Genomic DNA, 57,671 nt, shown 5'->3' with positions numbered 1-57,671 from the left:
TTGGAAGCACATCGATCACCCGTCCGAGGTGGTGCAGGTGGGCGACGAGGTCACCGTCGAGGTGCTCGACGTCGACATGGACCGCGAGCGGGTTTCGTTGTCACTCAAGGCAACCCAGGAAGACCCGTGGCGGCACTTCGCCCGCACCCACGCTATCGGCCAGATCGTGCCCGGTAAGGTCACCAAGCTGGTGCCGTTCGGTGCGTTCGTCCGCGTCGAGGAGGGCATCGAGGGCCTGGTGCACATCTCCGAGCTGGCCGAGCGTCACGTCGAGGTGCCCGACCAGGTGGTGGCCGTCGGCGACGACGCGATGGTCAAGGTCATCGACATCGACCTGGAGCGGCGCCGGATCTCGTTGAGCCTCAAGCAGGCCAACGAGGACTACACCGAGGAGTTCGACCCGGCCAAGTACGGCATGGCCGATTCCTACGACGAGCAGGGCAACTACATCTTCCCGGAGGGCTTCGACCCCGAAACCAACGAGTGGCTCGAGGGTTTCGACACGCAGCGCGCCGAGTGGGAGGCCCGCTACGCCGAGGCCGAGCGCCGGCACAAGATGCACACCGCGCAGATGGAGAAGTTCGCCGCCGCCGAGCACGCCGAAGCCGAGCATGCGCCCGCCAACGGGACGCAGTCCGAGGAGCAGCAGGGCGGTTCGCTGGCCAGCGACGCGCAACTCGCCGCGCTGCGGGAGAAGCTCGCCGGCAGCGCCTAGCCCGGCGACGATGCTTCGGATCGGGCTGACCGGAGGGATTGGTGCCGGGAAGTCTTCGGTAACCGCCACTTTCGAGCAATGCGGTGGAGTCATCGTCGACGCCGACGTGATCGCCCGCGAGGTGGTCGAACCCGGCACCGAAGGGCTGGCTGCTTTAGTCGACGCGTTCGGTGAGGACATTCTGCAGCCAGATGGCTCGCTGGATCGGCCGACGTTGGCGGCCAAGGCATTCGGTGACGACGAAAGCCGTAAGACACTCAACGGGATCGTGCACCCGCTGGTCGGCAAGCGCCGCGCCGAGATCATCGCGTCCGTGCCCGACGACGCCGTCGTCGTCGAAGACATTCCGCTGTTGGTGGAGTCGCAGATGGCGCCGTTGTTCCCGCTCATTGTCGTCGTGCACGCCGACGCCGAGGTGCGGGTGCGGCGACTCGTCGAACAACGCGGCATGGCCGAAGACGACGCCCGCGCCCGCATCGCCGCGCAGGCCGACGACGAGCAGCGTCACGCTGTCGCCGATGTGTGGCTTGACAATGCCGGTACACCGGAGGAGTTGGCCCAGCGGGCCCGCGAGGTGTGGAACGACCGGATCGTGCCGTTCGCGCATAATCTCAGCGCAGGCCGGGTGGTCGAAGCGCCGGTGCAGGTCGTGCCGGCCGACCCGGCCTGGGTCGAGCAGGGCCGGCGCATCGTCGCGCGGCTCAAGGCCGCGTGCGGCGCAAAAGCGTTGCGGGTCGACCACACCGGGCCCACGGCGGTGCCCGGTCTTGCCGCCAAGGACGTCATCGACATCCAAGTCACGGTCGAATCATTGGCGGTCGCCGACGAACTCGCCGGGCCGCTGTTGTCGGCGGGTTATCCCCGCGTCGACGACATCACCACGGACACGCCGCCGCTTGCCGACGATCCTGCATTGTGGCGCAAGCGAATTCATGGCTCCGCCGATCCTGGCCGCCCGGCCGGTGTTCATCTGCGGGTCGACGGTTGGCCCAATCAGCAGTACGCCCTGCTGCTGGTGGACTGGCTTCGCGCCAACCCCGACATGCCGGATTCCTTTCAGGACACTTACCGTCGCGCGTGGGAGTGGGCCGACGCGACGGGCTGGCGGCCTTAACCGGTTACGTCAGCGGCGCGCCGCAGGACACCACCCGGTTGGGGTCGTTGTTGGCCAGCGTCAGCCCGATGGACTGGTCGACTTGCGCGGCGACGTTGTCGTCGACGTCGATCTCGCAATGGACGTTCGCCGAATACGGCCACGGCACCGAGACTTGCATGCCTGCCTTGCTCGGGTCGGCCAGGACGGTATTCGCCTCGAAGGCGTTTCCGGGCACCGAGCTCAGCCCGGTGCTGCTGGTCTCGTTGTCGTGGATACGGAAGGTGGCCTGCCCGCCAGGGGCAACTCCGTCGATACGGGCGATGTAGGTGACGTTGTGCAGGTCGGCAGACGCGGTCGCCGGAGTTAACTGTGGGCCGACGGCTGCGACCGTCACAGCGGTAATCGCCATCCATTTGCGCTTGGTGGAGCTCATGACTGCCACATTACTGCCACCTATTGCATGAAGAAGATGCTTTTGCCGGCTAGCCAGGTTGGCAGCGCGGGCACCACACCGTGGTGCGGCCGCCGACCCGACCGCGGGCGAGCCGTGCACCGCAGCGCGGGCAGCTCGGGTCCGGCTCGTCGCGCGCGCCGGTGAGCCACCGCGGCAGCCCGGGGACGCAGCCGTGGCGTACCGCCGTGTGCAGCACTCGCCGCATGGTGGCGTGCATCCGCTTGACCTCGTCGGCGTCAAGGGCGGTGACCGGTCGGGACGGATGCAGCCTTGCCTGCCAACAGATTTCGTCGGTGAGCAAGTTGCCCAGCCCAGCGATCACGGACTGGTCCAGCAGCGCCGGTTTCAGGCCGCCGCGCCGGCCGGACAACACCTCCCTGAAGGTCCGCAGGTCGATGTCCAGGGCATCGGGTCCCTGCGGTCCCGTCACACCGGCCACCTCGTCATCGTCGCCGGCGAGCCACACCCCGCGCAGCTTGCGCAGGTCCGCGTAGCGCAGCTCGCCACGATCCAGCGTCACCACCAGCCGCACCGGGCCGTCGGGCTCGTCGCTGCCGGACGCGTAGTACGGGCGGCCCGTCATGCCGCTGTGCACCAGCAGCGTCGGGCCGTCGGTCGGCAGGATCAGCCACTTGCCGTGCCGCCGTGGGGCATCGAAGCGGCGGCCGCGCAGTGCGCGTCCCAGCGATTGGGGGCTGGTGTTGCGCAACACGCCGGCATCGCGGACCTCGACGTGCCGCACCCGCCGGCCGGGCAACGTGTCGGCCAACCCGCGGCGAAAGCCTTCGACGTCGGGCAGTTCAGGCACGGGCGCCAAGCCATTTCGACAGTCGTTGGCGTGGGCGGGTCAGCGACCGGGCATGCCGGTGCATGTCCGCCCACGGATCGCGTTGTCCGGCCAGCCGCTTCGGCAGGTCGCGGATCGTGAACCGGTCCGCACGCAAGCCGCGCGAATTCAGTTCATCCCACTCCAGCGGGGTGGCCACCGGCGCGCCGCGGCGGGCCCAAACCGAGTACGGCGCAACCGCCGTCTGTGCGTAGGCATTTCGCATGACGTCGAGATAGACGCGACTACCGCGCTTGTTCTTACGGGCTTCCACCGTGCGATGCTGGGGGTCGTCGGCCGCCACCAAATCCGCGACGTCACGGGCGAACTGGCGAACGGTGTCGAAGTCGGCATTGCCGCTCAGCGGCACCATCACGTGCAGCCCACGTGATCCGGTCGTCTGCAGATACGGCACCAAACCGAGGTCGTCGAGCACATCGGCGACGGTGCGGGCGGTGGCCCGAACGGCAGCAAACTCGCTACCCGACGGGTCGAGGTCGAACACCAGTAGGTCCGGTGTGTCCAGCCGGTTCTGCCGAGATTGCCAGGCATGCAACGTGATGCAGTTCTGATTGGCCAGCCAGACCAGTGCTTCCCGACGTTCGACCACCGGGTGCACCACCGTGCCGTCCTCCTTGGTTACCTGTGCGGCGCCCATCCAGTCGGGCATCGAATCGGCGAAGTCCTGCTGGATGAAGCCGGCCTCGTCGATGCCGCGCGGAAACCGCTGCACCGTAAGCGGTCTGCCCTTCAGATGCGGCACCATCACGTCCGCCAGCTCGGAGTAATAGTCGACGACGTCGCCCTTGGTGATGTCGTCTGCGGGGAACAGCACCCGGTCCGGGTGGGTGACCTCGACGTGGATGCGGGCCATCAGCGTGTCTCCCTGACCACCTCGCGGGCTTCTTTGTCGGTCCGCAAGCCAATGTAACGCGGATGACGCAGTTTGCCGTCGCGTGTCCATTCGCTGAAACCCACCTCGACAACGAGTTCTGGACGTACCCAACGGGTTTCGTGCTCACGAGGTAGACCCCGGGTGAAGGGCGACCTGTCCTGCTCGATGGTTGACAGTCGGCTGTGTAGCCTGCGCAGGGTCGCGTCGTCGAACCCGGTACCCACCTTGCCGGCGTAGACGAGGTCGCGCCCGTCGTAGTAACCGACGAGCAGCGCACCCAGCTCGACCCGGCTGCCTTTCGGTGCCGTGTAGCCGCCGACCACGAACTCTTGGTCGCGCACGCATTTGAATTTCAGCCAGTTCGTTGACCGGCCGCCCACATAGGGTGCGTCGGCGAGCTTGGCGATCACACCTTCGTCGCCGCGCGCGCATGCGGCGTGGTACACGGCCTCGCCATTCTGCACCCGGTGGGCGGTGAATCGCAGCGGATCGCTGAACTGAAACATATTGCGCAGGAGCCGCTTACGCCATGCCAGCGGCAGCTCGGTGGTGCGGTGCCCGTCCAGGTGCAGCAGGTCGAAGATGTAGTAGACCACCGCTATTCCCGTAGCCCGGGCCTGTTTGGGGTTGGTGATACCCAGCCGGCCCTGTAACCGGGCGAAGCTGGTCCGCCGTCCCTGGAATGCCACCACCTCGCCGTCCACGACATACCTGGATGTCCGTTGCGCGGCGAGAGCATCGACCAGCTCCGGATAAGTCCCGTTGAGCGGCTGCCGATTCCGTGACAATAGTCGCAGCTGGTGGCCGTCGCGGAAGGCCAGGCACCGCTCACCGTCGAACTTGCGCTCGAAGATCCACTGCGGGTTCGAAAATCGCCGGTCGGTCAGGGTGGCGAGCATCGGGGCTCGCCAGTCGGGCACCGGCTCGTCGGGCAGGTCGGTCTCGCGTAGCGCCATACCCAGGGAAGTACCCGCGCCGGTTGCGCACTACTCAGCGCGCCAGGTGAGCTCCATGCCTTTAGTCGCCAGCCAGCGCTGTAGGTCGTAGCCATGCCGGGCCAGGCCGTCGACGGCGGCGACCGCGCGTTGCACCGCCAACTCGGCACATTCCGGGGTCAGGAGGTGGTGCCGCACGGCCACGAGTAACTCGTTGACATCGGCGAGTTGCACTCCGCTACCGGTGCGTACCTCCAGGTCCAGGTAATGGTCCTCGGAACGCCACACCGCGGGTCCGGGTGTGTATTCGCCGACGTCGAGGTAGTAGTCGAAGTCGCGTTCGTGGCCGGGATTGAAGTGGAAGACCGTGGCCCGCAGACCCAGCGACGGCAGCAGCCACGACTGGAGGTAGTGGAACTGTTTGCGGTGGGGCGCCGGGCGGGCCATGTACAGGCCCCAGGGGCGCACCGTGTACTCGTCGACGGCCCGCACGATGCCCTTGGGATCGGTGTTGGTGCGGGCTACCAGGTCGAATGTCTCGTGCTTGGGCGGATGAATAGCGCCAGCATAAGCCGGGGGAACACTGCTTGTCGGTGCCTGGTTCTAGGCTTTTGATATGGCTTTCGCTACCGAACACCCGGTGGTTGCGCACTCCGAGTACCGCCCGGCCGCTGAGGACGTTGAGGGGTTGGTGCGGGCCGGTGGCCGCTTCGAGGTGGTCAGCCCGCATGACCCGGCCGGCGACCAGCCGGCCGCCATCGACGAGCTCGAGCGGCGGATCAAGGCGGGAGAGAAGGACGTGGTGCTGCTCGGCGCCACCGGCACTGGCAAGTCGGCCACCACGGCGTGGCTCATCGAACGGCTTCAGCGGCCCACCCTGGTGATGGCGCCCAACAAGACGCTGGCCGCGCAGCTTGCCAATGAACTGCGGGAGATGTTGCCGCACAACGCTGTTGAGTACTTCGTCTCGTACTACGACTACTACCAGCCCGAGGCGTACATCGCGCAGACCGATACGTACATCGAGAAGGACAGCTCGATCAACGACGACGTGGAGCGGCTGCGGCACTCCGCGACGTCGGCGCTGCTGTCGCGGCGCGACGTGGTGGTCGTCGCCTCGGTGTCATGCATCTACGGCTTGGGCACACCTCAGTCCTACCTGGACCGGTCCGTGGAGCTGCGGGTCGGCGAGGAAGTGCCGCGGGATGCGCTGCTGCGGCTGCTGGTCGACGTGCAGTACACCCGCAACGACCTGTCGTTCACCCGCGGCTCGTTCCGGGTCCGTGGCGACACCGTCGAGATCATCCCGTCGTACGAGGAACTGGCCGTCCGCATCGAGTACTTCGGCGACGAGGTCGAGGCGCTGTATTACCTGCACCCGCTGACCGGTGAGGTGATCCGCCGGGTCGACTCGCTGCGGATCTTCCCGGCCACCCACTATGTGGCCGGCCCGGAGCGGATGGCCCACGCGATCTCCACGATCGAGGAGGAGCTGGCCGCGCGGCTGGCCGAACTGGAGGGCCAGGGCAAGCTGCTGGAGGCGCAGCGGCTGCGGATGCGGACCAACTACGACATCGAGATGATGCGCCAGGTCGGCTTCTGCTCGGGCATCGAGAACTACTCGCGGCACATCGACGGCCGCGGCCCGGGGTCGCCGCCCGCGACCCTGCTGGACTACTTCCCGGAGGACTTCCTGCTCGTCATCGACGAGTCCCACGTCACCGTGCCGCAGATCGGCGGCATGTACGAGGGCGACATGTCCCGCAAGCGCAATCTGGTCGAGTACGGCTTCCGGTTGCCGTCGGCCTGCGACAACCGTCCGCTGACCTGGGAGGAGTTTGCCTCCCGGATCGGGCAGACGGTCTACCTGTCGGCCACTCCGGGCCCGTACGAGCTCAGCCAGACCGGCGGCGAGTTCGTCGAGCAGGTCATCCGCCCGACCGGGCTGGTGGACCCCAAGGTGGTGGTCAAGCCGACCAAGGGACAGATCGACGACCTGATCGGCGAAATCCGCAAACGCGCCGAGGCCGACGAGCGGGTGCTGGTGACGACGCTGACCAAGAAGATGGCCGAGGATCTCACCGACTACCTGCTCGAGATGGGTATCCGGGTGCGCTACCTGCACTCCGAGGTCGACACGCTGCGTCGCGTCGAACTGCTGCGCCAGTTGCGGCTCGGCGAGTTCGACGTGCTGGTCGGTATCAACCTGCTGCGGGAGGGCCTGGACCTGCCCGAGGTGTCGCTGGTGTCCATCCTCGACGCCGACAAGGAAGGGTTCCTGCGGTCGACGCGCAGCCTGATCCAGACCATCGGCCGCGCCGCCCGCAACGTGTCGGGCGAAGTGCACCTGTATGCCGACACCATGACCGACTCGATGCGAGAGGCCATCGACGAAACCGAGCGGCGCCGGGCCAAGCAGATCGCCTACAACGAAGAGCACGGCATCGACCCCAAGCCGCTGCGCAAGAAGATCGCCGACATCCTCGACCGCGTCTACACCGAAGCCGACGACAGCGAGACCGTCGAACTCGGGTCGGGGCGCAGCATTTCGCGCGGGCGGCGGGCGCAGGGTGAACCGGGCCGGGCGGTCAGTGCCGGCATCGTCGAAGGCCGCGACACCACCAACATGCCGCGGGCCGAATTGGCCGACCTGATCAAGGATCTGACGGCTCAGATGATGGCCGCGGCCCGGGATCTGCAGTTCGAACTGGCCGCGCGGTTCCGCGACGAGATCGCCGACCTGAAGAAAGAACTGCGCGGTATGGATGCCGCCGGCCTGAAGTGACGGACACCGCCATCTCCGGCACCGGCAGTTGGCGGGCGCTGCTCGGGCCCAGGTATCTGGGGACCTCGACGCTGCTGGCAGGCGGGGTGGCGCTGTACGCCACCAACGAGTTCCTGACGATCAGCCTGCTGCCCAGCACCGTCGCCGACATCGGCGGCGAGCGGCTATATGCCTGGGTGACAACGCTGTATCTGGTGGGTTCGGTGGTCGCGGCCACCACGGTCTACGCCGCGTTGCAGCGCGTCGGGGCCCGAGCGTCGTATCTGCTGGGGCTGGTGGTGTTCGCGATCGGCAGCATGGTGTGCGCCGCGGCGCCCAGCATGGAAGTCCTGGTGGCCGGCCGGACCCTGCAGGGCGCGGCCGGCGGCCTGTTGGCCGGTTTGGGCTATGCGGTGATCAACGCGGCTCTGCCGCGCGAGCTGTGGACCCGGGCGTCGGCACTGGTGTCGGCGATGTGGGGAGTCGCGACGGTGGTCGGGCCGGCGATGGGCGGCTTTTTCGCGCAGTTCGGGCTGTGGCGCTGGGCGTTCGGCGCGATGGCGGTGCTGACCGCGGCGATGGGCCTACTGGTCCCCGTCGTGCTGTCCGCCGGCCGCAGCGGCGCCGCACCGGGGCTCAAGGTGCCGGGGTGGTCGCTGCTGCTGCTCGGCACTGCCGCGCTGGCGGTCAGCGTCGCGGAGGTTCCGCACAACAACATCGCGACCGCAGCGCTGCTCGCGGCCAGCCTGGTCCTGGCCGGACTGTTCTTGGTGGTCGATCGGCAGGTGTCGGCAGCGGTGTTGCCGCCCAGTGCTTTTGGCTCCGGCCCGCTGAAATGGATCTACCTGACCCTGGCGTTGCTGATGGCCGCGGCGATGGTCGACATGTACGTGCCGCTGTTCGGTCAGCGACTGGCACACCTGACCCCAGTGGTGGCCGGTTTCCTGGGGGCGGCGCTGGCGGTCGGCTGGACCGTCAGCGAGATCGTCAGCGCATCGCTGAACAGCACGCGCGTCGTCGCCCGCGTAGTTGCGGCCGCGCCGCTGATCATGGCGGTCGGGCTGGCGCTCGGCGCGGTCACGCAGGTCGACAACGCACCGGTCGGCGTCGTCGCGCTCTGGGCGTTCGCTCTGCTGATCACCGGAATCGGAATCGGGGCGGCCTGGCCGCACCTGTCCGCCTGGGCGATGGAGCGCGTCGACGACCCCGGCGAAGGCGGCGAGGCGGCGGCTGCCATCAACGTGGTCCAGCTGATCTCCGGGGCGTTCGGTGCCGGACTGGCCGGCGTCGTGGTCAACAGCGCCGAGGGCGGGGAAGTGATGGCGGCCCGCTGGCTGTTCGCGGTGTTCGCAGTGCTGGCGGCGGTCGGCGTGCTGGCCTCCTACCGGGCCACCCGCGGCCAGAGCTAGTCTCAGCCGAGTGGACGCTTTCGCCGCCGGACGGCTGACCCGCTCCCTGGACGCCTTGCACGCGCTGGTCTACTTCCTGCCGGACGCCAACGAGAAGTTCGGCGAACTCGGCATGGACTTCCGCACCCACTATTTCGCCAGCCGCTCCGCACCGATGGGCGCCGTGCCGGCGAATGTCGTTGCGGCAACGTTCTATAACTTCAACCCGCGGCTGGTGGCCAGTGCGATTCCGGCCGCCTGGGAGTTAGCGTCGCCGGAGACAGTGACGCGGGTTCGCTATGAGATCGTCGCGACCGCGCTGCCCCGAGTGCTCGGTGAACAGCTCAGTGGCTCAACGGAATTGGCGCGGGCGGCGTCGTTGCTACGCCGTGTCGTCGAGTCGATCCCGAATGCTGACGGTCGGCCGCTGTATGCGGGCCACGCGGAATTGCCGTGGCCTGACGTCCCGGTCGTGCAGCTGTGGCACGCGATCACGTTGCTGCGTGAGTACCGCGGCGACGGGCACATCGCCGTCCTGGTCACCGAAGGACTCGGCGGGCTGGAGGCGTTGATCACCCATACCGCAACAGGAATCGGTTTCAGCGCCGAATCCGCGCGACGGCTGCGGGGGTGGAGCACCGACGAGTGGAGCGCAGTCACGGAGAACCTCATTGCGCGCGGGATCATGCGCGCTGCAGGTGAGTTGACGCCGGCCGGCACCGAACTTCGGTCCCGTATCGAGGATCTCACCGACGAGCTGGGATACGCGCCGTCGCGGACACTGTCCGCGGATGAGGCCGACGAGCTGATCGGCTTCGCGGCGGCGATTCGCGAGGCCATCCGGGCCGCGGACGTGTTCCCGGCAGGGGTATTCGGCCCGCGGCACGGCCAAGCACGCTAGGGTCCCGCCTCGCCGCTAGCCCCGAATGGACTTGGTCACCTGGGAGTAATGGAATTGCCAGCGTTCGACGATGTGGAAGCCGAGTTCGCCGGCGAACTGATACGCAGGCGCATGACCCAGTAGCGGTCCCGGCGGAAGTGACGTGCCGCTCTGGTGGTCGGGCAGCGTCTTGTCGCGACTCGAAATCGTCCACACGGTGGTGCATTTGTTCAGCCGCGGCAGCACCAGCCACACGGCGACGTGGCCGTCCCACAGCGTGCCGTGCTCGGGCCCGGAGGCACCGCGTTCGACGTCAGCCAGCGGCGCAAACGCCGCCGGCCGCGTCGCCAGCAGCGCGCGGATGGGCCCGGGCAGCCAGCGCACAGTGTTGTCGACCACCAGGCAGTCACCGGGCGACGAGTGAGCGGCGATGACGTCGGCCACCTGGCTGTAGTCCCAGCCTTCTTTCGCATACGGACCACGTTGCGTGAAAAGGTAATTCGGGAACGCAGCCGCGGCGAACAGGATCAGCACACCGGCGATCGCCCAGGGCTTGCGGGCGATCGTGACAATGCAGATCGCCAGCACGACGGCCGCAGCCGGCGCGGTAAGGATCAGGTAACGCGGGTAGTAGATGGGCTCGCCGATCGCCGAGTAGATGAGGATCAGGCCGGTGGGCAGGACGATCCAGGCGACGCAGAGGATCAGCAGACGGCGCATATCGCCCGGCGGGGCGGGGCGGCCGGCCAGCCGAGCCACGATGGCCGCCAGTACGACCACGCCCGCGAGAATCGCGAACGGGACGCTGTGGTCGAAATACTGGCGGTGCACGACGTCGAGAAACAGGTTTCGCTTCAGCGTCGTGATCCACTTGACCTGCCACACCTGGCTGTGCGCGAACACCATGAACGGCGTCATGAGTGCAAGCGCGGCGAGCGAGGTGGCTGTCCACCAGATGACGGCAGACTTTCCGCGCGCAAGCAGCGGCAGCGCCGCGGCGAAAACCAGAATCAGCAGTGACAGGTTGATGCTCAACAGAATCGACAGCATCAGCGCCAGCGTGTAGAGCAGCCACAGCCACGGCCGGTTGCGGCGCACCGACACCACGAACAAGACCGTCAGCCACACGGCGGCAGTCGCTTCCAGCGCGTAGGGGCGAGCTTCGATACCGGCCCACGTCACTCGCGGCAAGATCGCGAACACGATGCCCGCGCACACCGCGGTGCTGCGCGGCGAGAACTGCCTCGCGAAGACCACCACACCGGCCGCGGCGGCCCCGACGGCCAGAGCGCTCGGCACCCGCGACCAGAATTCCGTCGGCGGAAACACCGCGAACCAGCCGTGCATCAGCAGGTAATACAGGCCGTGGACGGCGTCGATATGCCCCAGCAGCCGCCACAGCTGGGACAACGAGCGGCTGGCCGACGCCGAGATCGTCGCCCCCTCGTCGAACCACAACGACGGGCGGCTGGCCGCGGCGCCGCTGAGGACGGCCGCCAGCACCGCAATCACCAACGGGTCGAGGACCCTGCCACGAGGCCGCGGCCGCGGACCGCTCGAGGCGACCGCGGCCGCGGGCTCGTCGACTATCGGGGCAGCCATATTGCCTGTCACTGTAGGGCTCCTGTGGTGAACTTCATTGCCAATAGTGGGGCTGTTCAACCACGCGACCGCCCGCTAGCGGCATTGTCCAATGAAATGCCCTGGTGGGCAGGGTATCCCAATCACGTCGAGTGTCCATCGACGGCGGCATGCGCCGGAGCGCCAATCGCGGGGTGCGCCATACCGGCTGGCGCCGCCCGTGTGGTGTATCGCAAATCCAACCCTGGCATCCGGCAAAGCGATACTGTCTTGGGTTGGCGTAGCAACCGACACCTGGGAGGGTAAATGAGCGCCTATAAGACCGTGGTGGTGGGAACCGACGGCTCGGACTCATCGCTGCGCGCGGTCGACCGGGCAGGCAACATCGCCGGGGCGGACGCGAAGCTGATCATCGCGACGGCGTACCTGCCCCAGCACGAGGACCCGCGGGCCGCCGACGTCTTGAAGGACGAGAGCTACAAGGTGTCGGGCAGCGCCCCGATTTACGCGATCCTGCGCGAGGCCAAAGACCGGGCTCACGCCGCGGGCGCCAAGAATATCGAGGAACGGTCGGTCGTCGGCGCTCCGGTCGACGCTCTTGTCGGCCTCGCCGAAGAAGTCAACGCCGACCTGCTGGTCGTCGGGAACGTCGGCTTGAGCACGATCGCCGGCCGGCTGCTCGGATCGGTGCCGGCCAACGTCTCACGCCGGGCCAAGGTCGACGTGTTGATCGTGCACACCACGCCGTGAGCCGCGCGACCGCACAATAGCCACCACGCCGGCGCCGGCGAGGATCGCAAATGCCAACGCCGGCAACCAATCACCGAGCCGCTGGTACGGGGTGGTGTGCGATCCGAGCGGAACGTCGACGACGACCACGCCGCGATAGCCCGACGAACACCAGGCAAGTGTGCGGCCCCGCGCGTCGAAAGCCGCGCTGTCGCCGGACAATCCGGCATGCACCGCCGGATGCCCGACTTCGACGGCGCGCATCGCGACCGCGCCGGCCAACTGCGGCTGAGCCCAGCTTCCCTGGAACGTCGACGTTGACGTCTGGTACACGAGCAGCTCGGCGCCGAGCTGCACCTCGCGGCGGGGCAGGTCGGGGAAGATCGCTTCGAAACTGATCAACGGGCCAATGGCGAGCGAGCCGGCGTTCAGCACCACCGGTCCGTCGCCGCGACGCCGGTCCTCGCCGGCCGCCTTGGTGTGGCGGGTGAGCCAGCCGAGCAGTGGTCGCAGCGGGACGTATTCGCCGAACGGCACCAGCCGCGTCTTGCTGTAGAAACCCAGCAGTCCCGCCGGCCCGACCAACACCGCTGACTTGTAGATCCCGCCGCCCGGAGCCGGCGCGTCGACGTTGACCAGCAGGTAGGCGCCGACCCGTCGGGACAGTTCGGTCAGCCGCCGCGCCACCTCCGGGTGGCCGGCCGGATCGGCGCCGACGCTGCTCTCACCCCAGACGACAAGGTCAACGTGCCGGCCCGCCAGCGTGGCGGTGAGCGCTTCCGAGGCCGCCTGTCGGGCGGCGGAGTCGTCGATGACGCCCGGCTGCACCAGCGCCACCCGCGCCGTCGCGCCCGCCGGAGGCGCCGGCCCCAGCGCGAACCAGGCGGGCCCGAGTCCCGCGCACACTACCGCCGTGACCAGTGGGATTGCGCGGCGCCGCTGTAGAACCATCCCGGCGATCGCCGCGTTCACCGCGACGATCAGAAAGCTGGTCAGCCACATGCCGCCCACCGCGGCCGAGGCAGCGGTCGCGGGCTGGTTCCACTGCGAGGCGCCCAGCGCAGCCCACGGGCCGCCCAGACCCGGCAAAGACCTCACCGCCTCCGCCGCTACCCACGCGCTGGGCAGGACCAGCATTGCGGCCAGCGGCGATCCTGCCAACAGCCGATGTGCCGCCCACCCCCACGGCAGCCACAGCGCCCCGACTCCGGCGGCCATCAGCACCAGCGCGGGGCCGCTGCTGGGCAGCAGCCAATATTGGGTGCTCAGCACATAGCCGGCCAGGCCACACCACGCGCGGACGGATCCGTCGACCGTCGTCGGCGCGGCGCGCACCACGAGCAGCAGCGGCACCAGCGCGAACCAGGCCAGCCACCACCATGACGGCGCCGGGAAGGCGAGCGCCGGCAACGCACCCGCCACCAGCGCCACCGCCCACCCGGGCAGGCGCCTCACGCGCTGGCGAGGCCGTGGCGCGCCAGCCGGAACGTCCGGGTCACCCGATCGGGCCGCGTGGTCAGGGTGACCTCGACGGCTCCGCCCGGGGTCACGACATAGCGCTCCTCGACGTCGGGCCCGTCGTCGCGCCGACTCACGGGCCGGCGGCAGAGGTCGGGTTCGTCGTTCAGATCGGGGTCGAACGGGAAGAAGACCGGATCGTACGGTGTGACGTCGCCGTCGGGGCGGCCGTCGCGCAGTCCGCTGCACTCCACGAACCGGAAGTGCCCGATGTTGTGCGCCGCCCGGTAGCTGCGCGTGACGACGAGCGGCGGCTGACCGTCGGTGGGCAGCTGCACGCCCTTCGACACGATCGGGTCGAAGCTGACATCTTCGCCGGCGTGCGCCTCACGGAAGACGCCGAAATGCCGTGAGAGACGGTCGGATAACGCAAATCCGGCTTCTTTGTCGAGGAAGGCGGCGAGGCCGATCGCGGTCGCGGCGAACGGGTGCGGTGAGCGTTTGACGCGCTTCTCGTCGAACGACGCGCGCAGCTTTCGCGCGACGAGTGGGAAGCTGCCCGCGCCGCCCACCACGTAGATGCCGGCCACCTCCGACCAGTCGACGTCCGCCAGCACGTGCGACAGTGCCGTCATGGTCTTGTCAACCAGCGGGGCGCAAGCGGCATAGACGTCGTCGATGGGGCAGGAGAACGGCGGCCTGCCGACTGCTTCGAGGTCGACCAGGAAGCGGCGGGTGTTCGGGCCGACGGCCTCCTTGCGGCTGGTGCACTCTTCGAGCAGCAGCTCCCGGGTGGCGGCGTCCACGTCGCGGAGGTTCGCGCCATTGCGGACGAGCGTGAGGATGGCGTCGTCGAAGTCGTCGCCGCCGAGGCGCTGGATGCCCTCGCTGGTGATGACCTCGTTGTGTCGTCCGGTCATCTTCAGCAGCGATGCGTCGAAGGTGCCGCCGCCGAGGTCGTAGATCAACACGTACTCGCGCTTGGCGGTGATCGTGGAGCGGTAGCGGTGGGCGTACTCGAAGCCCGCCGCGGACGGCTCGTTGAGCAGGGCGATGACCTCGAAGCCGGCCTGCGCGAAAGCGTCCAGCGTCAGAAACCGTTGGGCGCTCGACGCGTTGGCCGGCACGCTGATCGCGGCCTCGATGCGCTCGCCGGGCGCCAGGTCGACGTTGGAGCGGTGCTGCAGATCGGTTTTCAACTGGCTCAGGAAGCCGACGAACAGGTCGGCGAGCCGGTAGCAGCGCCCGGCCAGCTCGACGGTCGTCCGCGGCCCGGCGTCGCCGAGCAGCCGCTTGAACGAGCGCAGCACCGACCAGCCCGGCTGGTGGCGCACCGCGGCGGCGTCCACACCGAAGCGCAGTTCGCCGTCCTCGTTGGCGGCGATCAGCGACGGCCAGGTGTCTGACCCGTCGAACGACGCCACGGGATAGTTGCCGCGGTCGACCACCGCAGCGACCGTGTGCGTTGTGCCGAAGTCGATGCCCACCCTCATCGCGCCTAAGCTTAGGCGCTGCACCGCGTTTCGCGCGGTTGATTACCAGCCGCGCGTCTTCCACTCGCCGAGGTGAGGTCGTTCGGCGCCCAGCGTGGTGTCGTCGCCGTGGCCGGGATAGACCACGGTCGAATCGTCGTAGACGTCGAACACGCGGGTCGTGACGTCGTCGAGCAGTTGCTCGAAATCGCCGGGCTGCCATGTCTTCCCGACCCCGCCCGGGAACAGGCAGTCGCCGGTGAACAACTGCGTGGCGTCCCCGACGCCGTCGAGTGCCAGCGCGACCGACCCGGGCGTGTGGCCGCGCAAGTGGATCACGTCGAAGGTGAGGTTGCCGATCTGCACGGTGTCGCCGCCTTTGAGCAGCCGGTCCGGCTTGACCGGCAGCGCGTCGGCGTCGATCTCGTGCGCCGCGGTGGGCGCGCCGGTGGCTTCGGCGAGCGCTTCCAGCGCCTGCCAGTGGTCGAAGTGCTGGTGGCTGGTGACGATCAGCGACACCTTGGGTGCGTGGCGGCGCACCAGGTCGATCAGGACCTCGGCGTCGTTGGCGGCGTCGATCAGCAGCGTTTCGCCGGTCTGGGAACAGGTGACCAGGTAGGCGTTGTTGTCCATCGGGCCGACCGACGCCTTCACGATGGTCGCGCCGGGCAGGGTGCGACGGGCGGCGGTGCCCGGTTCGACGTGGCCGGTGTAGTTGTCGAGGACTGTCATAGCCGCCACCGTACTGCTGTCGGTACCGACACCTAGCATGGGAAACGATGAGTGATCGCCTGATCGTCAAGGGTGCGCGTGAGCACAACCTGCGTAGCGTTGATCTTGATTTGCCGCGCGACGCGTTGATCGTCTTCACCGGCCTGTCAGGCTCGGGAAAGTCTTCGCTGGCGTTCGACACGATCTTCGCCGAAGGCCAGCGCCGCTATGTGGAGTCGCTGTCGGCCTACGCCCGCCAATTCCTCGGCCAGATGGACAAGCCGGACGTCGACTTCATCGAGGGCCTGTCCCCGGCGGTGTCCATCGACCAGAAGTCGACCAACCGCAACCCGCGGTCGACCGTCGGCACCATCACCGAGGTCTACGACTACCTTCGGCTGCTGTACGCGCGCGCCGGAACCCCGCACTGCCCGGTGTGCGGGCATCGGATCGCGCGCCAGACCCCGCAGCAGATCGTGGACCAGGTCTTGGTGATGCCGGAGGGCACCCGCTTCCAGGTGTTGGCGCCGGTGGTGCGCACCCGTAAGGGTGAGTTCGTCGACCTGTTCGAAAAGCTCAACAGCCAGGGCTACAGCCGGGTCCGCGTCGACGGCGTCGTGCACCCGCTGACCGACCCGCCGAAGCTGAAGAAGCAGGAGAAGCACGACATCGAGGTCGTGGTGGACCGGCTCACGGTCAAGGCCAGCGCCAAGCAGCGGCTCACTGATTCGGTGGAGACCGCGCTGAACCTGGCCGACGGCATCGTGGTGCTCGAGTTCGTCGACCACGAGCACGACGCGCACAACCGCGAACAGCGGTTCTCCGAGAAGCTGGCCTGCCCCAACGGGCATTCGCTGGCCGTGGACGACCTTGAGCCGCGGTCGTTTTCGTTCAACTCGCCGTACGGCGCCTGCCCGGAGTGCAGCGGGCTGGGCATCCGCAAGGAAGTCGACCCCGACCTGGTGGTGCCCGACCCGGAACTCACCTTGGCTGAAGGCGCGGTGGCGCCGTGGTCGATGGGCCACACCGCCGAATACTTCACCCGGATGATGGCTGGGCTGGGCGAGTCGATGGGCTTCGACGTCGATACGCCGTGGCGCAAGCTGCCGGCCAAGGCGCGCAAGGCGATTCTGGAAGGCTGCGACGAGCAGGTGCATGTGCGCTACCGCAACCGCTACGGCCGCACCCGCTCCTACTACGCCGACTTCGAAGGCGTGCTGGCGTTCCTGCAGCGCAAGATGGACCAGACCGAGTCCGAGATGATGAAGGAGCGCTACGAGGGCTTCATGCGCGACGTGCCCTGCCCGGAGTGTGAGGGCACGCGCCTGAAGCCGGAGATCTTGGCGGTGACGCTGGCGGCAGGGGAGCGCGGCAAGAAGTCCATCGCGGAGGTCTGCGAGCTGTCCATCTCGGACTGCGCGGATTTCCTTCGGGAGCTGACGCTGGGCCCGCGCGAGCAGGCCATCGCGGGACAGGTGCTCAAGGAGATCCAGTCGCGGTTGGGCTTTCTGCTCGACGTCGGGCTGGAGTACCTGTCGCTGTCGCGGGCCGCGGCCACGCTGTCCGGCGGTGAGGCGCAACGCATCCGGCTGGCCACCCAGATCGGCTCCGGGCTGGTCGGGGTGTTGTATGTGCTCGACGAGCCGTCGATCGGGCTGCACCAGCGTGACAACCGTCGCCTCATTGAAACCCTTACCCGGCTAAGGGATTTGGGCAACACACTGATCGTCGTCGAGCACGACCAGGACACCATCGCGCATGCCGACTGGATCGTCGACATCGGTCCGGCCGCCGGCGAGCACGGCGGGCAGATCGTGCACAGCGGAACCTACGACGAGCTGCTGCGCAACAAGAACTCGATCACCGGCGCCTACCTGTCCGGCGCGGAAAGCATTGAGACACCGGCGATCCGGCGGCCGATCGACAAGCGCCGACGGCTGACGGTGGTCGGCGCGCGGGAGCACAACCTGCGCGAGATCGACGTCGCTTTCCCGCTCGGGGTGCTGACTTCGGTAACGGGCGTGTCCGGCTCCGGCAAGTCGACGCTGGTCAACGACATCCTGGCCGCCGTGCTGGCCAACAAACTCAACGGCGCCCGGCAGGTGCCCGGGCGGCATACCCGGGTGACCGGGCTCGACCATGTCGACAAGCTGGTGCGGGTCGACCAGTCGCCGATCGGACGCACCCCGCGGTCCAACCCGGCCACCTACACCGGGGTGTTCGACAAGATCCGCACCCTGTTCGCCGCCACCACCGAAGCCAAAGTCCGCGGCTACCAACCCGGCCGGTTCTCGTTCAACGTCAAAGGTGGCCGCTGCGAAGCGTGTTCGGGCGACGGCACCATCAAGATCGAGATGAACTTCCTGCCCGACGTGTACGTGCCGTGCGAGGTCTGCCACGGCGCCCGCTACAACCGGGAAACTCTCGAAGTGCACTACAAGGGCAAGACCATCTCCGAAGTGCTGGACATGTCGATCGAAGAGGCGGCGGAGTTCTTCGAGCCGATCACCGGCATCCACCGGTATCTGCGCACGCTGGTCGACGTGGGTCTGGGCTATGTGCGGCTGGGCCAGCCGGCGCCGACGCTGTCCGGCGGTGAGGCGCAGCGGGTGAAGCTGGCCTCCGAGCTGCAGAAGCGTTCCACCGGCCGCACCGTGTACATTCTCGACGAGCCGACCACCGGTCTGCATTTCGACGACATCCGCAAGCTGCTGAACGTGCTGAATGGCCTTGTCGACAAAGGCAACACGGTGATCGTGATCGAGCACAACCTCGACGTGATCAAGACGTCGGACTGGATCATCGACATGGGGCCGGAGGGCGGCGCCGAAGGCGGCACCGTCGTCGCCGAAGGCACACCCGAGGACGTCGCCGCAGTGCCGGAAAGCTACACCGGCAAGTTCCTGGCCGAGACGCTCGGTGTGCAGACGCCCCGCAAAAACAGGCGGCGACGCGTCAGCGCTTAGCCTTCGACAGCGGCGAGGGGAAGCGCGGGGGGACTCGCACGCCATCCAGCCAGGAGGTCAGTTCGTCGGCCCGTTTCGCCAGTGCCCGTCGCGCATCACGGCCGGGATCCTCCAAAAGCTGGAGCTGAACCCGGCCGTTCGTGTCCTGAGACCAGCCGCCCACCACGCGGCCGTTCCACCACGCGGTCGGCCCCGCGTTGCCGGTGTTGTCGAAGACCTGTCCGCGGTAGTCGCCGAGATACCAATCGCGCTGATACCAGCCCATCGTGGTGGGGTCGAGTCCGGGCAGCGGTGCGCACCATGGCTCGGTGTCCGGTTCGGCCTCGAGGTCATCGGCCAGCGCGAAGCCGGGACTGCCGTGCAGATCCACCGCTACCGCGCCGATTTCGGCCAGCGCCTTACGCACCGCGGTCAAGGTGGTACCGCACCACCACTTGATGTCCTCGACGGTCGCCGGCCCGAACGCGTGCAGCCATCGGCGGGTCAGTTCGGCGCGGGCGTCGTCGGCCGCCATCGGCTCGTCCCGCTTTGCGAGCCAGTCGGCTGCGCTGACCCAACGCGGGCGTGAGGCGGTCCACGTCCCGCCATTCGGACCGCGCACGACGTCGCCGCGAACCGACAGCACGGTCAGCACCCGTGGGGCAAGCGAAACTGGTCCGCCCCAACGCTTTCCGGGCGCCGGGTCCCACGTTCCGGCCAGTTCGGGAAGCGCGGCGCGCAGTTCGCCGCCGCTGGCTGGCCCGTGCTCACCCAGGTGGCGCAGCACCGCCGCGCAGGCCGCATCGAGCCACCGCTCGCCGTCGCCGGCGACGCCGGCCTTCTGCACGTCGGCGATCAGCCGACGACGCTCGTTGGCCGCGACCCGGTCGCTGGCCGCCGGTTGAATCATGGCCAGATCGTCGGCGTGGACCAGCCATAGTGTGCGCCGCATCGCCAGATGCTTGACCACAGAACGCTTCTGGTACAGCTCGGCATCGAGGTCAGCGGTGACGAACCCGGGTCTGCGCGCCCACAGCGAGAGATACGGCGTGGCCGGATCGGTGGCATGCAGACCCACCAGGCCGGTCGTGATCGCCGCTATCGATCCGGAGCTATCACGCGCCAGGAAATGCCTGCGCGCCAAGCGATTCCGCCGCTCCGCGACGCTGAATGTTCTCAGCGGTCATCCTTGTGCATCGATTCGCGGATCTCGGCCAACCGCTCAGCGGCTGCTTGCTGTCGCTGTTGGTATTGCTCCTCGACGCCGCTGCCCTCCGGCGTTTCAGCGGCCAATTCGGCTGCGCCCATAGAGGTTCCGTATCGCGTCTCGATCTTCTCGCGAACCGACTCGAACGTCGGCAAACCGGAATCGTCGTATCCGGCATCCTGCTCGTCGGGCATGGCTATACGCTACCCCTGCGGTCCAGGTAGCGGGTCATTTGCTGCCAGTACACCAGCGTCAGCGCCATCTGCACCGCGGTGGCGACCACGGCCACGGCGAGCCGACGCCGGCGCGCGGCCGCCAGCGCGACGACGGCAGCGACGGACGTCACGGCGCTCACCGCCGCTGCGGAGTCCTTCGGGCGGTGGGTAATCCAGGCTTCCTCACCGAGCATCGCGCGGGTGGCCCAATTTCGGTGGTCGGCAGGCTTGCCGAAGATGACCGGGTTGATCGCCAGCCACAGCGCGACGATCGCGGCGTGGCTCCACCGCCGCGTCCACACCGGCACCAGCACCAGCGGCGTGCTGGCCCAGCGCGTCCACGCGCTCCACGGATTGCAGTGTCGTGCGAATATTGCGCGGCGAACGCGTGCGATCGGCGGCATCGGCGCGGTTACCTGTTGGCGGGCAGCGGAGCTGACGCGGCCGGCAACGAAATCCGCGGTGCACCGGGGGTGCCCAACTGTCCGGCCAGCCACGGCAGCGCGGCCGTGAACGCCCGATCGGCGAAGGGCCAGTCGTGTTTACCGGGCTGGGCGACCACTGCGCAGTCGATGCCGTTGGCCCGGCCGAGCGTGCACAGCGACTCGGCGGCCGCAGCGGTGCTGTTGGGATGGGCCCCTCGTTCCTCCGCCGCGCTGGTGCCGGTGCCGGCCACCGTCACGGCGCGATGCGGTGTGGAGTTGACCGTGAACCAGCCCGAAATCCCGGTGTAGCGGCCGTGTTTGGTGATCACCTGAGTCGGGTCGAATGCCGCCCAGGCCGTCGCATCGCCGCCGAACAGCCTGGCGATCGTCTGGGCTTTGGTTCCCGAGTTGGGGCCGAGGTCGCCGGCGATGTCCACAAATGCACTGAACATGTCGGGGTGCATCACGGTCAGATCCACCGCGCAGGTGCCACCCATCGACCAGCCCACAACGCCCCACTTCGAGCGGTCGGGGCTGGCACCGAAACGGGAGACCATGAAGGGCACAACGTCTTTGGTCAAGTGGTCGGCGGCATTACCCCGGCTGCCGTTGACGCACTCGGTGTCGTTGTTGAACGCGCCGCCGGAGTCCACGAACACCAGCACGGGCGCATTGCCGCCGTGCGCAGCCGCGAAGTCGTCGGCGGTCTTCACCGCGTTGCCGGCGCGCAGCCAGTCGGCCGGGGTGTTGAACTCACCGCCGATCATCATCACCGTCGGCAGCGCCGGCCGCGGATCGGTAAACCATGCCGGCGGCAGGTACACCAGCTCGCCGCGATGCTTGAAATGCGACGCATCGGCGGGGATCGTCACCGGCACGACGCTACCGCGCGGTGGCTGAGTGCCCTTGGCGGCCATCGCCGTCACCGCCGCCGCGTCGGTCTGATCGGGCAGCGGGCCGGCGGTCAGCTGGTTCCACGCCGTCTGCACGGTCGGGAAATAGCCGACCCAGCCGTTGAGCGCCAGTGCCGCACTCAGCAGACACAGCGGCACGGCCAGCATCGACGCGCCGCGGCGCCACCAGCGCGCGCTTCGCCAGCCCAGGGTCAGCACTGCGGCGGCGGCGCCGGTCAGCGCGATCCACATCCACAGCGTCCGTGGCGCGGGCTCACCGGCGAGACCGTCGTCGGCGATATACCAATACGCCCAGCACGTCACCGCGATACCGATCGCCGCGGCCACCGGCAGCGATACCAGCCGCCAACGCCGCGACCGCCACCCGACGGCCAAAACCAGCGCGCCGGCCGCGGCCGCCTGCACCGTGAGTGGCACCCAGCCGTGCATCAACGAGGTGTGGTGGCCCACCAGCAGCGGCGCGGCGACGAACGCCGTCGATGCAGACATGGGACCCATTCTGACCTGCGATTCTGAAGGTTGGCTGTAAACCCGCCAATCAACGCGGCTTTGCCAGCGGGAAGGGCAGCGTCTCGCGGATGCTGCGTCCGGTGATCAGCATGACGACGCGGTCGACGCCCATGCCCAGCCCGCCGGTCGGCGGCATCGCATATTCCATGGCCTGCAGGAAGTCCTCGTCGAGTTCCATGGCTTCCGGGTCGCCGCCGGCAGCGAGCAGCGACTGCTCCTGCAGACGCCGCCGCTGCTCCACCGGGTCGGTCAACTCGCTGTACGCGGTTCCCAGCTCGACGCCCCAGGCCACCAGGTCCCAGCGTTCGGCGACACCGGGCTTGCTGCGGTGCGGCCGGGTTAACGGCGACACGGACGTCGGAAAGTCGGTGTAGAACGTCGGCTGCTCGGTTTTCGCCTCGACGAGGTGTTCGTAGAGTTCCAGCACCACCGCGCCGGCATCCCACCGTGGTAGGTAGGGGATTCCGGCGGCGTCGGCCAGCTTGCGCAGCTTGGCCAGGTCGGTGCCGGTGTCGACGTGCTCGCCGAGCGCCTCGGACACCGCCTCGTGCACGGTCTTCACCGGCCACACCCCGGAGATGTCAACCGGTTCCAGGCCGCCGTCGGCGCGGGGCCGCATCACCACCGGTGACCCGTTGGCGGCTTCGGCAGCGTTCTGAATCAGCTCGCGGGTACCGTCGACCCACGCCAGGTAGTCGGCGTGTGCCTGATAGGCCTCCAGCAGGGTGAACTCCGGGTTGTGGCTGAAGTCGACACCCTCGTTGCGAAATGCCCGGCCCAACTCGAATACTCGCTCCACCCCGCCGACACATAGCCGCTTCAGGTACAGCTCCGGTGCGATACGCAGGTACAGATCCAGGTCGTAGGTGTTGATGTGCGTGACGAACGGACGCGCGGTGGCGCCGCCGTGGATCTGCTGCAAGATCGGTGTTTCGACTTCGAGAAAACCCTTGGCGGTCAACGTCTCCCGGATCGCCCGTAGCACGCTGCTGCGCGCCGTTATGAGCTCGCGGGAGTCCGCGTTGATCGCCAGGTCGACGTAGCGGCTGCGCACCCGCGCCTCCGGGTCGGCCAGGCCGGTCCACTTGTTGGGCAGCGGACGCAGACACTTTCCGATCAACCGCCAGCGCAGCACGATCAGCGACCGGGTGCCGGTCTTGGAAAACCCCATCTGCCCGGTTACTTCGACCAGGTCGCCGAGATCGATCGCCTTGGTGAAGTCCGCGGCTCGGCCCTGCTCCAGGACCGAGTTGTCAAGCAGCAGCTGGATTTCGGCGGACCAGTCCCGCAGCTGGGCGAACAGCACGCCGCCGAAGTCGCGGATCCGCAGCACCCGCCCGGACACCGACACGGTGCTCTGGTCCTCGGCATCCAATGCCTGGGCGATCGTATGGCTCGGGGGATGCCCGACGGGATAGGCGTCAATACCGCTGTCCTGCAACGTCTTCAGCTTTGCCAGCCGGACCCGCACCTGTTCGGGTAACCGACGCCGGGGCCCGTCCGTGTCGGGCGGCTCGACAGTCCGCAGGCTGGATACATCCGGGGTGGAGCCGTCGTGGTGCAGCAGCCCGGTTTCCACCAGGACCGGGGGCACCGACGGATGGTGCCCGGTGTGCTGCTCGTTGCGTCGCGAAAACGGCAGCACCAGAAAGCCTTCGGCGATCACGGAAGCCACCCCCACCCGCGGAATCAGCCGGGCGTCTTCGTAGCAGGCGTAGCGGGGCAGCCACTCGGGCTGGTATTTCATGTTCGAGCGGTACAGCGTCTCCAGCTGCCACCACCGCGAGAAGAACACCAGCAAGCCGCGCCACAACCGGGCGATCGGACCGGCCCCGAGCTGAGCGCCCTGTTCGAAGGCCGAGCGGAACATCGCGAAGTTCAGTGAAATGCGGTTGATGCCAAGTTGTTCGGCGTTCAGCGCGAGTTCGCTGACCATCAACTCGATCGTGCCGTTCGGCGATTGTGGCGAACGTCGCATCAAATCGAGCGACACCCCCGTTTGTCCCCACGGCACCAGCGACAGCATCGCCACTACGCGGTTGTCCTGGTGCAGCGCCTCGACGAGCAGGCAGTCGCCGTCCGCCGGGTCGCCGAGCCGGCCCAGCGCCATCGAGAAGCCGCGCTCGGTTTCGGTGTCCCGCCAGGCATCCGCGCATTTGATCAGTCGAGCCATCTCGTCGGCCGAGATGTCGCGGTGCCGTCGGATCCGCACCGACAGCCCCGACCGGCGTGCCCGCGTCACCGCCTGGCGCACGGCACGCATGTCGGGGCCGGACAGCTTGAAGTCGGCAGTGTGCAGGATCGCCTCGTCGCCCAGCTCCAGGGCATTGAGGCCGGCCTCCCGAAACGCTTTGGCTCCTTGGGAACTGGCGCCCATGACGCCGGGCGCCCAGCCGTAGGTCTGACACAGCTGCAGCCATGCGTCGATGACTTGGGGCCACGCCCTCGGGTCGCCGACCGGGTCGCCGCTGGCCAGGCAGACGCCGACCTCGACCCGGTAGGTAATCGCAGCGCGGCCACTGGGCGCAAAGATCACCGACTTGTCGCGGCGCGTGGCGAAATAGCCAAGCGAATCGTTCTTTCCCCAGAACTCGAGCAGCCCGCGAATAGCCGACTCGTCCTCCCCGGTCAGCGCATTCTCCGCGCGCTGGGACCGGAACAGCACGATCGCCGCCACGATCAGCGCCAGACCGCCGAACAAGCCGAACAGGTCGTTGAGGAAGATATGCGGCCGACCCGTGAACGAGCCCTGGCCGGCGAGCGCAAATCCGACGACGCGGTCGACCACGTAGAAGAACCGGTCGTCGCGCCTCAGCGATCCGGGGAACAGCTCGACCAGCCCCCACGCCAGCCCGATCCCGACCGCCCACCCGGCAACCAGCGTGGCCGCCGCCTTGACCAGCGCGCCGCGGCGCACCTTGGCCCAGAACTCCCGGTAGGCCAACACCAACACGACGATCGCCGCCAGGTGCACGACCAGACCGATGTTCTCCCCGACGGTCTCCACCGTGCTCTTGTCTGGCGTCGTCAAGTCGGCGATGTTCAAACCCGCGGCGAGTGCCAGGTTGAGCACCAACAGCCACCACGCGATGCGTTTGCGGGCGGTCAGCGCCGCGGCCAGCAGCGCCAGCACGAACGACCAAGCGAAGCTGGTGTCGGGGAAGTTGAACAGGTAGTCGTTGATGAACTCGCGGGGCACCTTGATGGCCCACCGCACCAGCGGCGAAACACTGGCCAGCAGCGACAGCGTCGCGATCACCCCGACGGTCCAGCCTGCGGCGGCGGGGACCCAGTGATAGCGCGACGTCGGCCGGCTCTTGGAGCGGTGCACAGTGAGTGTCACAGACCGCGAGGATATTCCCTCAAACTCCGAATCGCCTGCGCAAGAAGCCGCGCATGTCGGGTTGCGGCATCGGCACTGCTAGACTGGGCGACGCGACCGTCCCGGCGAATGCCAGGGACAGCAAGTGGAGTCCCACTCCCACCGTTGGCCTTCAGAAGGCTCAACGGTCCGGTCACCGGCACCCCGCGGTGCCAGTTCTGCGGACAACGCAGGCGGCTCGACATATGACGGGCCGCGACCGGTCGGCTCTGGGCCCTGCTTACGCAGGGCTTTTTTGCTGGTGGTGTGGTGTTTCGCCCGCTGGATCTCCTCACGGGTCGGCCGCGACCGAGAACAACGAACCCAGGAGGCCCCATCAGCACTGAGACCCGCGTCAACGAACGCATCCGCGTACCTGAAGTCCGCTTGATCGGCCCGGGAGGGGAGCAGGTAGGCATCGTGCGTATCGAAGATGCACTCCGCGTCGCCGCGGACGCCGATCTCGACCTTGTCGAAGTCGCCCCGAACGCCAGACCACCGGTCTGCAAGATCATGGACTACGGCAAGTTCAAATACGAGGCGGCGCAGAAGGCGCGCGAGTCTCGCAAAAACCAGCAGCAGACCGTCGTCAAGGAACAAAAGCTGCGACCGAAGATCGACGATCACGACTACGAGACCAAAAAGGGTCACGTGATCCGCTTTTTGGAGGCGGGATCGAAGGTCAAGGTCACCATCATGTTCCGCGGACGCGAGCAGTCACGGCCCGAGCTGGGCTATCGACTGCTGCAGCGCCTGGGCGCCGACGTCGCCGACTACGGATTCGTCGAGACGTCGGCCAAGCAGGACGGACGCAACATGACGATGGTGCTGGCACCGCACCGCGGCGCGAAGACTCGCGCGCGGGCGGCGCAACAGGCCGGCGGCCCCACACCCGGGCCGGCCCACAACGGCGACACCGAAACGTAATTCAGCACAGACAGCAGAACTGAGGACATATGCCCAAGGCCAAGACCCACAGCGGGGCCTCGAAGCGATTCCGGCGCACCGGAACCGGAAAGATCGTGCGCCAGAAGGCGAATCGCAGGCACTTGCTCGAGCACAAGCCGACCACGCGCACCCGCCGGTTGGAGGGGCGCACTGCGGTGTCGGCCAACGACACCAAGCGCGTCAACAAGATGCTGAACGGCTGACCGGCACCACCACCCGACGATAGGAACATCCCATGGCACGCGTGAAGCGGGCAGTCAACGCCCAGAAGAAGCGGCGCACCGTCCTGAAGGCCTCGCGAGGCTATCGCGGCCAGCGCTCCCGGCTCTACCGCAAAGCCAAAGAGCAGCAACTACATTCACTGAATTACGCCTTCCGCGACCGTCGTGCGCGCAAGGGTGAGTTCCGCAAGCTGTGGATCTCGCGGATCAACGCCGCGGCCCGCGCCAACGACATCACCTACAACCGGCTGATCCAGGGCCTGAAGGCCGCGGGTGTCGAGGTGGACCGCAAGAACCTCGCCGAGATCGCGGTCAGCGATCCGGCCGCGTTCACCGCATTGGTCGACGTCGCCCGCGCCGCGCTGCCCGAGGACGTCAACGCTCCTTCGGGAGAGGCCGCCTAGCCCGGACGACGATGCAGAGCGCGCAGCGCGATGAGGAGGAGCCGGGCAATCGAAGTTAGCCCGGTGCTCACCGAACGCTCGGCCCGCGTGGTCGCGGCGGTCAAACTGCATCGACATGTCGTCCGTCGCCGCACCCGGCGGTTTCTGGTGGAGGGCGCGCATCTTGTCGAGGCGGCATCACGGCGTGGCCTGATCCGGGACCTTTTCGTCACCGAATCGGCGGCGGAGCGCTACGACGTGCTGGTCGGGGGCCAGGACGCCCCGGTGCACCTGGTCACTGAACGGGCCGCAAAAGCGTTGTCGGACACGGTGACTCCGGCCGGACTGGTCGCGGTCTGTGAGATGCCAACCACCGGTCTCGACGACGTGCTGGCCGGCGCGCCCCGCCTGATCGCCGTCGCAGTCGACATCAGCGAACCGGGCAACGCGGGCACCCTGATCCGTATCGCCGACGCGATGGGCGCCGCAGCGGTGATCCTGGGCGGACACAGCGTCGATCCCTACAACGGCAAGTGCCTGCGCGCCTCGGCCGGAAGCATCTTCTCGGTTCCCGTTGTCGTCGCAGCGGATGTCGTCGCCGCAGTGGCCGCGCTGCGGGGCACCGGCCTGCAGGTGTTGGCCACCACCGTGGACGGCGAATTGGCTCTGGACGACGCCGATCTCACCAAGGCGACGGCGTGGCTGTTCGGGGCGGAATCCCACGGACTGTCAGCTCAGGTGGCCGAGCACGCCGATCACCGGGTGCAGATCCCGATGTCCGGCGGCGCGCAGAGCCTCAATGTGGCTGCGGCCGCGGCGATTTGCCTCTACCAGAGCGCTCGCGCTCCCGCTTAGGCGGCTTTGCCGCGGCCTCGCGCGGGTCGCAGACCCGCGAGCGAGAACGTGGTGTGCACCAGCGACCCGGCGCGCTCGACGAGTCTGATGGGGTCCAGCGGGCGGCGGGGCGGGAAGTAATGCATCGGCAGTCCGCGGCGGTCCCGCGGCGGTGCCATGAATCGCGGCGCTTCCACCAGCGGCGCGTCGGCGGGAATTCGGCCTTCGGCGCGGCGGTAGGCGGCCAGCGCGCGGGGGTGAAGCCGGATCTCGTCGGGAACCGCCAGGAACGCCAGCTCGACTGCCTTGCCGAACAGCCTCAGCAGCACCTCGTCGCCCGGTGTCCAGCGCATGCCCGCCTTTTCCCGAACCGGTGGATCGAAGAGCCCCGCCGCGATCCAGCGCTGCCCGGCCGACAGCGGCTTGAACAACTGGTCCCAGATCGGCGTGGGCATCAGCACGAACTTCGGCTTGGGGATCCGGATGTTGAAGATGTCGAGGGTGGCCTGGTTGATCTCCAGCTCCTCGCGGCACACCCGGTCCCAATACTCCTGAAACTCCTCCCACGACTTGGGCACCGGCCGCATGCTCATCCCGTACATCCGGTACCACTGCACGTGCTCGTCGAACAGCTGGCGTTTCTCGGCCTCGGTCAGCCCGCCGCAGAAGTACTCGGCCACCTTGATCACCAGCATGAAGAACGTGGCGTGCGCCCAGTAGAACGTCTCCGGGTTCAGCGCGTGGTAGCGGCGGCCGGCCGCGTCGACACCTTTGATCGTGTGGTGGTACTGCTTGATCTGCTGGCCCGTCTGGGCGGCCCGGTCACCGTCGTAGACCACACCCATGATCGGGTACACCGAGCGGGCCACCCGCTGCAGCGGTTCGCGCAGCAAGATCGAATGCTCCTCGACGCCGGCGCCCAACTCCGGATACATGTTCTGGATCGCGCCGATCCAGACACCCATCATTCCGGTGCGCAGGTCGCCGAAGTACTTCCAGGTGAGCGAATCCGGCCCGAGCGGCTCGGCTTTGCCGGGCACTGCAGTTGCGACGGCATGAGATTCGGCGGACGGCGTCGACGTCGTTGTCATCATGGCCTCCTATGACTCCAAGATAAGGCTGACAACGTATGTTGTCTACGATTTCGGCGGCGTGCCGCGGGGTGGTGTTATCGAGTGTCGGCCACGCCGATGCGGGCGCGTGATCAGGCATTTCGTCACCGATGGTGGCGTACACCACCGCGTCGGTCGTTGCCCGCCACTCACGGCAGCACCTACGCTGGTGATGTGGAACTCGGGCCCCATCCGGCGTCCGGCGAGCCCGAGCAAACGGCGACCGCGTCGGCACCGTCTGCAGCCAAGAAGCGTTCCCCCGTGTCGATCCGCGGGGCGACGGAGTGGCTGCGCGAACGCAACCAGAGCCCGGCGGTCGTCGACCTGATCCGGCGAGCGCGGCGCGCGCTGCCTGGTGATCCCGACTTCGGCGACCCGCTGTCCACTGCCGGCGAGGGCGGACCGCGCGCCGCTGCCCGCGCCGCGGATCGTCTTCTCGACCGCGACGGCGCGTCTCGCCAATTCGGGCTCGGCGCACTTCAGGTGTGGCAGGCATTGACCGAGGCGGTTTCCCGACGCCCGGCCAACGCCGAGGTAACGCTGGTTTTCACCGACCTGGTGGGGTTCTCGTCGTGGTCGTTGCAGGCCGGTGACGAGGCGACGCTGACCCTGTTGCGGCGGGTTGCCAGGGCGGTGGAACCACCGCTGCTCGACGCCGGCGGTCACATCGTCAAGCGGATGGGCGACGGCATCATGGCCGTGTTCGCCGATCCGCTGGTCGCCGTCAGCGCCGTCTGCGCCGCACAGCGTGCCGTGAAGTCGCTCGAGGTCGACGGCTATCGGCCACGCATGCGGGTCGGCATCCACACCGGGCGACCCCAGCGACTCGCCTCCGACTGGCTGGGTGTCGACGTCAACATCGCGGCACGCGTGATGGAACGCGCCACCAGGGGCGGCATCATGGTGTCCGGAACCACTCTGGACCAGCTGGCGCAGGCCGATCTCGACGAGCTGGGGGTGGTCGCCAAGCGGGTGCATCGGCCGATGTTCGGCGCCAAAACACCCGGGCTCCCGCCGGATTTGGCTATTTACCGACTAAAAACTGCCAGGGATTTGTCAGGTGCCGACGACACATCGGACGACGATCCGCAGGCATAGTAGATGCCGATGATTTTCGACATACTGTCCCGGCTTGCCCGGGTGCGGCTCACGGTCGGTTACGCAGCAGCCCTGGCGACGGTCTCCATCACCCTCTTGATTCTCGGCCCGCAGGTGCAGCAGCAGGTCATCCGCAACGCCAGCACCAACGTGCACAATCTGGCGCACGGACACCTGGGCACGCTGTTCGGCAGCGCATTCGTCACCGACGCCGGCCCCATTTATGTGTGGCTGCCGGGTCTGGTGTGCCTGCTCGCCCTGGCCGAACTGATCTGGCACAGCGGGCGGACGGCGATGGTGTTCGTCACCGGACACATCGGCGCGACGCTGCTGGTCGCCGCGGGCCTGACCGCGGCCATCGAACTGGGCTGGCTGCCGTTGTCGATCGCGCGCGCCAGCGATGTCGGCATGAGTTACGGCGCCGTCGCGGTGCTCGGCGCGCTGACCGCCGCCGTGCCGTCGCGGTGGCGTCCGGTGTGGATCGCCTGGTGGGTTCCGGCCGGTGTGGCGGCCGCGGCCGTGGGCGCCGAGTTCACCGATGCCGGGCACGCCGTCGCGCTGGTGTTGGGCATGCTGGTCGCCGCCCGGTTCGGGCGTCCGGCTCCGGCTCCGTGGACGCGGGTGCGCTACGTGCTGTTGAGCGTGGGGGCGGCCTTCGGGTTCTTGATGCTTGCGCATACCGCGTGGTCGACGGCGGCCGGTGTCGGCGTCGGCGCCCTGTGCGCATTGGCGGCCGACGGGATTGTGCGGTACCGCCGCACGCGCCGACCACTGCGCACCCCCGCATTACAGCCGGCGCTGAACGCCTGACCCCCTGCGCCGCGCGGCGATCCCGGCACGCCGATCACCTATGATCATCCCTTGCGTCACACCCCGTGTCGTAGCCATCCAAAGGAGTGTCGCCGCGTGGGTGACCAGCACGTCGACCTGTCGCCGGAAGCGTTAACCGAAGCGGTCAATGCGGCCCGGCAGGCCTTTGCCGCCGCCACTGACCTCGACGCGCTGGCACGCGCCAAAACCGAGCACCTCGGTGACCGGTCCCCGCTGGCGGTGGCCCGCCAGGCGCTGGCCACGCTTCCCAAATCCGACCGCGCCGACGCCGGGCGGCGCGTCAACGCCGCCCGCGGTGACGCTCAGCGCAGCTACGACGAGCGGCTGGCAGCGCTGCGCGCCGAACGGGACGCGGCCGTGCTCGTCGCCGAGGCCATCGACGTGACGCTGCCGTCGACTCGGCAGCCGACCGGCGCCCGCCACCCGATCACGATCCTGGCCGAGCGCATTGCCGACTGCTTCATCGCGATGGGCTGGGAGCTGGCCGACGGGCCGGAGGTCGAAAGCGAGCAGTTCAATTTCGACGCGCTGAACTTTCCCGCCGATCACCCGGCCCGCAGCGAACAGGACACCTTCTATATCGCCCCCGAGGGGTCGCGGCAGCTGCTGCGCACCCACACCTCGCCGGTGCAGGTGCGCACGCTGCTCGAACGCGAGCTCCCGGTCTATGTCCTGTCCATCGGCCGCGCGTTCCGCACCGACGAGCTCGACGCCACCCACACCCCGGTCTTCCACCAGGTGGAGGGACTGGCCGTGGATCGCGGCCTGTCGATGGCGCATCTGCGCGGGACGCTGGATGCGTTCGCCCGCGCCGCGTTCGGGCCGTCTGCGCGAACCCGGTTCCGCCCGCACTTCTTCCCGTTCACCGAGCCGTCGGGCGAAGTCGACGTGTGGTTCGAGGGCAAGAAGGGCGGCGCCGGCTGGGTAGAGTGGGGCGGCTGCGGCATGGTGAACCCGAATGTGTTGCGCGCGGCCGGCATTGACGCGGAAGCGTATTCGGGTTTCGCGTTCGGCATGGGCCTGGAGCGCACCCTGCAGTTCCGCAACGGCATTCCCGACATGCGCGACATGGTCGAAGGCGACGTGCGGTTCTCACTGCCGTTCGGAGTGGGGGCCTGATGCGCGTCCCGTACAGCTGGCTGCGTGAGATCGTGGCACGCGGCGCTCCCGACTGGGATGTGCCCGCCGACGAGCTCGAGCAGACGCTACTGCGCATCGGCCACGAGGTCGAAGAGGTGATCACGCTCGGCCCGGTCAGCGGTCCGCTGACCGTCGGCCGGGTGACCGAGATCGAAGAGCTCACCGAATTCAAGAAACCGATCCGCGCCTGCCTGGTCGACGTCGGGGACAATAAGCCACGCGAAATCGTTTGTGGTGCAACCAACTTCGCAGTCGACGACCTGGTGGTGGTGGCGCTGCCCGGCACGGTTCTGCCCGGCGACTTCACGATCACCGCGCGCAAGACCTACGGCCGCACCTCCGACGGAATGATCTGCTCGACGGCCGAACTCGGTTTGGGCGCAGACCATTCCGGAATCCTGGTGTTGCCGCCGGAAACGGCCGCGCCGGGCGACGACGGCATCGCGGTGCTCGGGTTCGACGACGTCGTCTTCCACCTGGCGATCACCCCCGACCGCGGCTACTGCATGTCGGTGCGCGGCCTGGCCCGCGAGATCGCCTGCGCTTACGACCTGGACTTCGTCGACCCGGCCTCCGTGGCCCCATTGCCCGCTGACGGCGAGGCCTGGCCGCTGACCGTGCAGCCCGACACCGGGGTGCGGCGGTTTGCGCTGCGGCCGGTCACCGGGATCGACCCGGGCGCGGTGTCGCCCTGGTGGCTGCAGCGACGGCTGCTGCTGTCCGGCATCCGGGCGATCTCGCCGGCCGTCGACGCGACCAACTACGTGATGCTCGAACTCGGGCACCCGATGCACGCCCACGACCTCAAACGGATCACCGGCGGCTTCGACGTGCGCTTCGCCCGGCCCGACGAGACCGTGGTCACCCTCGACGACATCGAGCGTCGGCTCAACCCGGCCGACGTGCTGATCGTCGACGAGGTCGCGACCGCGGCGATCGGCGGCGTGATGGGGTCGGGCAGCACCGAGATGCGCGACGACTCCACCGACGTGCTGCTCGAGGCCGCAGTGTGGGACCCCGCGGCGGTATCGCGCACCCAGCGACGGTTGCACCTGCCCAGCGAGGCCGCCCGGCGCTACGAGCGGTCGGTCGACCCGGCGATCTCGGTGGCCGCGCTGGACCGCTGCGCGGTGCTGCTGGCCGAGATCGCCGGTGGCACAGTGTCCCCGACGCTGACCGATTGGCGCGGCGACCCGCCCCGCGACGACTGGTCGCTGCCGCCGATCCGGATCGCCACCGACCTGCCGGACCGCACGGCCGGGGTCCGGTACCCGGACGGCACCACAGGGCGACGGCTGACCCAGATCGGCGCCGCGGTGGTCGGCGGCGACGTGTTGACCGTGACGCCGCCGAGTTGGCGCCCCGACCTGCTGCAGCCCGCCGACCTGGTCGAGGAGGTGCTGCGGCTGGAGGGGCTGGACATCATCCCGTCGGTGCTGCCGCCGGCGCCGGCGGGCCGGGGACTCACTGCTGTGCAGCAGCGCCGACGTGCCGTCGGCAAGTCGCTGGCGCTGTCCGGCTATGTCGAGATCCTCACCTCCCCGTTCCTGCCCGCCGGCGTGTTCGACGCCTGGGGACTTCCCGCCGACGACCCGCGCCGCAACACCACCCAGGTGCTCAACCCGCTGGAGGCGGACCGCCCGCACCTGGCTACCACGCTGCTGCCCGGCCTGCTGGAGGCGTTGGGGCGCAACGTATCTCGCGGCATCGTCGACGCGGCGCTGTATTCGATTGCGCAGGTGGTTCAGCCGACCGGGCAGACCCGCGCCGTCGAGCTCATCCCGGTGGACCGCCGCCCCACCGACGACGAGATCGCGCGGCTGGACGCGTCGCTGCCCCGGCAGCCGCAGCACGTCGCCGCGGTGCTGACCGGCCTGCGCGAACCGCGCGGACCCTGGGGTCCCGGCCGGCCCGTGGAAGCCGCCGATGCATTCGAGGCGGTGCGAATCGTCGCCCGCGCTAGCGGGATCGAGGTGGCGTTACGCGCCGCCCGCTACCTGCCGTGGCATCCGGGCCGCTGCGCCGAGGTGCTCGTCGGCGAGACCGTGATCGGGCATGCCGGCCAGCTGCATCCGTCGGTGATCGAGCGGTCCGGCCTGCCCAAGGGCACCTGCGCGATGGAGTTGAACCTCGACGCCGTGCCGATCGCCGAGACGTTACCGGCGCCACGAGTGTCGCCGTTCCCGGCGGTGTTCCAGGACGTCAGCCTGGTGGTGGACACCGCCGTCCCGGCGCAGGCGGTGATGGACGCGGTCCGCGACGGGGCCGGTGAACTGCTGGAGGACATCCGGCTGTTCGACGTCTACACCGGCCCGCAGATCGGGGGGGACCGCAAGTCGCTGACGTTTGCGCTGCGGTTCCGGGCGCTGGATCGCACGCTCACCGAAGACGAGGCCAGTGCAGCCCGCGACGACGCGATCCGGTGCGCCGCCGAGCGGGTCGGTGCGGTGCTGCGAAGCTAGTCCGAATGAGTTTGCAAGTGCATGCATAGTCATGCAAAACTGGGCGGCATGACGATGCGGGTAGCGGTGGCCGGCGCCAGCGGCTACGCGGGCGGCGAGATCTTGCGGCTGCTGCTCGGACACCCGGCATATGCCGACGGCCGGCTCACGATCGGCGCGCTGACAGCGGCGGCCAGCGCCGGCAGCACACTGGGCGAACACCATCCGCACCTGACGCCGCTGAGTCAGCGGGTTCTCGAGCCGACGGAGCCCGAGGTGCTGGGCGGGCACGACGTGGTGTTCCTCGCGCTGCCGCACGGCCATTCGGCGGCGCTGGCCGAACAGCTCGACTCCGACACGCTCCTCGTCGACTGCGGCGCGGACTTCCGGCTCACCGACGCCGACGCGTGGGCGCGGTTCTACGGCTCGGCGCACGCGGGCAGCTGGCCCTACGGCCTGCCCGAGCTGCCCGGCGCCCGCGAGCGCCTCAAAGACGCGCGCCGCATCGCGGTGCCGGGCTGCTATCCGACTGCGGCGCTGCTCGCCATGCTTCCCGCAATCGCCGAGGATCTCGTCGACCCCGCCATCACGGTGGTCGCGGTCAGCGGCACGTCCGGCGCGGGGCGGGCAGTCAAGGTCGACCTGCTCGGCTCGGAGGTCATCGGCTCGGCGCGGGCCTACAACATCGCCGGCGCGCATCGGCACACGCCGGAGATCGTGCAGGGCCTGAAGACCGTCACCGACCGCGACGTCACCGTGTCGTTCACGCCGGTGCTCATCCCGACTTCACGAGGCATCCTGGCGACGTGCACCGCGCGCACCGCCGCGCCTCCGTCTCAGCTGCGGGCAGCCTACGAAAAGGCTTACCAGGCTGAGCCTTTCATTCACCTGCTGCCCGACGGTCAGCTGCCGCGCACCGGGGCGGTGATCGGCAGCAACGCCGCCCACATCGCGGTGGCGGTGGACGAGGACGCGGCGACGTTCATCGCGATCGCCGCGATCGACAATCTGGTCAAGGGCACCGGCGGCGCCGCCGTGCAGTCGATGAACTTGGCACTGGGCTGGCCGGAAACCGAAGGGCTGCCGGTGGTCGGAGTGGCGCCGTGACTCGCGCCGATGACGATGATGCCGGCGCAGCCGGGATCGAGGAGTGGCGCCATGACTAAAGCTGATGCTGCGCGGCTGGTGCGCACCCAGGGAGTCACGGCACCCGAAGGTTTCCGGGCCGCCGGTATCGCCGCGGGGATCAAGGCAAGCGGCGCACCGGATTTGGCGCTGGTGCTCAACGAGGGTCCCGACTACGCGGCGGCCGGGGTGTTCACCCGCAACCAGGTCAAGGCCGCGCCGGTGCTGTGGAGCCAACAGGTGCTGACCACCGGTCGGCTGCGCGCGGTGATCCTCAATTCCGGCGGCGCCAACGCCTGCACCGGGCCGGGCGGTTTCCAGGACACCCACGCCACCGCCGAGGCGGTCGCTGCCGCGCTGTCGGACTGGGGCACCGAAACCGGGGCGATCGAGGTGGCCGTCTGCTCCACCGGGCTGATCGGCGACCGGCTGCCGATGGACAAGGTACTCGCCGGAGTCGGCGAGGTCGTGCACGAGATGGCCGGCGGGCTGACCGGGGGAGAGGACGCGGCGCGGGCCATCATGACCACCGACACCGTGCCCAAACAGGTTGCGCTGCACCACCCCGGCAACTGGACGATCGGCGGGATGGCCAAAGGCGCCGGGATGCTTGCGCCGTCACTGGCGACCATGCTGTGTGTGCTGACCACCGACGCCGTCGCCGAACCGGACGCACTCGATAAGGCGCTGCGCCGGGCCAGCGCCGCGACCTTCGAGCGCCTCGACATCGACGGCAGCTGCTCCACCAACGACACCGTGCTGCTGCTGGCGTCCGGCGCCAGCGAAATCGCGCCCAGCCAAGCAGATCTCGACGACGCGGTGCTGCGGGCGTGCGACGATCTTTGCGCGCAGCTGCAGGCGGACGCCGAAGGCGTGACCAAGCGCATCACCGTAACGGTGACCGGCGCCCCTGGCGACGACGACGCGCTTGTTGCGGCCCGGCTGATCGCCCGCGACAGCCTGGTCAAGACTGCGTTGTTCGGCTCCGATCCGAACTGGGGCCGGGTGCTCGCCGCGGTGGGCATGGCACCGTTTTCGCTCGATCCCGACCGGATCACCGTGTCGTTCAACGGTTCTGCGGTCTTCAGCGGCGGCGCCGGGGCACCCGGAGCACGTGAGGTGGATCTGTCCGGTGCCGACATCGACGTCGTCGTCGACCTCGACCTCGGCGACGGCCGGGCCGCGATCCGCACCACCGACCTGTCGCACGGTTACGTCGAAGAGAATTCGGCCTACAGCTCATGACCCGCCTCCTCCTCATCGCTTCGCACTGCATCGTCGGCGGTAGCTAGCTCATGACGACCAGCGAATTGCCCACCCAAGTCAAAGCGCAGGTGCTGGCCGAAGCCCTGCCCTGGCTCAAGCAACTGCACGGCAAGATCGTCGTCATCAAATATGGCGGCAACGCAATGACCGACGACACGCTCAAGCACGCGTTCGCCGCCGATATGGCGTTTCTGCGCAACTGCGGCATCCACCCCGTCGTCGTGCACGGCGGCGGGCCGCAGATCAGCGCCATGCTGCAACGGCTCGGCATCCCCGGCGACTTCAAGGGCGGATTCCGGGTCACCACACCAGAAGTGCTCGACGTGGCGCGGATGGTGCTGTTCGGTCAGGTGGGCCGGGAACTGGTCAACCTGATCAACGCACACGGCCCGTACGCGGTCGGCATCACCGGCGAGGACGCGCAGCTCTTCACGGCAGTGCGGCGCAGCGTCACCGTCGACGGGGTGGCCACCGACATCGGGTTGGTAGGCAACGTCGACCACGTCAACACGGCCGCGGTGCGAGATCTGATTGCCGCGCGGCGTATTCCGGTCGTCTCGACGCTGGCGCCAGATGCCGACGGCGTCGTGCACAACATCAATGCCGACACCGCCGCGGCGGCGCTGGCCGAAGCACTGGGAGCCGAAAAGCTGTTGATGCTCACCGACGTCGAAGGGCTGTACACCCGTTGGCCCGACCGCGATTCGCTGGTCAGCGAAATCGACACCGCCACACTGGCCCAACTACTGCCAACACTGGAGACAGGGATGATCCCCAAGGTCGAAGCCTGTCTGCGTGCCGTCGGCGGCGGCGTGCCCAGTGCGCACGTGATCGACGGCCGCGTCGAACACTGCGTGCTGGTCGAGCTGTTCACCGACGAGGGCACCGGCACCAAGGTGGTGAACGCGTGAGCCACACACAAGACATGCAACAGCGGTGGTCCGCGGTGATGATGAACAACTACGGGGTGCCGCCGGTGGCGCTGGCCAGCGGCGACGGCACGGTGGTCACCGACGTCGACGGCAACTCGTACCTGGATCTGCTCGGCGGGATTGCGGTCAATGTCCTCGGCCACCGTCACCCGGCCGTCATCGACGCCGTCACCCGGCAGATGTCGACGCTGGGCCACACCTCGAACCTGTACGCCAACGAACCGGCTCTGCAGCTGGCCGAGGCGCTGGTTGGCTTGTTGGGCGCCGACGCCCGGGTGTTCTTCTGCAACTCCGGTACCGAAGCCAACGAGCTGGCGTTCAAACTGTCGCGGCTCACTGGGCGCACCAAACTCGTTGCCGCACAAGAAGCATTCCACGGCCGCACGATGGGCTCGCTGGCGTTGACTGGCCAGCCGGCCAAGCAGGCGCCGTTCGCGCCGCTGCCCGGCGACGTCACCCATGTCCCCTACGGCGACACCGACGCGCTGGCCGCCGCGGTCTCCGACGACACCGCCGCCGTCTTCCTGGAACCGATCATGGGGGAGTGCGGAGTCGTCGTCCCGCCCGACGGCTATCTGGTTGCGGCACGCGAGATCACCTCCCGGCATGGCGCGCTGCTGGTGCTCGATGAGGTGCAGACCGGGATGGGCCGCACCGGCTCGTTCTTCGCCCACCAGCACGACGGCATCACGCCCGACGTGGTGACGCTGGCCAAGGGGCTCGGCGGCGGGCTGCCGATCGGGGCGTGCCTGGCCCTCGGCGAGGCTGCGCAACTGCTCACCCCTGGCCTGCACGGCAGCACGTTCGGCGGCAACCCGATCTGCGCGGCCGCGGCGCTGGCGGTGTTGCACACACTGGCCGCCGGTGACCTGGTACGCCGCGCCGAGGTGCTGGGCAAGTCGTTGCGTCACGGTATCGAAGCGCTCAACCACCCGCTGATCGACCACGTCCGCGGCCGCGGCCTGCTGTGCGGCGTGGTGCTTTCCGCGCCGCACGCCAAGGACGTCGAAACCGCTGCCCGCGCAGCCGGTTTCCTGGTCAACGCCCCCGCGGCGAACGTGATCCGGTTGGCGCCGCCGCTGATCGTCACCGAACATCAGATCGACACGTTCGTCACCGCGCTGCCCGGCATCCTCGACACCGCGGGAGGCACACCGTGACCCGCCACTTCCTGCGCGACGACGACCTGTTGCCGCACGAGCAGGCCGAAGTCCTCGAGCTGGCCGCCGAATTGAAGAAGGACCAGTACAGCCGCCGGCCGCTCGACGGGCCGCGCGGCGTCGCGGTGATCTTCGACAAGAACTCCACCCGCACCCGGTTCTCCTTCGAGATGGGCATCGCGCAGCTCGGCGGTCACGCCGTTGTCGTCGACGGTCGCAGTACTCAGCTGGGCCGCGACGAGACGTTGCAGGACACCGCAAAAGTGTTGTCCCGCTTCGTCGATGCGATCGTGTGGCGGACGTTCGGCCAGGACCGGCTCGATGCCATGGCGTCCACGGCGACCGTGCCGGTTGTCAACGCGCTGTCCGACGAGTTCCATCCGTGCCAGGTGCTGGCCGATCTGCAGACGATCGCCGAGCGCAAGGGCGCGTTGCGAGGTGTCCGGCTCAGCTATTTCGGCGACGGCGCCAACAACATGGCCCATTCGCTGCTGCTCGGCGGAGTCACCGCCGGGATGCACGTCACGATCGCGGCACCGGACGGCTTCATGCCAGACAAAGCGGTTCTGGCCGCCGCCGAAGACCGCGCGGCCGCCACGGGCGGGTCAGCGACGGTGACCACCGACCCGCGGTCCGCCGCCAATGACGCCGATGTGCTGGTCACCGACACCTGGACCTCGATGGGGCAGGAGGACGACGGGCTGGACCGGGTGGCACCGTTCCGCCCCTTCCAGGTCAACGCCGACCTGGTGGCTCTAGCCGACCCGGAAGTCGTTGTGCTGCATTGCCTTCCGGCCCACCGCGGGCACGAGATCACCAACGACGTGATGGATGGCCCGCACAGCGCGGTGTGGGACGAGGCCGAGAACCGTTTGCATGCGCAGAAGGCGCTGCTGGTGTGGCTGCTGGAGCGGTCCCGATGACGCGTTCGAAAACCACCCCCGACGTCACCCGTGCCGGACGGCAGGCCCGCATCGTCGCGATCCTGTCGTCGGAGTCGGTGCGCAGTCAAGGGGAATTGGCCGCTCTGCTGGCCGCCGAGGGTATCGAGGTCACCCAGGCCACGCTGTCGCGGGATCTCGAAGAGCTCGGCGCGGTGAAGCTGCGCGGCGCCGACGGCGGGGCCGGGGTGTACGTCGTGCCCGAGGACGGCAGCCCGGTGCGCGGGGTATCCGGTGGCACCGGGCGGTTGTCGCGGCTGCTGAGCGAGCTGCTGGTGTCCACGGATGCCAGCGGCAACCTTGCCGTGCTGCGCACCCCGCCGGGCGCCGCCGACTACCTGGCCAGCGCCATCGACCGGGCGGCGCTACCCTACGTCGTCGGCACCATCGCCGGCGACGACACGATTTTTGTGGCCGCCCGTGAGCCGATGACCGGTGCCGAGCTGGCCGCTACTTTCGAAAACCTCAAGTGACATAAGGAGATTGGTTCATGTCCGAGCGCGTCATCCTGGCGTATTCCGGCGGTTTGGACACCTCTGTGGCGATCAGCTGGATCGGCAAGGAGACCGGTCGGGAGGTCGTCGCTGTCGCGATCGACCTGGGCCAGGGCGGCGAAGACATGGAGGTGGTGCGGCAGCGCGCGCTGGACTGCGGCGCGGTCGAGGCGGTCGTCGTCGACGCACGCGACGAGTTCGCCGAGGGCTACTGCCTGCCGACAGTTCAGTCCAACGCGCTCTACATGGACCGCTACCCGCTGGTGTCGGCGATCAGCCGGCCGCTGATCGTCAAGCATCTGGTGGCCGCCGCCCGCGAGCACGGCGGCGGCATCGTCGCGCACGGCTGCACTGGCAAAGGCAACGACCAGGTGCGCTTCGAGGTCGGATTCGCGTCCCTGGCACCGGATCTGGAAGTGCTTGCCCCAGTGCGCGACTATGCGTGGACGCGGGAAAAGGCGATCGCATTCGCGGAGGAGAACGCCATCCCGATCAACGTGACCAAGCGGTCGCCGTTCTCCATCGACCAGAACGTGTGGGGCCGCGCGGTGGAAACCGGCTTCCTGGAACACCTCTGGAACGCCCCTACCAAGGACGTCTACGCCTACACCGAAGATCCCACGGTCAACTGGAACACTCCCGACGAGGTGATCGTCGGTTTCGACAAGGGCGTGCCGGTGTCCATCGACGGCAAGCCGGTCTCGGTGCTGCAGGCCATCGAAGAACTCAACGAGCGGGCCGGCGCACAAGGGGTTGGCCGGCTCGACGTCGTCGAGGACCGTTTGGTGGGCATCAAGAGCCGCGAAATCTACGAGGCCCCGGGCGCGATGGTGCTCATCACCGCGCACACCGAGCTCGAGCACGTCACGCTGGAGCGTGAGCTCGGCCGCTTCAAGCGGCACACCGACCAGCGTTGGGCCGAGCTGGTGTACGACGGGCTGTGGTACTCACCGCTCAAGACAGCGCTGGAGAGCTTCGTCGCCACGACGCAGGAGCATGTGACCGGCGAGATCCGAATGGTGTTGCACGGCGGGCACATTGCGGTCAACGGGCGCCGTAGCTCCGAGTCGCTGTACGACTTCAACCTGGCCACCTACGACGAGGGCGACAGCTTCGACCAGTCCAAGGCGAAAGGATTCGTCTACGTGCATGGCCTGTCGTCGAAGATTGCGGCCCGCCGGGATATGGACACCGAGCACAGGTGAGTACCAACCAGGGATCGCTGTGGGGCGGGCGGTTCGCGGATGGGCCGTCCGACGCGCTGATCGCGCTGAGTCGATCCACCCATTTCGACTGGGCGTTGGCCCCATACGACGTCGCCGCATCAAAAGCGCACACCCAGGTGTTGTTCCGGGCGGGGCTGCTGACCGCCGAGCAGCGCGACGGCCTGCTGGCCGGGCTGGACAGCCTCGCCCACGACGTGGCCGACGGCAGCTTCGGCCCGCTTCCCACCGACGAGGATGTTCACGCCGCGCTCGAGCGCGGCCTGATCGAGCGGGTCGGCCCCGACCTGGGTGGCCGGCTGCGGGCCGGCCGGTCGCGAAATGACCAGGTGGCCACGCTGTTTCGGATGTGGCTGCGCGACGCGGCGCGGCGGGTCGCCGACGGGGTGCTCGACGTCGTGGGCGCGCTCGCCGCCCAGGCCGCCGCGCACCCGAACGCGATCATGCCCGGCAAGACGCACCTGCAGTCCGCGCAGCCGATCTTGTTGGCCCACCACCTGCTCGCTCACGCCCACCCGCTGCTGCGCGACGTGGACCGGATCATCGACCTTGACGCGCGGACCGCGGTGTCGCCGTACGGTTCCGGGGCGCTGGCCGGGTCGTCGCTGGGGCTCGATCCGGACTCGATCGCGCAGGAGCTGGGCTTCAATGCCGCTGCGGACAACTCGATAGACGCCACGGCCGCCCGGGATTTCGCCGCCGAGGCGGCGTTTGTCTTCGCGATGATCGCGGTGGACTTGTCGCGGCTGGCCGAAGACATCATCATTTGGAGCTCGACCGAATTCGGTTACATCACGCTGCACGACTCGTGGTCGACCGGCAGTTCGATCATGCCGCAGAAGAAGAACCCCGACATCGCGGAGCTGGCCCGCGGAAAGTCGGGCCGGCTGATCGGCAACCTGGCGGGGCTACTGGCGACGCTCAAGGCGCAGCCGCTGGCCTACAACCGTGACCTGCAGGAGGACAAGGAGCCGGTGTTCGATTCGGTGGCGCAGCTGGAGCTGCTGCTGCCGGCGATGGCTGGACTGGTGGGCAGTCTGACCTTCAACACGGAGCGGATGGCGGCGCTGGCCCCGGCCGGCTACACACTGGCCACCGATATCGCCGAATGGCTGGTGCGACAAGGGGTTCCGTTCCGTGTCGCGCACGAGGCGGCGGGTGCGGCGGTGCGGGCCGCCGAGCAGCGCGGGGTCGGGCTGGAGGAGTTGACTGACGACGAGCTGGCCGCGATCAGCCCGCAATTGACTCCGCAAGTCCGCGAGGTGCTGACCATCGAGGGTTCGGTGTCGTCGCGCGATGCCCGCGGCGGCACCGCGCCGATCCAGGTCGCCAAGCAGTTGGACACCGTTCGCGGGGCCGCCGGGGAGCTGCGGCAGCGGCTGCGTCGCTAGCCGTCCAGCTGTTCCGATAGCTCCAGCCAACGGTTTTCCATTGTGGCGACTTCACTTTCGAGGCCACGCAGTTCCTCGGTGAGCCGGTTCAACCCGACGTGGTCGCTCTGGTCATGCTCGGCCAGCTCGACGTGTTTGGCCTCGATTTGTTCCGCCAGTCTCGCCAGCCGGCGTTCGACCGCCGCCGTCTCCTTCTGCGCGGCGCGCAGTTGGGCACCCGACGCCGACTTGCGCTGGGCAGGCGGGGGAGCCTTGGCCGCCAAAGCGGCGGAGAGCCGCAGGTATTCGTCGACACCGCCGGGCAGGTGCCGTAACCGGCCGTCCAGGATCGCGTACTGCTGGTCGGTCACCCGCTCGAGCAGATACCGGTCGTGCGAGACGACAATCAATGTGCCCGGCCAGGAGTCGAGCAGATCCTCGGTCGCCGCCAGCATGTCAGTGTCCACGTCGTTGGTGGGCTCGTCGAGCAGCAGCACATTCGGCTCGGCCAGCAGCGTCAGCATCAGCTGTAGCCGTCGCCGCTGGCCGCCGGAGAGCTCGCCGACGCGCGATGACAACTGCGCACGGGCAAATCCCAGCCGCTCCAACAGTTGCGCGGGCGTGACGTCGCGGCCGTCGACCTGATAGCCGCTGCGCAGCTTACCGAGCACATCGACCACCCGGTCGCCGGCCAGCGGCGTCAGTTCCTCGCCCCGCTGGTCGAGCATCGCCAGCCGAACGGTCTTGCCGCGCTTGATGTTTCCGGTATCCGGTCGCACCGTACCGGCGATCAGCCCCAGCAGAGTGGACTTGCCCGAGCCGTTCGCTCCGACGATGCCGCTGCGTTCCCCGGGACCGATCCGCCATTCGACCTCACGCAGCACCGGTTGGCCGTCGAATGACACCGACACATCTAGCAGGTCGATCACATCCTTGCCCAGCCGCGCGGTCGCTAGCTTCGCCAACTCCACGGTGTTGCGCAGCGGCGGCACGTCGGCGATCAACTGGTTGGCCGCCTCGATCCGGAACTTGGGCTTCGACGTTCGGGCCGGCGCTCCGCGGCGCAGCCACGCCAGCTCCTTGCGCATCAGGTTCTGCCGCTTGGCTTCGGCTACGGCGGCGCGCCGGTCCCGCTCGACGCGCTGCAGCACGTAGGCGGCGTAGCCCCCCTCGAACGGCTCGACGGTGCCGTCGTGCACTTCCCACGTCGTGGTGGCCACTTCGTCGAGAAACCAGCGGTCGTGGGTCACCAGCAGCAGTCCACCGGTGTTGCGGGCCCAGCGCTGGCGCAGATGGCCGGCCAGCCAGGTGATCCCTTCGATGTCGAGGTGGTTGGTGGGCTCGTCCAGCGCGATCACATCCCACTCGCCGATCAGCAGCGCCGCCAGCTGCACCCGCCGTCGCTGCCCGCCGGAGAGCGTCGTAACCGTTGCGTCCCAGTCGATATCGGACACCAGACCACTGATCACGTCGCGAACGCGAGCGTCGCCGGCCCATTCATGAGCGGGCCGATCGCCGACCAGCGTCGCCCCGACCGTGCGGCCCGGGTCGAGCGTGTCCGCCTGACTCAACGCCCCCACCCGCAGGGCGCTGCGCCGGGTGACCCGGCCAGAATCCGGACGCACCGCACCGGTGAGCAGCCCCAGCAGGCTCGATTTGCCGTCGCCGTTGCGTCCCACGATGCCGATCCGGTCGCCGTCGTTGACGCCGACGGTCAGCGACTCGAAGACGACCTGAGTGGGATATTCCAGGTGCACGGCCTCGGCTCCGAGCAGGTGCGCCACCGGGCCGAGACTAGCGGCGTGCTTGTACGCTGGCCAAAGCCATCGGCCCGGTCGCCATGATGTGCCAGAATGTGCAGGTCAGTCAGGGGAGAGCGGTGGATCTGAATATTTCCGCGGTCACGCGACCGGTCGAGCGTCTCATGGCGACGGCGCAGAACGGCCTTGAGGTTCTGCGACTCGGCGGCCTGGAGACCGGGACGGTTCCGTCGCCGTTCCAGGTTGTCGAAAGCGTTCCGATGTACAAGCTTCGGCGGTACTTCCCGCCCGACAACCGGCCCGGTCAACCGCCGGCGGGCCCGCCGGTGTTGCTGGTGCACCCAATGATGATGTCGGCGAACATGTGGGACGTCACCCGGGCCGAGGGCGCGGTCGGCATTCTGCACAGTGCCGGACTGGATCCTTGGGTGATCGACTTCGGCTCACCGGACAAGGTCGAAGGCGGCATGCGCCGCAACCTTGCCGACCACATCGTCGCGCTGTCCGAGGCCATCGACACCGCGGTGGAGAGCACCGGCCAGGACGTGCACCTCGTCGGCTATTCGCAAGGCGGCATGTTCTGCTACCAGGCGGCCGGATATCGGCGTTCCAAAAACATTGCCAGCATCGTGGCTTTCGGTTCGCCGGTGGACACCCTGGCCGCGCTGCCGATGGGGGTTCCGCCCAACCTTGCCCAGGCTACCGCCAATTTCATGGCCGACCATGTGTTCAACCGGCTGGATATTCCAAGTTGGTTGGCGCGCATGGGTTTTCAGATGATGGATCCGCTCAAGACGGCCAAGGCGCGGCTGGACTTCGTGCGCCAGCTGCACGATCGTGAGGCGTTGCTTCCGCGGGAAGCGCAGCGCAGATTCTTGGAGTCCGAAGGCTGGATCGCCTGGTCCGGTCCTGCGGTGTCGGAATTGCTCAAGCAGTTCATCGCCCACAACCGGATGATGACCGGCGGTTTCGCGATCAACGGGCAACTGGTGACGTTGACCGACATCACCTGTCCCGTACTGGCTTTCGTCGGTGAAGTCGACGACATCGGGCAACCACCCGCGGTCCGCGGCATCCGGCGTGCGGCGCCCAACGCCGACGTGTACGAGTACACGCTGCGGGCAGGCCACTTCGGCTTGGTCGTCGGTTCCAAAGCGGCGCAACAGTCTTGGCCGACCGTCGCGGAATGGGTGCAGTGGATCTCCGGGCACGGCAGCAAACCGGACGGCATCGTGCCGATGGCCGACCAACCGGTCGAACGCACCGACAGCGGTGTCGCATTCAGCTCCCGGGTGGCGCACGGCATCGGTGAGGCCTCCGAGGTGGCGCTGGCCGTTGCCCGCGGCGCGGCCGACGCGGTGGTGGCGGCCAACAAGTCGGTGCGCACGCTGGCCGTCGAGACTGTCCGGACGTTGCCCCGATTGGCCAGGTTGGGTCAGATCAACGACCACACCCGGATCTCGCTGGGCAGGATCATCGGCGAGCAGGCGCACGACGCGCCACAGGGCGAATTCCTGTTGTTCGACGGGCGCGTGCACACCTACGAGGCGGTGAACCGGCGCATCGACAACGTCGTTCGCGGACTGATCGAGGTCGGCGTTCGGCAGGGCGAGCACGTCGGCGTGCTGATGGAGACCCGGCCCAGCGCGCTGGTGGCCATCGCCGCGCTGTCCCGGCTGGGCGCGGTCGCGGTGCTGATGGGGCCCGACGCCGACCTCGCCGCAGCGGTGCGCATCGGCGGCGTCACCGAAATCATCACCGACCCCACCAACTTGGAGACCGCCCGCCAATTGCCCGGCCAGATCCTGGTTCTCGGCGGCGGCGAGGCCCGCGATCTGCATCTGCCCGACGACGCCGGCGTCATCGACATGGAAAAGATCGACCCGGACGCGGTCGAGCTGCCCGGCTGGTATCGGCCCAACCCGGGACTGGCACGGGACTTGGCGTTCATCGCGTTCAGCTCGGCCGACGGCGAGCTGGTCGCCAAGCAGATCACCAACTACCGCTGGGCGTTGTCGGCGTTCGGTACCGCCTCGACGGCCGCGCTCGGTCGCAGCGACACCGTGTACTGCCTGACGCCGCTGCACCACGAGTCGGGTCTATTGGTCAGCCTGGGTGGCGCGGTGGTCGGCGGCACCCGCATTGCGCTGTCACGCGGTTTGCGCGCGGACCGGTTCGTCGCCGAAGTGCACCAGTACGGCGTCACCGTGGTGTCCTACACGTGGGCCATGCTGCGCGATGTCATCGACGACCCGGGCTTCGTGCTGCACGGCAACCACCCGGTGCGGCTGTTCATCGGGTCCGGCATGCCGACCGGATTGTGGCAGCGCGTCGTCGACGTGTTCGCGCCTGCACACGTCGTCGAATTCTTCGCCACCACCGACGGGCAAGCGGTGCTGGCGAACGTGTCCGGCGCCAAGATCGGCAGCAAGGGCCGGCCGCTGCCCGGTGCCAGCCGCGTCGAACTGGGCGCGTACGACGCCGACCACGACCTGATCCTCGAGAACGACGAAGGTTTCGTCAAAGTCGCGGAGACCGGCGAGCCCGGCGTGCTGCTGGCGCAACCGCGCGGACCGATCGATCCCACCGCGTCGGTCAAGCGCGGGGTCTTCGCGCCCGCCGACACGTGGATCTCCACCGAGTACCTGTTCCGCTGCGACGGCGACGGCGACTACTGGCTGCTGGGCCGGCGTGGCTCGATGATTCGTAGCGCGCGGGGCATGGTCTACTGCGAACCGATCACCGACGCGCTCGGCCAGATCACTGGCGTCGACCTGGCGGTGACCTACGGTGTGTCGGTGCGCGGCCAGCAGGTCGCCGTGTCGGCCGTGACACTGCGGCCCGGCGCGACCATCACGGCCGCCGATCTGACAGAAGCGGTGGCGGGCATGCCGTTCGGGCTGGGCCCCGACATCGTGCACGTCGTCCCCGAGATGACACTGAGCGCCACCTACCGCCCCACGATCAGCACGCTGCGCGCGGCCGGAATTCCTAAGCCGGGGCGGCATTCCTGGTATTTCGACACGTCCAGTAACCAGTTCCGGCGGCTGACCTCGTCGGTGCGGACCGAACTCGCCGGTACCCACGCATGATTCGCGCCGGCGACGATGCAGAGCAAAGCGATGCGGAGGAACGGCGCTAGTGATTGACGACGCACTGCTGAGCATCCTGGTGTGCCCCGCCGACCGCGGCCCGCTGCTGCTCATCGACGACACGCTCTACAACCCGCGACTGCGGCGCGCCTACCGGATCGAGGACGGCATCCCGGTACTGCTGATCGACGAGGCAGCCGACGTGAGCGACGACGAACACGACCGGCTCATGGCGCGGGCAAATTCGGCAGATCCCCGGTGAGATAGCGCTGCAGGTTGGGGCCGATGGTTTCGGCAATCTGTTGAGCCGGCAGTGATTTGAACGGCTCCAGCTCCAGGATGTAACGCGCCATCACCACGCCCACCAGCTGCGAGGCGACAAACTGGATGCGGATGGTCCCGCTTCCCGGCGGATTGTCGACGCGGGAACCCACCTCGACCGCGATGACCTCCTGGATGAACGAGCGAAACAGGCTCACCTCCGAGCCGGCGAGGATTGACCGCAGCTCTGCGATGAATGCTGCGCCGATCTCGGAGTCCCACAGCGCCAACAGCGTTGACGGGAGCCTGTAACCGAGTTCGTCGACAGGAACTTCGCGCAGCGGCCCGATGATGTCCATCGGGTCGATCGGGATGTGTACCGCGGCGGCGAAGAGCTGCTCCTTGGTGCCGTAGTAGTGGTGCACCAGTGCGGAATCCACCCCGGCCGCCGCAGCCACCGCGCGGATCGAGGTTTTGTGAATCCCGTTACGCGCGAACAACTCCCGGGCGCTCTTCAAGATCCGGTTGCGGGTGTCGGAGGTGCCCGGGGGGCGCCCACGGCGATTGGCCACCGGATTACGGCGTCCGTCGGCGCAGTGTGGCTGCGGCCAGGCACAGCGCGGCTATCGCGAAACCCAGCACCACGATGATGTCGCGCACCGCAATCCAGGTCAGCTCCGGATGAGCGCCCACCTGCTGCAGCGCCTCGAGCGCGTAGCTGGCGGGCAGGACATTGCTGATCCATTGCAGCCAGGTCGCCATCAGCCCCCGCGGGACAATGATCCCGGCCAGCAACAGCTGCGGCACCATCACCAACGGGATGAACTGCACAGCCTGAAACTCCGTGCGCGCGAAGGCGCTACACAACAGGCCCAGCCCGACACCGAGCACGGCATTGACGATCGCGATCACGAACACCCACATCGGGCTGCCGGCTGTGTCGAACCCGAGGAACCAGAACGAGACGATACAGGCCAGAATCGCTTGCGCCGCAGCAGCTGTCGAGAACGCGGTGCCGTAGGCCATCAACAGGTCGAGCCGGCGCAGCGGAGTGGTGAGAATCCGCTCCAGCGTTCCGGAGGCCCGTTCGCGCTGCATCGTGATCGACGTGATGATGAACATCAAAAACAGCGGGAACAGCCCCAGCAGGATCAGGCAGGCGTTGTTGAACGGCGACGGCGTGCCCGGGCGGTGCGGGGCATTCTCGAACATGAAGTACATCAGCGTGATGACCAGGATCGGCACCAGCACGATCATCGCGACGCTGCGTCGGTCGGCGGCCAACTGCCGCAGGATCCGCGCAGTGGTTGCCGTATACGCCCGGAGCCCTAACCGGCTTGGCGCGCGGTGCTGCGTTTGATGATGGACAGAAACGCTTCCTCTAGTCCCGTGCATCCGGTGTCCTCTCGTAGTTGGGTCGGGGTGGTGTGGGCGACCAAATGACCGTCGCGCATCAGCAACAGGTCATCGCAGTGGTCGGCTTCATCCATCACATGACTGGAGACCAGCAGCGTGGTCCCGCCGCTGGCGAGGTCGTGGAACTGCTCCCACAGATCCACCCGCAGCACCGGATCCAGGCCGACGGTCGGCTCGTCGAGCACCAGCAGCTCGGGCCGGCAGACCAGCGCACACGCCAGCGAGGCCCGGGTGCGCTGACCGCCGGACAGGTTTCCGCAGTAGGCGGTGCTGTGATCGGTCAGCCCCACCCGCTCGATCGCGGCGTCGGCGGCCGCGGCGTCGAAACCGTACAGCGACGCGAAGTAGCGGACGTTGTCGACGACCCGCAGGTCGTTGTAGATCGTCGGGTCCTGCGGCATGTATCCGACGCGCCGGCGCAGCGACGCCGAACCGGCGGGATGACCCAGCACCGTGACATTGCCGGCCGCGACGATCTGGGTGCCGACGATGCAGCGGATGAGTGTCGTCTTACCGCAACCGGACGGTCCTAACAGCCCTGTGATGGTGCCGCGAGCGATTTGCACCGAGAAGTCATGCAGCGCAGGGCGTTTCCCACGAATCACGCGCAGATGATCGATGTGGATGGCCGCGTCGGCGCCCCGCGCAAGTAATTCATCGCTTGATGAAGTCATCATGCGATGAATATCCGCCTTTGCGGCTTCGCTGTCAAGGGGCAGGCAGAATCTGTCCGGTGAGCGCTGACGAACTTGCCGGCGATCCGTTGTCGGCCGCCCGGCGGCTGCTGGGCGCAACTCTGACCGGCCGTGGTGTTAGCGCGACGATCGTCGAGGTCGAGGCCTACGGCGGGGTTCCGGACGGCCCATGGCCGGACGCTGCGGCGCATTCATATCGCGGGATCAGCGGCCGTAACGCGGTGATGTTCGGACCCGCCGGGCGGCTCTACACCTACCGCAGCCACGGCATTCACGTCTGCGCCAACGTCGCCTGCGGTCCCGACGGCACAGCCGCCGCCGTCCTGCTGCGCGCCGGCGCCATCGAAAGCGGCACCGACGTCGCCCGGTCCCGGCGCGGCAACGCGATCCGCACCGTCGCGCTGGCCCGGGGGCCGGGGAACCTGTGCTCGGCGTTGGGAATCACGATGGACGACAACGGCGTCGACCTGTTCGACCCGGACAGCCCGGTGCGGCTCAAGCTGAACGACACTCTTACCGCGATTTCCGGTCCGCGGGTGGGCATCAGCGTCGCGGCCGACCGGCCTTGGCGACTATGGCTGCAGGGCCGACCGGAGGTCTCCGCCTATCGGCGCAGCCCTCGAGCGCCCGCCCCAGGGGCCAGCGACTAGGCAGATCGGAGAAGATCTAGCTATGGGCACGATCCTCGACGAGCTGAGCTGGCGCGGGCTGATTGCACAGTCCACCGACATCGACGCGCTGGCCGCCGCGGCAGCCCAGGGCCCCATCACGCTGTACGCGGGGTTTGACCCCACCGCGCCGAGCCTGCACGCCGGACACCTGGTGCCGCTGCTGGCGCTGCGCCGCTTTCAGCGCGCCGGGCATCGGCCGATCGTGCTGGCCGGCGGCGCCACCGGTCTGATCGGCGATCCGCGTGAGAGCGGGGAACGTGTGCTCAATACCACCGATACCGTCCTGGACTGGACCGATCGGATCCGCGGTCAGCTGGAACGCTTCGTCGACTTCGACGAGTCACCGACCGGAGCGATCGTCGAAAACAACCTCGAGTGGACCAGCGACATGTCGGCAATCGAGTTGCTGCGCGACGTTGGAAAGCACTTCTCGGTCAACGTGATGCTCGACCGCGACACCATCCGGCGCCGGCTTGAGGGCGAGGGCATCTCCTACACCGAATTCAGCTACATGCTCTTGCAGGCCAACGACTACGTCGAGCTGTACCGGCGCCACAACTGCGTGCTGCAAATCGGCGGCTCCGATCAGTGGGGCAACATCATCGCCGGTGTGCGCCTGGTACGCCAGAAGATGGGCGCCGGCGTGCATGCGCTGACGGTCCCGCTGGTGACCTCCGCCGACGGCACCAAGTTCGGAAAGTCCACCGGCGGCGGCAACGTGTGGCTCGATCCCGAGCTGACTACGCCGTACGCGTGGTACCAGTACTTCGTCAACACCGCCGACGCCGACGTCATCCGCTACCTGCGCTGGTTCACCTTTCTGTCGGCCGACGAGCTGGCCGAGCTAGAGGAGGCGACGGCGTCGCGGCCGCAGGAGCGGGCCGCGCAACGGCGGCTGGCGCGCGAGCTCACCACGCTGGTGCACGGGGACGCGGCCACGGAAGCCGTCGAACACGCCAGCCGGGCGCTGTTCGGCCGTGGGGAGTTGACGCAACTGGACGAGGCCACGCTGAGCGCCGCATTGCGGGAGACCCCGGTGGTGGAGCTCAAGTCCGGCGCGCCCGACGGGATCGTCGACCTGTTGGTGGCGAGCGGCCTGTGTGCGAGCAAGGGTGCCGCGCGGCGCACGATCGCCGAGGGCGGGGTCTCGGTCAACAACACCAAGATCGGCGACGAGGACTGGGCGCCACAGCCATCCGACTTCCTGCACGGGCGATGGCTGGTGCTGCGCCGAGGCAAGCGGAACATCGCCGGCGTCGAGCGCGTTGGGTGATGCTGCGAGCCGAAACTCGGGATCTAGCAGGTCATTTGACTCTCAGTTTCCCCTCGCGTAACTTGTTGTCGTCGCGCTGCGGCGGGTCCGCGACGCGACGGTATCCTTGAGGAATACCTCGGCATTCGAGGATGTTCCACCTGTCCGCTCTGTCAGTTCGCGGCGATCGCCGCGGGTTGGTTGCGCGGCCGCTGGGATGCGGGTGTTGTTTGAGAACTCAATAGTGTGTTTGGTGGTTTTGTTTGTTGTTGTTTTTTGCCATGCCTTGACTGTCCCGTGGTTGGGGTGTGGTGTTTTTGTTTGTTTGTCAGGTTTCTCTGATTGGCCTTTTTTGAAGGTTTTGTTTGGAGAGTTTGATCCTGGCTCAGGACGAACGCTGGCGGCGTGCTTAACACATGCAAGTCGAACGGAAAGGCCCCTTTCGGGGGGTGCTCGAGTGGCGAACGGGTGAGTAACACGTGGGTGATCTGCCCTGCACTTCGGGATAAGCTTGGGAAACTGGGTCTAATACCGGATAGGACTCCGAGATGCATGTCTTGGGGTGGAAAGCTTTTTTGCGGTGTGGGATGGGCCCGCGGCCTATCAGCTTGTTGGTGGGGTGATGGCCTACCAAGGCGACGACGGGTAGCCGGCCTGAGAGGGTGTCCGGCCACACTGGGACTGAGATACGGCCCAGACTCCTACGGGAGGCAGCAGTGGGGAATATTGCACAATGGGCGCAAGCCTGATGCAGCGACGCCGCGTGGGGGATGACGGCCTTCGGGTTGTAAACCTCTTTCACCATCGACGAAGCTGCCGCTTTTTGTGGTGGTGACGGTAGGTGGAGAAGAAGCACCGGCCAACTACGTGCCAGCAGCCGCGGTAATACGTAGGGTGCGAGCGTTGTCCGGAATTACTGGGCGTAAAGAGCTCGTAGGTGGTTTGTCGCGTTGTTCGTGAAATTCCCTGGCTTAACTGGGGGCGTGCGGGCGATACGGGCAGACTGGAGTACTGCAGGGGAGACTGGAATTCCTGGTGTAGCGGTGGAATGCGCAGATATCAGGAGGAACACCGGTGGCGAAGGCGGGTCTCTGGGCAGTAACTGACGCTGAGGAGCGAAAGCGTGGGGAGCGAACAGGATTAGATACCCTGGTAGTCCACGCCGTAAACGGTGGGTACTAGGTGTGGGTTTCCTTCCTTGGGATCCGTGCCGTAGCTAACGCATTAAGTACCCCGCCTGGGGAGTACGGCCGCAAGGCTAAAACTCAAAGGAATTGACGGGGGCCCGCACAAGCGGCGGAGCATGTGGATTAATTCGATGCAACGCGAAGAACCTTACCTGGGTTTGACATGCACAGGACGCATCCAGAGATGGGTGTTCCCTTGTGGCCTGTGTGCAGGTGGTGCATGGCTGTCGTCAGCTCGTGTCGTGAGATGTTGGGTTAAGTCCCGCAACGAGCGCAACCCTTGTCTCATGTTGCCAGCGCGTGATGGCGGGGACTCGTGAGAGACTGCCGGGGTCAACTCGGAGGAAGGTGGGGATGACGTCAAGTCATCATGCCCCTTATGTCCAGGGCTTCACACATGCTACAATGGCCGGTACAAAGGGCTGCGATGCCGTGAGGTTTAGCGAATCCTTTAAAGCCGGTCTCAGTTCGGATCGGGGTCTGCAACTCGACCCCGTGAAGTCGGAGTCGCTAGTAATCGCAGATCAGCAATGCTGCGGTGAATACGTTCCCGGGCCTTGTACACACCGCCCGTCACGTCATGAAAGTCGGTAACACCCGAAGCCCATGGCCTAACCCGCAAGGGAGGGAGTGGTCGAAGGTGGGATCGGCGATTGGGACGAAGTCGTAACAAGGTAGCCGTACCGGAAGGTGCGGCTGGATCACCTCCTTTCTAAGGAGCACCACGAAAAACATCCCGCATTCGGTGGGGTGTGAGCCGTGAAGGAATCCAGTGCTGTAGTGGTGCTGGGTTGGGTGCACAACAACGTTGAAAACGAAATCACCGGGCACACTGTTGGGTCCTGAGGCAACACCCGGGCCTGTTTGTGGGTTGGGTTGTTGTCGCCTCGCTTGGTGGTGGGGTGTGGTGTTTGAGTTGTGGATAGTGGTTGCGAGCATCTGAAGCGAAATAGCTGATTGTTTGCTGTTTTGTTCGAGTGTTTTTTGTGTGTGTAAGTGTGTTAGGGCGCATGGTGGATGCCTTGGCATCAGGGGCCGATGAAGGACGTGGGAGGCTGCGATATGCCTCGGGGAGTTGTCAACCGAGCGTGGATCCGAGGATGTCCGAATGGGGTAACCCGGCACCAGTGATGTGGTGTCACCACACGGTGAATGTATAGCCGTGTGGGGGGAACGCGGGGAAGTGAAACATCTCAGTACCCGTAGGAGAAGAAAACAAGTGTGATTCCGTTAGTAGTGGCGAGCGAACGCGGAGGATGGCTAAACCGTATGCATGTGATACCCGGCGGGGGTTGTGTGTGCGGTGTTGTGGGGTCTGTGTTCTCCAGTCCGCCGGCTGGGGCAGCAGTTGAGAAAAGATTGTGTTAGTCGAAGTGGCCTGGGATGGTCTGCCGTAGACGGTGAGAGCCCGGTAGGCGAAAACATGATCTCTGCTGTGCGCAGTGTCCCCGAGTAGCAGCGGGCCCGTGGAATCTGCTGTGAATCTGCCGGGACCACCCGGTAAGCCTGAATACTTCCTGATGACCGATAGCGGAACAGTACCGTGAGGGAATGGTGAAAAGTACCCCGGGAGGGGAGTGAAAGAGTACCTGAAACCGTGTGCCTACAATCCGTCAAAGCCGGCGTTTGTCCGGTGATGGCGTGCCTTTTGAAGAATGAGCCTGCGAGTCACTGACATGTCGCGAGGTTAACCCGTTGTGGGGCAGCCGCAGCGAAAGCGAGTCTGAATAGGGCGCATCCTCAGCAGAGATGTTGGGGTGTAGTGGTGTGTTGTGGACCCGAAGCGGAGTGATCTACCCATGGCCAGGGTGAAGCGCGGGTAAGACCGCGTGGAGGCCCGAACCCACTTAGGTTGAAGACTGAGGGGATGAGTTGTGGGTAGGGGTGAAAGGCCAATCAAACTCCGTGATAGCTGGTTCTCCCCGAAATGCATTTAGGTGCAGCGTCACGTGGTTCACTGCGGAGGTAGAGCTACTGGATGGCCGATGGGCCCTACTAGGTTACTGACGTCAGCCAAACTCCGAATGCCGTAGTGGTTAGCGTGGCAGTGAGACGGCGGGGGATAAGCTCCGTGCGTCGAAAGGGAAACAGCCCAGATCGCCGGCTAAGGCCCCTAAGCGTGTGCTAAGTGGGAAAGGATGTGCAGTCGCAAAGACAACCAGGAGGTTGGCTTAGAAGCAGCCATCCTTGAAAGAGTGCGTAATAGCTCACTGGTCAAGTGATTGTGCGCCGATAATGTAGCGGGGCTCAAGCACACCGCCGAAGCCGCGGCAACACGTTTTGCGTGTTGGGTAGGGGAGCGTCCCCTCACCGCAGAAGCCACAGGGTGACCTAGTGGTGGAGGTGTGGGGAGTGAGAATGCAGGCATGAGTAGCGATAAGGCAAGTGAGAACCTTGCCCGCCGGAAGACCAAGGGTTCCTGGGCCAGGCCAGTCCGCCCAGGGTGAGTCGGGACCTAAGGCGAGGCCGACAGGCGTAGTCGATGGACAACGGGTTGATATTCCCGTACCCGTGTGTGTGCGCCCGTACCGAATCAGCGGTACTAACCACCCAAACGGTGGTCGATCAATCCCTTTCGGGGGTGCGACGATCGCCTGCTGCGTGGGATCTTCGCTGGTAGTAGGTAAGCGATGGGGTGACGCAGGAAGGTAGCCGTACCAGCCGATGGTGGTGCTGGGGCAAGCCGGTAGGGAGTCAGATAGGCAAATCCGTCTGGCGTATATCCCGAGAGGTGATGCATAGCCGATTGGGGTGAATTCGGTGATCCTATGCTGCCGAGAAAAGCCTCTAGCGAGGACACGCACGGCCCGTACCCCAAACCGACACAGGTGGTCAGGTAGAGAATACCGAGGCGTACGAGACAACTATGGTTAAGGAACTCGGCAAAATGCCCCCGTAACTTCGGGAGAAGGGGGACCCCCACACCGTCAACCGGCTAGCCCGGGGCAGCGGGAGGGGGTGGCACAAACCAGTGAGAAGCGACTGTTTACTAAAAACACAGGTCCGTGCGAAGTCGCAAGACGAGGTATACGGACTGACGCCTGCCCGGTGCTGGAAGGTTAAGAGGACCGGTTAGTGGATTCGTCCACGAAGCTGAGAATTTAAGCCCCAGTAAACGGCGGTGGTAACTATAACCATCCTAAGGTAGCGAAATTCCTTGTCGGGTAAGTTCCGACCTGCACGAATGGCGTAACGACTTCTCAACTGTCTCAACCATAGACTCGGCGAAATTGCACTACGAGTAAAGATGCTCGTTACGCGCGGCAGGACGAAAAGACCCCGGGACCTTCACTACAACTTGGTATTGATGTTCGATACGGTTTGTGTAGGATAGGTGGGAGACTGTGAAACCAGGACGCCAGTTTTGGTGGAGTCGTTGTTGAAATACCACTCTGATCGTATTGGACCTCTAACCTCGAACCCTGAACCGGGTTCAGGGACAGTGCCTGGCGGGTAGTTTAACTGGGGCGGTTGCCTCCTAAAATGTAACGGAGGCGCCCAAAGGTTCCCTCAACCTGGACGGCAATCAGGTGGCGAGTGCAAGTGCACAAGGGAGCTTGACTGCAAGACGGACATGTCAAGCAGGGACGAAAGTCGGGACTAGTGATCCGGCACCCCCGAGTGGAAGGGGTGTCGCTCAACGGATAAAAGGTACCCCGGGGATAACAGGCTGATCTTCCCCAAGAGTCCATATCGACGGGATGGTTTGGCACCTCGATGTCGGCTCGTCGCATCCTGGGGCTGGAGCAGGTCCCAAGGGTTGGGCTGTTCGCCCATTAAAGCGGCACGCGAGCTGGGTTTAGAACGTCGTGAGACAGTTCGGTCTCTATCCGCCGCGCGCGTCAGAAGCTTGAGGAAACCTGTCCCTAGTACGAGAGGACCGGGACGGACGAACCTCTGGTCCACCAGTTGTCCCGCCAGGGGCACCGCTGGATAGCCACGTTCGGCCAGGATAACCGCTGAAAGCATCTAAGCGGGAAACCTTCTCCAAGACCAGGCTTCTCACCCACTAGGTGGGATAAGGCCCCCCGCAGACCACGGGATCGATAGACCAGACCTACACGCCCGGCAACGGGTGCAGGGAACTGGCACTAACCGGCCGAAAACTTACCCACACGCAACCACACCACAACCCCCACACCCCACCACCAACAACACTATGAATAGAATTCAATAGAGTTACGGCGGTCCATAGCGGCAGGGAAACGCCCGGACCCATCCCGAACCCGGAAGCTAAGCCTGCCAGCGCCGATGATACTACCCACCCCGGGTGGAAAAGTAGGACACCGCCGAACACCCACAAAAAAGGGCACCCACAAGGTGCCCTTTTTTAATTG

46 protein-coding genes and 3 rRNA genes (1 of these 49 running past the window's edge) are annotated in these 57,671 nt (G+C 67.2%); 30 read left to right on the top strand and 19 right to left on the bottom strand.

Features of this window, described 5'->3' with window-relative positions:
* Positions 1-715, top strand: the final stretch of a protein-coding gene (rpsA, locus tag MFM001_RS21825; RefSeq protein ID WP_116377348.1) for a 30S ribosomal protein S1. Its footprint begins 722 nt before the window's first position; 715 of the gene's 1,437 nt are visible here — the last part of the coding sequence; its start codon lies off the left edge, out of view; its stop codon occupies positions 713-715.
* A gap of 10 nt (positions 716-725) precedes the next feature.
* Positions 726-1,829, top strand: a complete 1,104-nt coding sequence (gene coaE / locus MFM001_RS21820) for a dephospho-CoA kinase (RefSeq protein WP_116377347.1) — start codon at positions 726-728, stop codon at positions 1,827-1,829.
* Between the two features lie 4 nt (positions 1,830-1,833).
* Here the strand turns inward: coaE and MFM001_RS21815 are convergent, their stop codons facing one another.
* The 5 genes from MFM001_RS21815 to MFM001_RS21795 are packed head-to-tail and all read right to left on the bottom strand — an operon-like array spanning position 1,834 to position 5,413.
* A complete protein-coding gene (locus MFM001_RS21815) occupies positions 1,834-2,244 on the bottom strand; it encodes a hypothetical protein (RefSeq protein ID WP_116377346.1) in 411 nt (136 codons plus the stop codon).
* A 49-nt stretch (positions 2,245-2,293) separates the two neighbouring features.
* On the bottom strand, positions 2,294-3,073 hold the full coding sequence (locus MFM001_RS21810) for an Fpg/Nei family DNA glycosylase (RefSeq protein ID WP_116377345.1): 780 nt from the start codon (positions 3,071-3,073) through the stop codon (positions 2,294-2,296).
* Positions 3,066-3,965 carry a non-homologous end-joining DNA ligase gene (gene ligD, locus MFM001_RS21805; protein ID WP_116377344.1) on the bottom strand — a complete coding sequence of 300 codons (900 nt, stop codon included), beginning with the start codon at positions 3,963-3,965 and terminating at the stop codon, positions 3,066-3,068. Before ligD (MFM001_RS21805) ends, MFM001_RS21810 begins: the two co-directional genes overlap by 8 nt.
* Complete coding sequence (gene ligD, locus MFM001_RS21800; protein ID WP_116377343.1) at positions 3,965-4,942, bottom strand: non-homologous end-joining DNA ligase; 978 nt, start codon at positions 4,940-4,942, stop codon at positions 3,965-3,967. Before ligD (MFM001_RS21800) ends, ligD (MFM001_RS21805) begins: the two co-directional genes overlap by 1 nt.
* A gap of 30 nt (positions 4,943-4,972) precedes the next feature.
* The gene (locus tag MFM001_RS21795) at positions 4,973-5,413 is read right to left on the bottom strand and encodes a DUF402 domain-containing protein (RefSeq protein WP_192887020.1); all 441 of its coding nucleotides are present in this window, start codon (positions 5,411-5,413) and stop codon (positions 4,973-4,975) included.
* 124 nt (positions 5,414-5,537) lie between these two features.
* On the opposite strand from MFM001_RS21795, the gene uvrB reads away from it, so the two are divergent.
* Genes uvrB through MFM001_RS21780 form a run of 3 tightly spaced genes read left to right on the top strand, consistent with a single transcriptional unit; the run spans position 5,538 to position 9,974 of the window.
* Positions 5,538-7,706 (top strand): excinuclease ABC subunit UvrB, encoded by a 2,169-nt coding sequence (gene uvrB, locus MFM001_RS21790; protein ID WP_116377341.1) that lies wholly within the window; start codon positions 5,538-5,540, stop codon positions 7,704-7,706.
* Positions 7,703-9,094 carry an MFS transporter gene (locus MFM001_RS21785; RefSeq protein ID WP_116377340.1) on the top strand — a complete coding sequence of 464 codons (1,392 nt, stop codon included), beginning with the start codon at positions 7,703-7,705 and terminating at the stop codon, positions 9,092-9,094. The genes uvrB and MFM001_RS21785 overlap by 4 nt, the downstream gene beginning before the upstream one ends.
* Before the next feature lie 10 nt (positions 9,095-9,104).
* Positions 9,105-9,974: a hypothetical protein gene (locus MFM001_RS21780; RefSeq protein WP_116377339.1), complete on the top strand. Its 870-nt coding sequence runs from the start codon at positions 9,105-9,107 to the stop codon at positions 9,972-9,974.
* A 15-nt stretch (positions 9,975-9,989) separates the two neighbouring features.
* Here MFM001_RS21780 and MFM001_RS21775 read toward each other — a convergent pair whose 3' ends face one another.
* Positions 9,990-11,555, bottom strand: a complete 1,566-nt coding sequence (locus tag MFM001_RS21775; protein ID WP_116377338.1) for a hypothetical protein — start codon at positions 11,553-11,555, stop codon at positions 9,990-9,992.
* A 285-nt stretch (positions 11,556-11,840) separates the two neighbouring features.
* On the opposite strand from MFM001_RS21775, the gene MFM001_RS21770 reads away from it, so the two are divergent.
* Positions 11,841-12,284: a universal stress protein gene (locus MFM001_RS21770; protein WP_045383227.1), complete on the top strand. Its 444-nt coding sequence runs from the start codon at positions 11,841-11,843 to the stop codon at positions 12,282-12,284.
* Here the strand turns inward: MFM001_RS21770 and lnt are convergent.
* Genes lnt through MFM001_RS21755 form a run of 3 tightly spaced genes read right to left on the bottom strand, consistent with a single transcriptional unit; the run spans position 12,237 to position 15,925 of the window.
* A complete protein-coding gene (gene lnt / locus MFM001_RS21765; RefSeq protein ID WP_116377370.1) occupies positions 12,237-13,688 on the bottom strand; it encodes an apolipoprotein N-acyltransferase in 1,452 nt (483 codons plus the stop codon). The two genes, MFM001_RS21770 and lnt, sit on opposite strands and share 48 nt — an antisense overlap.
* A gap of 26 nt (positions 13,689-13,714) precedes the next feature.
* Positions 13,715-15,214, bottom strand: a complete 1,500-nt coding sequence (locus tag MFM001_RS21760) for an Hsp70 family protein (RefSeq protein WP_116377337.1) — start codon at positions 15,212-15,214, stop codon at positions 13,715-13,717.
* A 42-nt stretch (positions 15,215-15,256) separates the two neighbouring features.
* Complete coding sequence (locus tag MFM001_RS21755; RefSeq protein ID WP_116377336.1) at positions 15,257-15,925, bottom strand: MBL fold metallo-hydrolase; 669 nt, start codon at positions 15,923-15,925, stop codon at positions 15,257-15,259.
* Between the two features lie 47 nt (positions 15,926-15,972).
* Here MFM001_RS21755 and uvrA point away from each other — a divergent pair, with 47 nt between their 5' ends.
* Entirely contained in the window at positions 15,973-18,870 is a 2,898-nt protein-coding gene (gene uvrA / locus MFM001_RS21750) for an excinuclease ABC subunit UvrA (protein WP_116377335.1), read from the top strand.
* On the opposite strand, the gene MFM001_RS21745 is transcribed toward uvrA, so the two are convergent.
* From MFM001_RS21745 to lysX, 5 genes are read right to left on the bottom strand one after another with little or no spacing between them, the layout of a single operon-like run.
* A complete protein-coding gene (locus MFM001_RS21745; protein ID WP_116377334.1) occupies positions 18,860-20,029 on the bottom strand; it encodes a winged helix DNA-binding domain-containing protein in 1,170 nt (389 codons plus the stop codon). The two genes, uvrA and MFM001_RS21745, sit on opposite strands and share 11 nt — an antisense overlap.
* Positions 20,026-20,250 (bottom strand): hypothetical protein, encoded by a 225-nt coding sequence (locus MFM001_RS21740; RefSeq protein ID WP_116377333.1) that lies wholly within the window; start codon positions 20,248-20,250, stop codon positions 20,026-20,028. Before MFM001_RS21740 ends, MFM001_RS21745 begins: the two co-directional genes overlap by 4 nt.
* A 2-nt stretch (positions 20,251-20,252) precedes the next feature.
* Positions 20,253-20,675, bottom strand: coding sequence for a DUF6653 family protein (locus tag MFM001_RS21735; protein WP_116377332.1), 423 nt, complete (start codon positions 20,673-20,675; stop codon positions 20,253-20,255).
* A gap of 8 nt (positions 20,676-20,683) precedes the next feature.
* Positions 20,684-22,099 carry an alpha/beta hydrolase family protein gene (locus tag MFM001_RS21730; protein ID WP_116377331.1) on the bottom strand — a complete coding sequence of 472 codons (1,416 nt, stop codon included), beginning with the start codon at positions 22,097-22,099 and terminating at the stop codon, positions 20,684-20,686.
* A 49-nt stretch (positions 22,100-22,148) separates the two neighbouring features.
* Entirely contained in the window at positions 22,149-25,463 is a 3,315-nt protein-coding gene (gene lysX / locus MFM001_RS21725; protein ID WP_192887019.1) for a bifunctional lysylphosphatidylglycerol synthetase/lysine--tRNA ligase LysX, read from the bottom strand.
* 354 nt (positions 25,464-25,817) lie between these two features.
* Here lysX and infC point away from each other — a divergent pair, with 354 nt between their 5' ends.
* The 4 genes from infC to MFM001_RS21705 all read left to right on the top strand — a co-directional run bounded on the left by infC (position 25,818) and on the right by MFM001_RS21705 (position 27,888).
* On the top strand, positions 25,818-26,408 hold the full coding sequence (gene infC, locus MFM001_RS21720) for a translation initiation factor IF-3 (protein WP_192887021.1): 591 nt from the start codon (positions 25,818-25,820) through the stop codon (positions 26,406-26,408).
* A gap of 29 nt (positions 26,409-26,437) precedes the next feature.
* Positions 26,438-26,632, top strand: a complete 195-nt coding sequence (gene rpmI / locus MFM001_RS21715) for a 50S ribosomal protein L35 (RefSeq protein ID WP_045383206.1) — start codon at positions 26,438-26,440, stop codon at positions 26,630-26,632.
* A 32-nt stretch (positions 26,633-26,664) separates the two neighbouring features.
* Entirely contained in the window at positions 26,665-27,054 is a 390-nt protein-coding gene (gene rplT / locus MFM001_RS21710) for a 50S ribosomal protein L20 (protein ID WP_062541479.1), read from the top strand.
* Positions 27,055-27,117: 63 nt separating this feature from the next.
* The gene (locus MFM001_RS21705) at positions 27,118-27,888 is read left to right on the top strand and encodes an RNA methyltransferase (protein WP_116377330.1); all 771 of its coding nucleotides are present in this window, start codon (positions 27,118-27,120) and stop codon (positions 27,886-27,888) included.
* Here the strand turns inward: MFM001_RS21705 and MFM001_RS21700 are convergent.
* Positions 27,885-28,958: an oxygenase MpaB family protein gene (locus MFM001_RS21700; RefSeq protein WP_238159332.1), complete on the bottom strand. Its 1,074-nt coding sequence runs from the start codon at positions 28,956-28,958 to the stop codon at positions 27,885-27,887. The genes MFM001_RS21705 and MFM001_RS21700 overlap by 4 nt on opposite strands.
* 195 nt (positions 28,959-29,153) lie before the next feature.
* Between MFM001_RS21700 and MFM001_RS21695 the strand changes: the two genes are divergently transcribed.
* The 12 genes from MFM001_RS21695 (at position 29,154) to argH (ending at position 43,021) form a co-directional block, all read left to right on the top strand.
* Positions 29,154-30,077 (top strand): adenylate/guanylate cyclase domain-containing protein, encoded by a 924-nt coding sequence (locus tag MFM001_RS21695; RefSeq protein WP_238159331.1) that lies wholly within the window; start codon positions 29,154-29,156, stop codon positions 30,075-30,077.
* Positions 30,078-30,086: 9 nt separating this feature from the next.
* Positions 30,087-30,887 carry a rhomboid-like protein gene (locus tag MFM001_RS21690; protein ID WP_116377366.1) on the top strand — a complete coding sequence of 267 codons (801 nt, stop codon included), beginning with the start codon at positions 30,087-30,089 and terminating at the stop codon, positions 30,885-30,887.
* Between the two features lie 96 nt (positions 30,888-30,983).
* Positions 30,984-32,027 carry a phenylalanine--tRNA ligase subunit alpha gene (pheS, locus tag MFM001_RS21685; RefSeq protein ID WP_116377328.1) on the top strand — a complete coding sequence of 348 codons (1,044 nt, stop codon included), beginning with the start codon at positions 30,984-30,986 and terminating at the stop codon, positions 32,025-32,027.
* The gene (pheT, locus tag MFM001_RS21680; RefSeq protein ID WP_116377327.1) at positions 32,027-34,510 is read left to right on the top strand and encodes a phenylalanine--tRNA ligase subunit beta; all 2,484 of its coding nucleotides are present in this window, start codon (positions 32,027-32,029) and stop codon (positions 34,508-34,510) included. Before pheS ends, pheT begins: the two co-directional genes overlap by 1 nt.
* Positions 34,511-34,558: 48 nt before the next feature.
* Positions 34,559-35,596, top strand: a complete 1,038-nt coding sequence (gene argC, locus MFM001_RS21675; protein WP_116377326.1) for an N-acetyl-gamma-glutamyl-phosphate reductase — start codon at positions 34,559-34,561, stop codon at positions 35,594-35,596.
* 51 nt (positions 35,597-35,647) lie between these two features.
* A complete protein-coding gene (argJ, locus tag MFM001_RS21670) occupies positions 35,648-36,859 on the top strand; it encodes a bifunctional glutamate N-acetyltransferase/amino-acid acetyltransferase ArgJ (RefSeq protein ID WP_116377325.1) in 1,212 nt (403 codons plus the stop codon).
* A 50-nt stretch (positions 36,860-36,909) separates the two neighbouring features.
* Entirely contained in the window at positions 36,910-37,791 is an 882-nt protein-coding gene (gene argB / locus MFM001_RS21665) for an acetylglutamate kinase (protein ID WP_116377324.1), read from the top strand.
* Complete coding sequence (locus tag MFM001_RS21660) at positions 37,788-38,972, top strand: acetylornithine transaminase (protein WP_255422463.1); 1,185 nt, start codon at positions 37,788-37,790, stop codon at positions 38,970-38,972. The genes argB and MFM001_RS21660 overlap by 4 nt, the downstream gene beginning before the upstream one ends.
* The gene (argF, locus tag MFM001_RS21655; protein ID WP_116377323.1) at positions 38,969-39,895 is read left to right on the top strand and encodes an ornithine carbamoyltransferase; all 927 of its coding nucleotides are present in this window, start codon (positions 38,969-38,971) and stop codon (positions 39,893-39,895) included. The genes MFM001_RS21660 and argF overlap by 4 nt, the downstream gene beginning before the upstream one ends.
* A complete protein-coding gene (locus tag MFM001_RS21650; RefSeq protein WP_116377322.1) occupies positions 39,892-40,386 on the top strand; it encodes an arginine repressor in 495 nt (164 codons plus the stop codon). Before argF ends, MFM001_RS21650 begins: the two co-directional genes overlap by 4 nt.
* Positions 40,387-40,403: 17 nt before the next feature.
* Positions 40,404-41,612 (top strand): argininosuccinate synthase, encoded by a 1,209-nt coding sequence (locus tag MFM001_RS21645; protein WP_116377321.1) that lies wholly within the window; start codon positions 40,404-40,406, stop codon positions 41,610-41,612.
* Positions 41,609-43,021, top strand: coding sequence for an argininosuccinate lyase (argH, locus tag MFM001_RS21640; RefSeq protein ID WP_116377320.1), 1,413 nt, complete (start codon positions 41,609-41,611; stop codon positions 43,019-43,021). The genes MFM001_RS21645 and argH overlap by 4 nt, the downstream gene beginning before the upstream one ends.
* Here argH and MFM001_RS21635 read toward each other — a convergent pair.
* Positions 43,018-44,784, bottom strand: coding sequence for an ABC-F family ATP-binding cassette domain-containing protein (locus MFM001_RS21635; protein ID WP_116377319.1), 1,767 nt, complete (start codon positions 44,782-44,784; stop codon positions 43,018-43,020). The two genes, argH and MFM001_RS21635, sit on opposite strands and share 4 nt — an antisense overlap.
* 59 nt (positions 44,785-44,843) lie before the next feature.
* Between MFM001_RS21635 and MFM001_RS21630 the strand changes: the two genes are divergently transcribed.
* Positions 44,844-47,852 (top strand): acyl-CoA synthetase, encoded by a 3,009-nt coding sequence (locus MFM001_RS21630; RefSeq protein WP_116377318.1) that lies wholly within the window; start codon positions 44,844-44,846, stop codon positions 47,850-47,852.
* 49 nt (positions 47,853-47,901) lie between these two features.
* Positions 47,902-48,114, top strand: coding sequence for a Trm112 family protein (locus MFM001_RS21625; RefSeq protein WP_116377317.1), 213 nt, complete (start codon positions 47,902-47,904; stop codon positions 48,112-48,114).
* Here MFM001_RS21625 and MFM001_RS21620 read toward each other — a convergent pair.
* The 3 genes from MFM001_RS21620 to MFM001_RS21610 are packed head-to-tail and all read right to left on the bottom strand — an operon-like array spanning position 48,080 to position 50,206.
* A complete protein-coding gene (locus tag MFM001_RS21620; RefSeq protein ID WP_116377316.1) occupies positions 48,080-48,685 on the bottom strand; it encodes a TetR/AcrR family transcriptional regulator in 606 nt (201 codons plus the stop codon). The genes MFM001_RS21625 and MFM001_RS21620 overlap by 35 nt on opposite strands.
* Before the next feature lie 4 nt (positions 48,686-48,689).
* Positions 48,690-49,508 carry an ABC transporter permease gene (locus MFM001_RS21615; protein WP_192887018.1) on the bottom strand — a complete coding sequence of 273 codons (819 nt, stop codon included), beginning with the start codon at positions 49,506-49,508 and terminating at the stop codon, positions 48,690-48,692.
* Entirely contained in the window at positions 49,442-50,206 is a 765-nt protein-coding gene (locus MFM001_RS21610) for an ABC transporter ATP-binding protein (RefSeq protein WP_116377315.1), read from the bottom strand. The genes MFM001_RS21615 and MFM001_RS21610 overlap by 67 nt, the downstream gene beginning before the upstream one ends.
* 56 nt (positions 50,207-50,262) lie before the next feature.
* On the opposite strand from MFM001_RS21610, the gene MFM001_RS21605 reads away from it, so the two are divergent.
* From MFM001_RS21605 to rrf, 5 genes are all read left to right on the top strand, one after another.
* Entirely contained in the window at positions 50,263-50,874 is a 612-nt protein-coding gene (locus MFM001_RS21605; RefSeq protein ID WP_116377314.1) for a DNA-3-methyladenine glycosylase, read from the top strand.
* 22 nt (positions 50,875-50,896) lie between these two features.
* The gene (tyrS, locus tag MFM001_RS21600) at positions 50,897-52,168 is read left to right on the top strand and encodes a tyrosine--tRNA ligase (protein ID WP_116377313.1); all 1,272 of its coding nucleotides are present in this window, start codon (positions 50,897-50,899) and stop codon (positions 52,166-52,168) included.
* Between the two features lie 341 nt (positions 52,169-52,509).
* Positions 52,510-54,046: ribosomal RNA gene (locus MFM001_RS21595) — 16S ribosomal RNA — on the top strand.
* A gap of 278 nt (positions 54,047-54,324) precedes the next feature.
* Positions 54,325-57,449: ribosomal RNA gene (locus MFM001_RS21590) — 23S ribosomal RNA — on the top strand.
* 65 nt (positions 57,450-57,514) lie between these two features.
* Positions 57,515-57,629 (top strand): 5S ribosomal RNA (rrf, locus tag MFM001_RS21585).
* The 16S, 23S and 5S rRNA genes sit together here, the layout of an rRNA operon.
* The last annotated feature ends 42 nt before the right edge of the window (positions 57,630-57,671 follow it).

It is taken from the genome of Mycobacterium sp. MFM001, assembly GCF_003402475.1.
Classification (GTDB): domain Bacteria; phylum Actinomycetota; class Actinomycetes; order Mycobacteriales; family Mycobacteriaceae; genus Mycobacterium.
Note: the sequence above shows the minus strand (reverse complement) of the source record. Positions and strands in the feature narration are given on the sequence as shown.

Coding starts and splice junctions, on each gene's coding strand:
- coaE (WP_116377347.1), top strand. CDS start 726: ATGCTTCGGATCGGGCTGACCGGAGGGATTGGTGCCGGGAAGTCTTCG.
- MFM001_RS21815 (WP_116377346.1), bottom strand. CDS start 2,244: ATGAGCTCCACCAAGCGCAAATGGATGGCGATTACCGCTGTGACGGTC.
- ligD (WP_116377344.1), bottom strand. CDS start 3,965: ATGGCCCGCATCCACGTCGAGGTCACCCACCCGGACCGGGTGCTGTTC.
- ligD (WP_116377343.1), bottom strand. CDS start 4,942: ATGGCGCTACGCGAGACCGACCTGCCCGACGAGCCGGTGCCCGACTGG.
- uvrB (WP_116377341.1), top strand. CDS start 5,538: ATGGCTTTCGCTACCGAACACCCGGTGGTTGCGCACTCCGAGTACCGC.
- MFM001_RS21775 (WP_116377338.1), bottom strand. CDS start 11,555: ATGGCTGCCCCGATAGTCGACGAGCCCGCGGCCGCGGTCGCCTCGAGC.
- MFM001_RS21770 (WP_045383227.1), top strand. CDS start 11,841: ATGAGCGCCTATAAGACCGTGGTGGTGGGAACCGACGGCTCGGACTCA.
- MFM001_RS21760 (WP_116377337.1), bottom strand. CDS start 15,214: ATGAGGGTGGGCATCGACTTCGGCACAACGCACACGGTCGCTGCGGTG.
- MFM001_RS21755 (WP_116377336.1), bottom strand. CDS start 15,925: ATGACAGTCCTCGACAACTACACCGGCCACGTCGAACCGGGCACCGCC.
- uvrA (WP_116377335.1), top strand. CDS start 15,973: ATGAGTGATCGCCTGATCGTCAAGGGTGCGCGTGAGCACAACCTGCGT.
- MFM001_RS21740 (WP_116377333.1), bottom strand. CDS start 20,250: ATGCCCGACGAGCAGGATGCCGGATACGACGATTCCGGTTTGCCGACG.
- MFM001_RS21735 (WP_116377332.1), bottom strand. CDS start 20,675: ATGCCGCCGATCGCACGCGTTCGCCGCGCAATATTCGCACGACACTGC.
- MFM001_RS21730 (WP_116377331.1), bottom strand. CDS start 22,099: ATGTCTGCATCGACGGCGTTCGTCGCCGCGCCGCTGCTGGTGGGCCAC.
- rpmI (WP_045383206.1), top strand. CDS start 26,438: ATGCCCAAGGCCAAGACCCACAGCGGGGCCTCGAAGCGATTCCGGCGC.
- rplT (WP_062541479.1), top strand. CDS start 26,665: ATGGCACGCGTGAAGCGGGCAGTCAACGCCCAGAAGAAGCGGCGCACC.
- MFM001_RS21700 (WP_238159332.1), bottom strand. CDS start 28,958: ATGACAACGACGTCGACGCCGTCCGCCGAATCTCATGCCGTCGCAACT.
- MFM001_RS21690 (WP_116377366.1), top strand. CDS start 30,087: ATGATTTTCGACATACTGTCCCGGCTTGCCCGGGTGCGGCTCACGGTC.
- pheT (WP_116377327.1), top strand. CDS start 32,027: ATGCGCGTCCCGTACAGCTGGCTGCGTGAGATCGTGGCACGCGGCGCT.
- argC (WP_116377326.1), top strand. CDS start 34,559: ATGACGATGCGGGTAGCGGTGGCCGGCGCCAGCGGCTACGCGGGCGGC.
- argJ (WP_116377325.1), top strand. CDS start 35,648: ATGACTAAAGCTGATGCTGCGCGGCTGGTGCGCACCCAGGGAGTCACG.
- argB (WP_116377324.1), top strand. CDS start 36,910: ATGACGACCAGCGAATTGCCCACCCAAGTCAAAGCGCAGGTGCTGGCC.
- MFM001_RS21650 (WP_116377322.1), top strand. CDS start 39,892: ATGACGCGTTCGAAAACCACCCCCGACGTCACCCGTGCCGGACGGCAG.
- MFM001_RS21645 (WP_116377321.1), top strand. CDS start 40,404: ATGTCCGAGCGCGTCATCCTGGCGTATTCCGGCGGTTTGGACACCTCT.
- MFM001_RS21630 (WP_116377318.1), top strand. CDS start 44,844: ATGTGCCAGAATGTGCAGGTCAGTCAGGGGAGAGCGGTGGATCTGAAT.
- MFM001_RS21615 (WP_192887018.1), bottom strand. CDS start 49,508: ATGCACGGGACTAGAGGAAGCGTTTCTGTCCATCATCAAACGCAGCAC.
- MFM001_RS21610 (WP_116377315.1), bottom strand. CDS start 50,206: ATGATGACTTCATCAAGCGATGAATTACTTGCGCGGGGCGCCGACGCG.
- tyrS (WP_116377313.1), top strand. CDS start 50,897: ATGGGCACGATCCTCGACGAGCTGAGCTGGCGCGGGCTGATTGCACAG.